The sequence below is a fragment of the Paenibacillus sp. Soil766 genome, assembly GCF_001428105.1.
Lineage (GTDB): Bacteria > Bacillota > Bacilli > Paenibacillales > NBRC-103111 > Paenibacillus_E.
Genome location: NZ_LMSJ01000054.1, coordinates 230,685 through 288,355 on the forward strand (window position 1 = coordinate 230,685; position 57,671 = coordinate 288,355).

The window sequence follows — 57,671 nt, forward strand, 5'->3', positions numbered from 1 at the left end:
AAAAAGTGAGGTAAGTAAATTATCGTTTGGATCGTCCGTTTAAAGACCATAACTCTGACTTCATTTAAAATTAGAGCAATAATGATTGGAATCGGGAACAGTAGCACGATCTTATACACACTAATCAGCAGCGTATTGATAAATACTTGTCCAAATTCATCCGAATGCATCAGCTTTTGAAACTGCTCAAGCCCGACCCACTTACTTCCTCGAATTCCGTCGAAAATGTTAAAATCCTGAAAGGCAATAATGACACCGTACATCGGCGTGTATTTGAACAAGAGCAAAAAGATAAGTCCTGGAATGAGTAATACATAATAATCCGTGTATCTGATTACTGATTTCCATCTGCTGCTTGTTCTATGGGCTAGTGACTTTGCTTCCGTCTTATGATTCGCATCCGCAGCATTTATTCTCATCCCGTATACCTCCGTATGTTGATGAGTTTATTATACCTGCATGCGGATTATCTCCTGTAGAAGGTAAAACTACTTTTTCTGGTCTCTGCCTACTCAAGTTGCCCTACTTTCGCTCTGCTTGCTATTCGCGTTGCGCCATCATTGCCTTGAGGCGGACAATGATCATCGTGCCTTGATCAAGTTGCGTCTCAATAGACAAGCCATACTGCTCGCCCGCAAAGAAGCGAATTCTCTCATTCACATTATAAAGTCCATATGAGCTGCCAGAGCCATCTGCCCGTTGATCTGGGCGTGGGGAACGCAGCAGATTCTTCGCTGTCTCCTCATCCATGCCGATACCATCATCAGCTACGGTAAGCAGCAATTCACTATTCTCCAAGCGGGCTGTAATGCGTATGGTTCCCTTCTTATCCTTGGCTTTGCGAATACCGTGGAGAAGAGCATTCTCAACCAGTGGCTGAAGCGTCAATTTCGGTATCATGTAGTGCTCAAGGCCAGGATCGGCATCTATCGCAAACGTGAACGTTGATGGAAACCGATTCTGTTGAATTTCCAAGTAAACCATAGCTAGATTCAACTCATCGGTAATACTCACGTTATCCTCGCCCTTGTTCAAACTAAACCGGAAATACTGGGCCAGCGCCTCGATCATCTGACTGGTGTCCAGTGCATTGTGGGCGATGGCACTCCAATTAATCATATCGAGTGTATTATACAGGAAGTGAGGGTTGATCTGCGCTTGCAGCGCCCGAAGCTGTGCCTCCCGTTCTAACACCTTAGCCTTATAGGTTTCTTCCATCAGATTATTGACTTTGTGAATCAATTGATCGACACTCCGCTCCAGCAGATAGAAGTCTCCTTCAGGAACAGGACGGTATTCCTCCAGCCAACCGATTCCTTCCTTCCGGATCATTTTGAGCACCAGCTTGATTCGCTTATTCATCCCCTGAATGGTAAAAGTAAGCAGTACAAAAACAAGCACCATGAACATAATCGTAATTCCAACGACTGTAGCAATGCTAGTGAACTGATTTTGGGCAAAGGCTCGATGAGAGATCTCTGATTTGTTTACTTCCGCAATCAGTTTCCACCCCGTCGTGCCAATCGTCGCATACACCACATAGGTATCCTCTTTACCATTGTAGCGCTTATAGATACCATCACTGGATTGGCTTACATGACTTAGGATATCCGCCGGCGCATCTTCTTGTTCATCATCCTGAGCAACATCACCTGGACTCTCAAACATAAGTATACGTTCGCCGTTCTTGTCAATAATATAGGGGGATTTGACGGTGGAGAAGTTGATCCTCGACATGACCTCGTCCATGACCTTTCTCGACATATCCAGCATAAATACCCCGTAGATCTCATCATATCGCTTGGGATTACGCAGCACGCGGGCTACCGAGAATATGTTTTGCTTACCTATGTCCACATAGTTCTCTTCGTACACCCCAGTCCAGACCATGCCTCCGCCTTCATCCATAATCTTCTGATGCCACGGCCTTTTTTCTAGCACAGACATCGGGTACAGATTAATACTGTCTCCCGCATAGATCTTAGATGGATTGACAAATATCCGAATTCGAAAAATATCCATATTCGCCTGCACGGTTTCTGCCAGATTGCGCAGCTTCACCATCTGCTCAAGCTGACCGGTTATACTCTCTTGGGGGACAAGATTGTCGTATAAAATCTGGTTCATAAATACAGAATTAGAAATATCTTGAATATGATCTAACTTATATGTCAGGTTTATACCTGCCTGCTTTAATGTCTGCTGCATAGTACGGGTTACTTCCTGTTCAAGAATATCGGATGAACGCTGATAATAAGACGTCAACATAATTGAAATCGGTATTAGAATAAGTACCACATAAGCAATGAGCCACTTTTTTGCAGCAAAGATCCCCTGCATCAGGCCCTTCAAAAAAGTCCAACTTACTCTCGTCGTTCTTCCCAAAGCTTCTCCCCCTCCCTATGTCAAGCTAATGCTGCTCTCTGTAAGCACTGGGCGTAAATCCAGTCATTTTTTTGAACACCTTGCTGAAATGGCTTGGATCTAAATATCCCACAGCTTCGCATACCTCATAGAATTTATAGCGTGGGTCTTTCAGAAGCTCCTTCGCTTTCTCAATCCGTACTTTTGTTAAATACTCAAACAAGGTTTCTCCTGTCTCCTGCTTGAACAGCAAGCTAACATACGTTGCGCTTAAGAAGACACCTTCCGCTATATCTGCCACTGTAAGATTCTCAGGATATCGTTCTTCAATCAAATGCTGAATGCGATCGATTACACCGCCAGCTCTCCTGCTACGTTTGTTATACACACAGGCGCATACCTCGTGCAGGTATACATATACGAGATTGTGCATATCTTGCATTGTCTCCTGCTGCAGTACTCTCTCACAGGAATCGACTTCCTTCAATTCCCACTCCTCTGTGAGGGCATTCAACTCCAGTAATACACGGCTGGATAGCAAGAGGAACTGCAGACTCACATTCCTTGCATAGCGGAAGCCACCCTTGCGGTTTGTGGCCAATTGACTATAAATCAGCTCAAGCTCGTCTTTCAGTCTAGCGTGATCTCCTGCCCTCATGGCCGACAAAACACGCTCGGCGGATTCAATCTCGAACCGATAACGCCCACTTTTATCGGACTCCAGACTGTCAATGGTCAGAATTTTATTTTTACCCAAATACCACTTCTGCGCAGCTGCATCTTTGGCCCGCATATAGGATTGCGGCAGCTCCATCAAGCTCTCCACACGTTCTCCTACACCAATCGTTACACTTAACTTCATCCATTTGCTCAGATTATCCCTTACCTTCTCCGCTAAAATAAGCAATTGCTGCTCAGGAGTCTCTGGGGACTCGACACCATCTGTCGAGTCATCGTCCTGATTAGATATATCATCCAGTCTAAGGATTCCTACGAACTGTCCAGGCTCATTCTCAAAGGCAACACCCTGCAGTGTTTCATTCATTAACTCCTGAATAATATTCAGAATCGCATAAGAGGTAAGCTGTTTATCCCGCTCCGACAACGGTCCCATCACCTGTATCGCATCATCCACCAGAATGACCAAAATAATGTAAGCGCTATCTAATTGAAGAGGCAGTTCAAGAAATTCGATTTTTTCTTTGGCCGCTTCTAGCTTAATGCTGTCACGGATCACGGACATTAGGAATTTTTCTCGTAACAGGGGCATACTTTGCGAAAGTTTGACTTGCATTTTGTTGGTCAATTGACGGGTCTCTGCCTCTGCCCCAAGAGCTGCGACCACCCGTTCCATAACTGTACCCAGTTCTTTGCGGACAATCGGCTTGAAGATGTAGTCCACCGCATGAACCTTGAGTGCCGATTTCAGATAGGCTGTATTGTCATGACCACTGATGAAAACTATTTTGGTATCCGGAAGCTTTTCGTAAATCTCCATCGACATCTGAATGCCATCCATCGTGGGCATCATGACATCCGTCAACACAATATCAGGTTTAAGTTCATTGATGAGGGCGAGCCCCACATTCCCATCGTCTGCAACCCCTACCAACTCTATGCCATAATCACCCCAGTTAAAGTATGTCTGAAGTCCGTTAAGTACCGAAGGCTCGTCATCTACAATCACCAACTTGTACAACATCTCTTCCCCAACCCTTCCATTAAAAATGTTGATTGAAATCGATTATACGACATATTCGTGTAAATATTTATAATGAAAATGTAGATTTCTTAAAATGGTCTCATTTTACCAATAGTTTCTTTTATTGAAAATAAAAAAAAGATAGATAAATCAACGAATTGATTCATCTATCTTCATTATTTAGTCTCAAACATGTACCCATATTTGTCTCATTTATCGATCAAATCAGTCTCAATTATAACCGTTACTCATATATCACATTTATGATTATGCACACTACCGATACGCACGCATAGCCTTGCGCAGCTCCTTCAACGTTGGCCGCTTGCCGTACATCAGCACGCCAGTGCGGTAGATCTTCGCCGCAAGCCAAGCCATCGCGCCGATCGACACCAATTGAATCGCAATCGACATCGCGATCTGCCAGAACGGTGGGCTGCTCATTCCGATACGTAAGAACATAATCATAGGCGAGAAAAATGGCACGAATGACATCGTCACCACGAACGGAGCATTCGGATAGTTAAGTCCGAAGATCGCAATCATGAAAGCCGCTACGATGATATAGGTGACTGGCATAATGGCTGGCCCCACATCCTCAGTGCGGCTGACAAGCGAGCCTATTGCTGCGAAAATCGTCGCATAAATGAAGAAACCGAGTAAGTAGAAAATTAAGAAATAAATGATCAGTGATATTTCTAAATCGCTCCAACTGATATTCAGTTCCTTGATGGCCGAGGCATCGCTAAATTGAATATTAAGGACAGAAACGGCGATTAGTACAGCTATTTGTGATAGCGCCAGTAAGCAAATGCCAATAATTTTTCCAAACATCTGCTTCAGCGGTGACACGCTTGTAATGAGTAATTCCATGACGCGCGTGCTTTTCTCCGCTGTGATTTCCGTTGCAACGAGATTCCCAAATCCAATTGCACCCATGTAAAGCATGAAGAGTAGAATATAAACCAGTATATAAGACAACCTCATTTGGGACTCTGTTTTGCCCGTAGCAGCTTGATCCGTTGTGGATATTTGCACGGTTTCCAACGACACAGGTGTTTGGATATCGGTTTTTAGCGTATCTGGTAGACCAGCTCCTTGCAGCACCATATCCGTCTTGATTAGCTGAAGTGCCGTTTGCAGCTTATTTTTTGGTGAGGAATCCAGCGTCCCTGTGGATTTATAGCGCAGCTTCGGGAATCCGCCCTGTTTCCCATCCGTGAACTCTAAGTATCCCTTAATCTTCTTATCGATGATTTGCTGCTTCCCATATGCCTCATTTGCTTCTACACTGCCTTGATCTGAAAGGGGTACAATTTGTATCTCTGCATTCGGCTGATTGTTATAAAAAGCTTCTAATTTGGATGCCACAATCGCTTGTTGCTTACCAAATACCCCTATTTTCATCGCTTCATCGGAAGAAAATTGCTTAATAATCGTTGGAAGATGGATCAAAAGCGACATCAGGATTAGTAAGATGAGACTCATCACTTGAAACGATTTCGTGCGAAAACGAGACAGGAATGTAAATTTAATGACTGTCCATATACTATTCATTTTGGCTTCCCACCTTCTGGATAAAAATTTCATTCAAGGTTGGCTCCATAATTTGAAAACGCTGCACAGTGGACCGTTCCATCGCGTATTGCAGAATACGCTGCGCGGCTTCTGGTTGCGCAATGCGAAGCTCGTACCCATTTAGCCCTTGGTTCACCGAAATTACGCCTTGAAGCTTCTCTAACCCCTCTACACTCGTCGATGTCTCCAGCACAACTCTCTCCTTAGGGAAGCTCGCTTTAATGTCCTTTAAGCCCCCTTGAAGAATTGTATTTGAGCGATGCAGCATACAGATATTCTCACAAAGCTCCTCCACATGCTCCATCCGATGACTGGAAAATAAAATCGTTTTCCCCTCATCACGGAGGCTTTTCACCGTTTTTTTGAGCAGTTCTACATTCACTGGATCTAGTCCGCTAAAGGCTTCATCCAGAATCAGAATCTCGGGATTGTGAATAACCGCCGCAATGAATTGAATCTTCTGCTGGTTCCCTTTGGACAGCTCCTCAACCTTACGGTTGTAATAATCAGGAACCTCAAATCTTTCCAACCATAACTTCAAGCTGCGCTCTGCTTCGCGTCGTTTCATGCCCCTAAGTTCAGCTAAGTATAAGATCTGCTCGCTAATTTTAACTTTAGGATATAAGCCACGCTCTTCAGGCAAATACCCCATTAAGCTGCGTAGCTCTTCCCGATATCCTTGTCCATTCCACAATATGTTACCTTCATCTGGGTATATGAGTCCGAGTACCATCCGCATCGTTGTCGTTTTACCAGCTCCGTTTGCGCCTAACAAGCCATAAATTTCCCCTTGCTTCACTTGCAGCCCAATCCGATTTACGGCCGTTTTATCCCCGTACTGCTTCGATACTTGTTCAACAACTAAAGGGTATGTCATCTATGAGCCTACCTTTCATCACGAAGTTGCGTACACTCACTATTTTACATGAAAATGGAAAAACAATGAATTTTTCTTCACAAAATCAAAAAAAGAGAAGCTATTAACGCTTCTCATAGCGATTTAACGCTAACTTTTGGATTTCAATGGCTCGATCAATTTTGGATGCTTTCATCTTACTAACGTAGCTATCGAACGAATCTAGCGGCTCGACGCCGAGAATAATCTTCAGAGACATCTCATCGACGAGTGTCATCACATCCATCATAATGGAAGAAAATTCAGCACTCTAAAGTTCCGTCTTCGGAATTTGCGGTAATGTGTACGATTCAACTTGCGTATCCGCCCAGATCCCAATTGCTTTCCTTTGCTCAGGCAAGGTGTAATACTGCTCAACATACCGAACATCCTGAACAAACGGCCCAAAATAGCTGGCTCTCGTATACATCGACAAGGCTTGTGAAGGGGCCAGCTTATCTGGATTCCGCAGGATCCAATCCGTATACGTTGGGTATCCGTCTTTCAACGTGTAGCTCGTTCCTTCAATCCCGAAATTAAAGAGCATATGACCCTCGTCACTATAGCCGTAATCAAGCAGCTTGGCAGCCTCTGCCGCATGTTTACTGTTACTTGAAATAGCGACCCCGCCGGTACCGACATAATCATAGCTTTTCTGCCCAAATTTCGGCTTATCCCCTTTATGGAGCACGGGATAGGGAGCTGCTGCAAACAGAGCCGATTTATTCTTCTCCTCAACTAGCGGCTGCCATTTCCCAATGCCCGCCCCCGCATTCCAGATCGTTGCTCCACTTCGCCCCGTTACCATATTGGAGTCCATTGTTTTGGTATCCACAGATGCAATGTTCTTATCGATTAATCCTTCCTCATACCACCCTCGGAACGTGGCTAAGAAATCTTGGTATCCCTTCTCCATCGGGCCGTATTTTACCTCACCATGATCCTGATAGAAGCCTTTTCGAATCCCATATGCGCCTACAAAAGCGCCCCCCTCAATCCCGAACAACGGATTCGGCACACCTAGGAATGTCAACGGAGCTGCAATTCCTTTCTTCTCCTTGAACACCTTAAGCACCGTATGCCATTCCTCTATCGTGGTTGGCACCTCTAGTCCAAGTTCATTAAGCCAATCCTGACGGATAATGGGTCCTTGATACGTACGAAGCTTATCATCGCCACGGATAAAAGGGAAAACATAATAGCTGCCGTCATCTGTCCGGATTTGCTTATCGATTTCGGGATGATCCTTTAAGTACTTCTTCAGATTAGGTGCATACTTATCAATGACCTCATTCAGCCTCAAAATATAGCCATCTTTGATCGCCTTTTCGGGCCCGCCAGGGAAGCTGTCCCACTCGTACTCCATCATATCAGGCAAGTCGCCAGAGGCTAATAAGACATTCATCGCTTCCTTGGCCTGATTCGCTGATGGCTGTATGAAGGAAAGCTGGACCCCAGTTCGCTTCTGCCATTCTTGGAAAAAGGGAATATCCTTGAATGTCGCTTTCACACTCGCGGCATTCCCATTCAGCTCTGACCAATAGGTCAGCTTCGTCACTGCTGGTACAGACTGCTCCATATCCTTGGCCGTAGCTGTAGGCTGCCCTGCCGGTGTCGTAAGATTCGTCGGACTCTCAGAAGAGCATGCCGTCAGTCCAAGGGTGATTATACTTAGAAGTAATAGCATCTTACTCCTAGCTCGTCTGCTCATTCCGTTCCCCTCCCCGCATCTAACCTCAATTCATTTCCTTATACTTCCCAGGTGTTATTCCCTCGTATTTCTTGAAAACACGAATAAACGTAGCCACTTCATTATAGCCAACTAGCCGCGCGATCTCTGAGATCGAATCTTGCTTATAGCTGATCATCTTCTTCGCTTGTTGAATTCGGTATTTCGTAATGTAGTCGAGCAAACCCTCACCTGTCTGATCCTTGAATAACTTGGACACGTAGCTGCCTCTTAAGGCAAAGTTCTCACCAATCGTATTCACATTCAAATTAGCGTCTTGATATTGATCCTCAATATATTGCATAACTTTCGCGATGAGCTCGCGCAAGGTTTCCGTACGTTCTTTCGTCTGGTTCGCTTCTATTCTAGAAGCGGCAAAGGCACATACCTCTCTGAGCAGCAGCTGCAGCTCTTGCTGCATTTCCAGAATGGTGTCGCAGGCAATGATTTTATCCATCCATAACGGGTTGTCCCCTAGCCATGGCTGCGTAGTTCCGTCCCCAAGCTCATTCATCGCTTTCACCATCGTACCTACAAGATTGAAGATAAGACACCTGGCCAAAGTAAGCGACACCAGCGGCTTATCGAAATTGCGCCCCATGATCTCGTTCATGCTAGCAGAAGCTTGCTCAATATCCCCCGCTTTGATGAGATTAATAATTTGCTGCTCCACTTGGAGCGGATAGTAATAGCCCTGCTGAAGCTTATCTGCCGTGTCGATTCGAATCTCATCGTAGGTAATGATCTCTCTTTTCCCTCGAACCATCTTATATTCCATCGCGTCCAACGCTTCACTATATGCCTCAGCAACGCCAATTAAAGAAGGGTGAACACCGCTGATGGATATCGTTAAATCCATATGAAACCGTGTCAGGAACCGCTGTGCCTCGGCAGCAATCCAATCCAGATCAGCCTTCCGCTCTGCTGCATCCGTTTCTGCAAAGTTCACCAAGCACACCATCATGTCATCGATTTCGGCTACATAACCAGCATGCTGACGATGACCAGTGAGTTCTTCAACAACATTCGTGATAATGAACTGCATTAATTTTCTACGTTCATTGATGTCCATACCTGGCAAATTCGTAGATATACTATCGGAATTCTCAACCGCAAACAGGATAACCGCGAAATGATTCGAAATCAAATCCATATGGAAGGTTTTGAAAGCTTCCTCATACGAAACGAGCGAATCAATTCGCCCCTTCAACAGCCGATTTAACATATTTGAACGGAGCACGTGATGGTGAGATTGCAACTGCATTGCGATTTGATCTTTTTCATTACGCGTGTGGGAGATCACTTTCTGAATGAAATGCAGTTCATTCCCATCTGCGCGTTCATCGAAGGCATTTTTGTCAGAAATCGATTGAACCAAACGTTGGATAGGTGAGTAGTTACGGCGCAGAAAGAACCATGTTAGCACCGCTGCACCAAATAAGCTGATCAGTATGCTGATATAAGTAAACTTGCGGACATACTCCGCTTTTTCCCAATACATACGGCTTGGAATGATCAGTACATATTTCAAATCAGAAACAGCCGACTGAATATAGAAAAGCTCTGATTCTCCGTCCTGCGATGGTTTGTACGTGACATTATCCTCATCCGGCAATTGGTCCAAAATGAGATTCTTGTTCACTGTCACAGGGACATTGGAGAGTAGAACTTGATTGTCATGATTAAGGATGACGATTTGCCCACCGCTAAACCCAGAAATGCTTTCAATCGCCTTCTCGAATCGCTCCCGATCAGCCATCACAACGACTGTCCCCGTTTGCTTGCCGTTCAGATCCTTGGGCAAGTGTGTGACATACGCGATGGAAGATGAAGAAGGACCAGCATCTACACGGGGAAGGATTAGAAATTGGTTATTCGTAGCTTGGTGAATCGTATCCAGCCATTGTTCATATCGGAGGGTACCTGTATTGTGAATCGTATCAAACGCTGTATGCAAATCACGCATATTGCCTGGACGGAGAATCGATGCCTCCTGATCCCAAGTCACATAGAATTCATCGATTGTCGCATACGAGGTTTGATACATCCGAAACTCTTTGACGAGCTGAAACGCGAGATATTGATCATCATTGGTTCGTACATTGGTGTACATCAGACTTTGAAGCTTAGCATTCCAAGTAATTTCCATATTCAACCGTTTCATCAAATCGAATTGCGTGTCGATCGTGTAACGGACTTGTTTGAGTAAGGAATCATTCGCACGATGAATTTCACTTTTTAGCACATGACTAGACTGTGAATAAATAAGAATGCTCATCAGCATCGGCACGAACAATACGGCACTGTATGATAACAGCCAAGTAAAGATAATGCTCTTCCTTTTTGGCCAAAAAAATCGAAACTTCACATGGATCTCCTCCCACTGCGCACCTTGAAAATTCCTCTGAAGGGATTGTCTCCTTCACTCTATTATACCTCTGTTCGCAAGGGGAGGAATGTCCAAAATGACAAATCCGATTGATAAAAGCGCTACTAGATCTCTATTTCCATGCTCTACCCCTTCAGGGAGCCCACCATAACCCCTTTGACAAAGAACCTTTGCACAAATGGGTAGACACACAGAATTGGCAATGTTGCCACGACGATCGTCGCATATTTAATAGTTTCCCCGATCTGGAAACGATCACCCGCATCCGCTCCCACGGACATGCCATCTGTTGAATTGGAAATTAAAATTTCTCTAAGAACGAGCTGTAGGGGGAAGAGATCACGATTTTTAATAAAGATCGATGCGTAAAACCAGCCATTCCATTTATCTACAGCATAGTACAGAATCATAACGGCAATGACGGGCATGGACAGGGGGATGATAATTCTGAACAAAATCGTAAAGTGATTGGCCCCATCGATTTTGGCCGACTCCTCTAAGCTGTCTGGTATCGCCATAAATGCTGTTCGCATAATAATCAAATTAAATGTGGAGATGGAGAATGGAATAATCGTCGCCCATAGCGTGTCGAGCAGGCCTACATTTTTGACAATCAAATACAGTGGGATTAACCCCCCATGGAAGAACATTGTAATCACGATAATGATCATGAATGCCTTATTCCAGATGACATTTTTCCTAGAAAGCACGTAGGCGCCTAGCGCAGTCATCAGAAGGTTGACGATCACACCAGCCACAACGATAAACATCGTATTGCGGTAACCAATGAGAATCCCAGGGTTCTTCATCACCCCTTTATAGGCTTCCCAACTAAAACCAAGTGATTTATATAAAATTCCTTTGTGCGCAACTAATTCATTCGCTTGACTGAACGAAGCAAATAAGACATAAAGCAAAGGGTATAACGTAACTACTACAAGTAGGGTCAAAATCAAATGAATCGCAATATCGAATAGTCTTTCTACGAAACTAGGTCCTTTTCTCATCAACATCACCTCACCATAAGCTGCTTTCATTTACTTTACGACTAATGTAATTCGCTGTAATAAGTAGGATGAGATTGATAATGGAATTAAATAAGCCAACAGCGGAGCTGTAACTCCATCCAAACTCAAGCAACCCTTTGCGATAGACGAAAGAGGAAATCACGTCCGCCGTTTCATAACTGACAGGATTATAGAGTAGAATGATCTTCTCAAAGCCCACGTTCAACAAATTACCCATACGCAAAATAAACATAATCGCAATAGTCGGCATAATGCCTGGCAATGTAATATACATCATCTGTTTCCAGCGACTTGCGCCATCCATACGTGCAGCTTCATACTGTTCGGTATCAATACTCATTAACGCAGCAATATAAATAATCGACTCCCAACCAATTCGTTGCCAAATCTCGGATAATATATAGATCGGTCGGAACAACTCCGCTTTTTGCAACATGGCTTGCCCGTCATATCCGAAGGACATCGCGATATTGTTAATGACACCATCCGCGTTCGTAAAGTCTGTAATAATCCCGCAAATAACGACAAGCGAAATAAAATAAGGCATATACGTAATCGTTTGTGCGACCCGCTTGAACGTCTTACTCCGCACCTCATTGATCAACAGGGCCAAAATAATCGGAGCAGGGAACTCAAATAGTAAGGAGTACAACGAAATAACCAACGTATTTTTCAATATGCGCCAAAAGTAAAAAGAACTAAAAAAGTCATGAAAATGCTTAAAACCTACCCAATCACTTCCTAGAATTCCTTTCATAGGAGAATACTCTTTGAAGGCAATTAAGGCGCCATACATAGGTGCATAATGGAAAATGAGGTAATAAGCGAGTACGGGTACCATCATCAGGTACAAGTACTTATTGGCAATAAAATCTCGGATATATCGATTTGTCCCGGTTTGTTGTTTCGTGAGCGTTACGCTTTCCAGTGGCTGTGTATTGGCCATCTCCATCCTCACCCTCTCGCCAGTTTACTTGTAGAGCAAGGGGATCACAGATCCCCCACCTCACTTGTGCTAAATGAAACTTATCGCTTATTATAGCGATCAAGTGCTGCTTGCTGAATCTCGATAGCGCGGCTTAAATTCAGTGACTTCATTTTATCTACATATTTCTCGAAACCATCTACGGGCTCGTTGCCCAAAATGATTTTCAGCGTCATTTCATCCACCAATGTATTCATGTCGCCCATGATTTTCGCATATTCGGAGCTTTCCTCCGGTGTCGGTGTAAGCGGCGGCAAGCTATATTTGGCTGTATCGGTTTTCTTCCACACATTGATGGCATCGCGTTGGGTTGGCAGCACAAAGAATTGCTCTGCATAACGCTTATCCTGGATGAATGGACCGTTGTAGCTGCCACGAATGTACATGGACATCGCTTGTGCAGGAGCTAACTTTTCTGGATTTTTCATCAGCAAATCCGTGTATTTCGGATAGCCATCCACCATCGCGTAGCTAACTCCCTCTGTTCCGAAGTTGAAGAACATGTGACCTGCTTCACTGTACCCATAATCTAGCATCTTCACAGCTAATTCTGGATTCTTGGACTTTCCTGTTACCGCGACAATGCCACCAGAGGAATACGGGTTATCCTTTTGACCAAATTTCGGCGTATCGCCTTTCTTCAGTACCGGATATGGCGCAGCTACCAGCTGTGCTTTAGGATCTTTCGCCTGAACTAGCGGCTGCCATTTGCCCATTCCACCGCCTGCATTACCGATACTTGCCCCTGTCGCTCCCGTTGCGAAGCTGCCATCCAAAGCTTTCGTATCCACCGTAGCAATGTTCTTATCTAGTAAGCCATCTTGATACCATTGGTGGAATGTCTTCAAGTACTCCTTAAAGCCACTTTCCGAAGGTCCGTATTTGATTTTCCCATTGTCCAAATAAAATCCACGGTTTACGCCAAATGCACCTAAAAATGCACCGTTGTACGATTCATTGAAAAATCTAGGTTTGCTGATAAACGATAGTGGCGCTGCTGCACCTTTCTTCTCTTTAAAGGCTTTCAATGTCGCTGTCCAGTCATCAATCGTTTCAGGAACAGGGAGTCCTAACTCATCTAACCAATCTTTACGAATCATCGGTCCTTGGAAAACCTGCAAGTATTCATCGCCTCGAATGAATGGGAACGCATAATAGCTGCCGTTATCTGTTTTTACCATTTTGTCGACATCTGGATGCTCTTTGAGGTATTTCTTCAGGTTAGGCGCGTATTTATCAATCAGATCATTCAATTTCAGGATGTAACCATCTTTAATGGCTTTCTCAGGTCCACCTGGGAAATCGCTCAGGAAGTTGTATTCGATCATATCCGGCAAATCTCCAGATGCCAGCATCACGTTAAGTGCTTCTTTGGCTTGTCCCGTTGGCGGCGCTAAGAATTTAAGAGGAACTCCCGTTTTCTTCTGCCACTCTTGGAAAAAGGGGACATCCGCATGTGTCGTTTTCACACCTGTTAAGTTCCCATTCAACTCACCCCAATACGTTAGGGTTTTATCTGTTGTCATCGGATACGTCGTCGCGGTAGTTGTCGCTGGTGACTGTGACTCACTCGTTGTTATCGTCGATTCCGTCTTCGAGGAACAGGCAATGGCTGTACCCATCATCATGATAATCATAGTTGACGCTAAAATTTTCTTCATTCGTTGACCCTCCACTACATGTTATGGTGAGATGCATCTCTTCCTTAAGCGTAGTGGAATCAACCGGATTAACCTATGAGCAATATGAAAAATGGCATGCTCATTTCGTCATGTCAAATTGTTGATTTCAACAACCCGATGGGCGAAATCACAAAATCAGCCCTTATAAAGGCAAAAAAATAGCACGGAACGATGAACTTTCACATCATTCCGTGCTATTGGTATGGTTTACAAACCAAAAATGGCATCTATAACTGGCTTTGTTGTTCCACCTGGATACAAGACATACAATAATACGTAAACCATCACACCTGTAGGCGCTGTTAGCAGCCACACAAATGCGGCAAACTTACCAATTTTCTTATGTTTAAGGAACTTCTTCTTATAAGCGAACCATAGCGTGACGAGGCCAAGAACGCCTCCTATTGTAGCCAAGGTGATATGGAAGAACAAGAACAAATGATAAGGCAGCTTTAAACTCTCTGGCCCGCCAAATGCCGTGTTTCCTTCAAACAAGGTACGGGACATGTAGATGATGAAAAAGGCTAAAGCAAAAATCGCGCCTAAAACCATCAGCTTCTCATGTGTATCCCGGTTTCCTTTGACGATATGATACCATCCGAACCCAACAAAAATGGCACTAATCACAATAAACATCGTAGAAATCGTAGGTAATATGTGCATCTTTCTATTCCTCTCCTAAGCGCGATTCCAGTTCCCGCCTTGATTATTCAAGCTATCTTGTGATGGGATAGGATCCAATTCATCATCATCCTTGCGCTCTCGGCGATACCAGCGGAAGAATATATAAGCTAATGTTGCGCCATAGATAATCTCTTGCAATATCTTCATGATGACACCACCGAGCTGTTGATCATCAATCGGTGATAAATGAGCAAAAGGAACAGTGACGTTGTCATACATATCGTAGATAATCGAATCCGCAAAAATGATAAGCGCACATGCGGGTGTCAGCAAGACACCATTTCCGAAAATATATGCCATCTTCTTCAAATCGTTCAAGCGATTCAGCTCAGGAAGCGGACAAAATACCGGGAACCACATAATAAAGGCCGTCATTAAGAGCATCGTATGATAAGCAAGAAGCGGTACATCATTCTTCATCAAGTAATCCATAATAAAAGGCATATGGTAGATGGAGAAGAGCATATTGAACATGAATAATGCGAGCAGAGGCCGAGTTAAAAAAGTAAACAGACCGCGAAATACTACATTTTTCATACAAGCACGAACCAACCAAGCCGGTGTTCCTAACCAAATGAATATCGGTACGATTAAGTAAAGAATCGTTTGCTGCAGCATGTGCATACTGAACAAGTAGTGATGCCCAATATAGCTAATTGGACTTCCCTGCCCAATATAGAATAAAGCTAGCCCCGCGTAGAAGAGAAGCTGCGCTGAGATCGAAATTGGCTCTGATTCATCTGCTTTCACCATGCCTTTCACGACAAATCGACCATAACTATATCCGATTACAACGACGATCAACAATAAAACAGGATTCCACAAATCAAAAAATCCACCAATCTGACTCATACCTGCATCTATCTCCTCTCAAGCTGACTACTTCCGAATATCTCTACTTAAAAAAAGAGGAGGCACTTTGTCTAAACAAAGTTGCCTCTTCTATCTTTTTTACCACCAAACCCAATATACGGCTGTGATTACACCGGTAAGAGCAACGAATGCTCCTGCGAAGATAAAGATTAGAGGGAACAAGTGTCCTCTCTCTTTGGCATGCATCCAGAAAAGTAACTGAACAAGCGCCTGCACGATCCCTAAGGATACGATGAAAATCAAGATAAACGAACGATCCAAGTCTCCGTATAGTACGACAGCGAATGCCAACATCGTGAGTAGAATCGAAATGATGTAAGTTAAATAGTGATTCACTGGTGAATCGTGCTTCACTCGTTTGCTAGGTGCGTGTGTATCATGAGAATTGCTGCTCATTTAGTGACCCACCTTCCCCATCAGATAAACAACTGTGAAGATAAATACCCAAACTAAGTCGATAAAATGCCAGTACAGGGAAGCGACATAGAACTTAGGTGCCGTTACAACTGTAAGACCTTTCTTCATCCCTTGGAAAATCAACAGCGTAATCCAGCAAACACCGAATGCTACGTGAGCACCGTGGAAACCGACTAACGTATAGAACGAGGTGGAGAAAGCACTCGTCGTAAACTTGTGACCTTCATGCACATACTCGTAAAACTCGTAGATCTCCATGCCTAAGAAGGAAAGACCGAACAAAACCGTAACTGCCAACCAAGCTAACAATTGACCTACTTTTTGACGGTGCATCGCAATGATTGCGAATACACTCGTCAAACTGCTCGTCAAGAGAATAAACGTTGACCAACCAACTGTTTTAAGCTTGAAAAGCTCATCAGCTGTTGGGCCATCCGGAACAGAGTTCCGAAGGGCAATGTAAGTTGCGAATAAGCAACCGAACAAAACAACCTCTGCACCAAGGAAAAGCCAGAAACCAAGAACTTTATTCTTCCCTTCGAGGGTAGCCGTTTCCGGATTAGCAGGCAGTGCGCCCGTGTGATGACTACTCATGCCTTTACCCCCTTATGATCGTCTTCAAGTTCTTCCGGTTCAATATGCCAACCGTGATCGTCATATACGGAACGCAAGAACATGGCAATGAAAGTAACTATGATCCCTGCTCCAGCTACATAGTAGTTTTTGTACATAAAGCCAAAACCAGCGATGAACAATCCAACAGACATGACAAGCGGCAAGATCGATGCAGAAGGCATGTGGATCGAACCGATTGGCTCAGCTGGTGTCATTTGCTTGTTTCCAGCCATTTTTTCTTTCCAGAAAGCATCTAACCCGCGAACAAGCGGAGTTTGTTTGAAGTTATATTCAGGTGCAGGTGATGGAATTGTCCACTCCAAGGAGCGTCCATCCCATGGATCTGCAGGAGCCGTCATAGGTTTTCTAGCTGTAGAGATGATGTTGATAAGGAACACCAACGTACCAATACCCATTAAGAAAGCACCAATCGTTGATACAAAGTTACCAGCTTCGAGACCATATCCTGGTTGATACGTAAATACGCGTCTCGGCATCCCCATTAGACCCAAGAAATGCTGCGGGAAGAATGTCAGATGGAAGCCAATGAAGAATAACCAGAAATGTAATTTACCCAAGCCTTCACTTAGCATACGACCAAACATTTTCGGCCACCAGTAGTATAGACCTGCGAACAAACCAAGAACGAGACCACCAACGATAACATAGTGGAAATGCGCTACTACGAAATACGTATCATGGTATTGGAAGTCAGCCGCTGGAATCGCAAGCATAACCCCTGTTGTTCCACCCATGACGAAGGTTGGAATGAAAGCTGTAGCGAAGATGTTCGCTGTTGTGAAGCGGATTTGACCACCCCAAAGTGTGAACAACCAGTTAAAGATCTTGACGCCTGTAGGAACCGCAATCGCCATTGTAGCAATCGCGAAGATCGAGTTCGCTACTGGACCTAAGCCTGATGTAAACATATGGTGGACCCAAACCATGAAGCCTAAGAATCCAATTAGCACTGTTGCAAATACCATGGAGCTGTATCCGAACAGACGTTTTTTCGAAAAAGTAGAAACAATCTCAGAAATAATACCGAAGGCTGGAAGAATCAAAATGTAAACTTCGGGATGCCCGAAAATCCAGAATAAATGCTCCCACAGTACGTTGTTACCGCCTCTGGCTGCATCGAAGATAGCTCCGCCAAAGACACGGTCAAACATAAGTAAAACTAGAGCAACAGTAATTGCTGGGAAAGCAAGAACGATCAAACCTGAAGTTACAAAAGCAGACCATGTAAACATAGGCAGACGCATGTATGTAAGACCAGGAGCACGCATGTTAATAATCGTTACGAGGAAGTTGATCCCCCCGATTAATGTCCCGATACCTGCAATTTGCAATCCAAGTACATAGAAGTCCGTACCTTGCAAGTTACCTTCTAGAGTTTCTCCCCAAACTGAGTCAGTAATCGAGGATAAAGGTGCGTATCCTGTCCAACCTGCGTCAGGAGCACCGCCCAAGAACCAACTTGTGTTCATAAGCACACCACCGGCGAAGAATAACCAGAAGCCGAGTGAGTTAACGAAAGGGAACGCAACGTCCCTTGCACCAATTTGTAGTGGAACGATGGCATTCATGAAAGCGAAAATGACCGGCATTGCCGCAAAGAAAATCATCGTCGTTCCGTGCATCGTTGTTAATTGGTTAAATGAATCTCCGATGAAAATTTGTTGATCTGGATAAGCAAGTTGAATCCGGATCAATATCGCTTCAAGTCCTCCTACAAGGAAGAAGAAGCCGCCCGCTAGTAAATACAGGATACCGATTTTCTTATGATCGACGGTTGTAAGCCAATCCATAAGCCCGGTATGTTTTTTTACTGGATGAGAGTGAGCCAACGTATGAACCTCCTTTACATCAAGAGTTTATTTCAATGTTAATGTTTGTAAGTATGAAACGATATCTTTAATTTGAGCGTCATCTAACTTGCCGTTAGCTTCTTTACCGAAAGCTGGCATTTTGTTACCTGGTTTCAGTTCTTGCGGATTATGTATCCACGATGCTATGTTCTCAGGTGTCTTCTCAAGGATACCTGCAAGTGTGTCGCGATCTGCGAAGCCTTTAAGGTTAGGAGCAACCCCAGGGCCGCTAGCATTAACAGCATGACAAGACATACAGTTTTCTTTGAAAAGCTCTTCACCTTTTTGTGTAGATGCCGACACAGTATTAGGTGCTTTCATTTTCGCAACCCAAGCATTAAAATCTGCTTCCGACTTAGAAGCTACCGTAAAGTTCATCAATGCATGTGAAGCTCCGCAAAGCTCTGTACATCTACCTTGGAATGTTGCGATTTCATCAGCTTGCAAGTAAAGCGTATTACGGATACCTGGGTTTGTATCCACTTTACCACCTAGGGATGGTACCCAGAATGCGTGCGCTACGTCAGCAGAAACGACATCAAAGGCAATGATTTTGTCCTCAGGAATCACCAGCTGCTGAGCTGTTGCGATACCAAGGTCTGGATATTCAAACTGCCACCAGAACTGATGCGCAGTGACTTTCACATGGATAGCGTCTTTGTTCTTGTTGTAATTCTCGGAGTGTTTGAACGTGTAAGACACTGTTGGCACCGCAAGTACTAACAGCAAGAGAATTGGAATTACCGTCCAGATAATCTCCAAAACATGACTTCCTTCGACTTGTTTCGGTATGCTTTCGTCGCCTTTACGTTTGCGAAAGCGAACTAAAACGTACACATAAATCGCAAATACGACAATTACGACAAAAATCATGATAAAGAGACTTAATTTCATTAAATAAAGCTGCTCCGTCGCCACAGGACCTTTTGGCACTAAAGCAGATAAGGTTGGGTCTCCGCACCCAGTTAGCATGAGCGTCATTACCGCTAGAAGGGGTAGCAGACGCCAGAACTTTTTCAATTGACTCATTGTATCAACCCCACTTTTAAAACAATATTTTTACCACGAAGGCCATGCCCATGTCAATTCACTTTAATAACTATAAATTCGTGAAAACTTTTTGTCAATCGCTGTAGGAGAGTTCACAAATTGTTCTTAAACAGCGACTGTAGCGATATATTTCCCTTCATGGTTATTTCCATACACCCACCTCTTTATGCATAAAAGCCTTTATTTGTGAACACGAATAATTAGACAGAAACATCTCATCCTATAGACATTAAATCGCATTGGGAGGTCTGTTAATTATGTTCAGGAAGTTAGGTTTTCCGATTTATGGAATCATATTCCTACTGCTTACATTATCCGCATGTGGTTCTAGCGATAAACAGTACAGAGGCGATCGTGATGACTCTACTAGCTCGAATTTTGGCACTCATGTCGAAAAAGCTGATCAGAATGATAGAGCCTATCAAGTTCAACAACTCTCCGGACCTGTTACGCACAACAACACAAAGCTAGAATACAGTCAGTATCTCTCTGACCAGCTCCATACTATGGACGGGGTCAATACAGCCTACGTCATGATTACAAATCAGAATGCTTATATCGCATTAATGATGGATAGCAGTGCGGTAGGTACAAAGGGACTGACCAAGGAGACGAATAATCAAGGAACAACCAAGGGCATCTACAACGATGATAATCCTTATGATGACTCCCTACCGTCTAATGATTTGAATAAAGGCTACAATAGTTATGAAACAGCTGTGCATCATGATTTACTTTCACATCCTTTTAAACAGGCTATTGCGGAGAAACTTCGTGTCTTACAACCGGATCTGATGGATGTCTATATTTCAGCAAATCGGGATTTCCTTAATAAAATGAATAACTATGCACAGGAAAGCTGGAAAGGCCATTCGCTTATGCCACTTCTAACAGATTTCAATCAGACGGTGACACGTGTGTTTGGAACAGCGCAATCCTTACCCCACGACTAGACAGATTTGGGCTCGCCTCCTATTGAGAAGCTTTCCCATGTAATAGGGGGTCTTGCTACGTCTTATGGAGCACAACCAGCATGTAAAACTTCTATTTATAAAGTGGTTTATTTCTGCTTGTGGGTCAGCTCCTGTTTTCATTTGTCTTTCATTCCTGTACAATGAGGGAATCGTCTTTACTAAGAAGGAAAAAGGGAGCTGGCCAATTACCCATGTCAAATGGATTTGCCTCATTAGGTATTAGAGAACAATTAGTTCAAGTTTTGCAAAATCAAGGTGTCGTAGAACCGACCCCCATTCAACGAGAAGCGATTCCAGTATTGTTAAAAGGTTCGGATGTTATCGCACAAGCTCAAACAGGTACAGGTAAAACCCTTGCCTTTGTACTTCCTATATTAGAAACCATTGATGTAGAAAGCTCGGATGTTCAAGCGCTTATTCTTACCCCGACTCGTGAGTTAGCGATTCAAATTAGCAATGAGTTGAAAACCCTTGTCCCGATCACAGGTGCTAAGGTCCTGGCTGCATACGGTGGGCAAGATGTAGAAAAACAGCTTAGAAAGCTTCAAGGCAACATACATATAGTAGTAGGAACACCGGGAAGATTGCTTGATCATCTTCGTCGCGGTTCTATCAATTTCTATAAATTGAAAATACTCGTATTAGATGAAGCAGATCAAATGTTGCATATGGGCTTCTTGCATGAAGTCAAGGACATCATTGCGCAAACATCCCCTTACCGCCAAACGCTGCTCTTCTCTGCGACAATGCCCGAACAGGTCATTAATCTGTCTAAGGCTTATATGAAGGAAGCCAAAGAAATTAAAATTCAAAGTAAACAAGTCACTTTGACTGAGATTCAGCAGGTGCTTGTCCCTACGACTGATCGTGATAAACAAGACGCTCTTATCGCTGCAATCAAACAATACAGGCCTTATCTTGCGATGATTTTCTGCCGGACCAAAGCCAAAGCAATTGCGCTCAATGAAACGTTGCAAGAAATTGGTTTAATGTCTGATGAGCTTCACGGCGACTTGTCTCAAGCGAAACGTGAGCAAGTGATGAAGCGTTTCAGAGAAGGACGTATCGAGCTCTTAGTCGCTACTGACATCGCTGCTCGTGGTTTAGATGTGGAAGGCGTTACGCATATCTTCAACTATGATGTACCTCAAGATGCCGAAAGCTACATTCATCGGATTGGTAGAACGGGTCGTGCTGGCGAGTCAGGCGTAGCTGTGACTTTCGCAACGCAAAGAGATATGCCAACGATCGAGCTCATCGAAAAAGGCATCAAAATGTCATTGCGCGGTCCAGATGGAGGGCAAAGACGTGTTGTTCGTTCCAAGACAGAAGATTACATCGAGCAAGATGGCAGAGGGTCTGCAAGAAAAGGTGGAGCTGGAGCTTCACGCGGTGGCAGACGTAATGACCGTACGGGTGCCCCAGAGCAACGCAGCGGTGGACGTGCGGGAAGACCTGGAGCACGTGAGCTTCGCGGCGATCGTTCGAGTGTGCAATACGGCAGCGAACGAAAAACTGGTTTTGGCGCCAAAGGTGACAAATTCGGTGGACGCGGCGGTGCTGCTGGCGCAGGCCGTTCCGGTGAAAGACCTGCGAAAGTGAATTCAGAACGCAATCCGAATACATGGGGTCGCGCAACCGTTGTTCACGAATCGCCAACTACGAATTCCGCTCCAGCTCGTGGAACGAACATGAACGCTGCGAAAGCACGTGTCACTGGTTCCTACAGCGGTGGTGGTGAAGGTGCGGAGCGTAAGCGTTCAGCTCCACATGGCGATAAGTCCTACTCGCCATATAACAAATATGCCGGCGCAGGTCGTGATGACGCGGCTGCTGCGTCTCGTACACTTCGCGGCGGCAAAGGCCGCGGCGATGGCGGAGCACGCGGTGGCGCTGCTCCTCGCGGTGAGGGCTTCGGCTCCCGCACGAGCGGTGCTCCTCGCGGCGAAGGCTTCGGCTCCCGCACGAGCGGTGCTCCTCGCGGCGAAGGCTTCGGCTCCCGCACGAGCGGCGCTCCTCGCGGACGCAATGATGAGCGTGGTGCGCGCAGCGCGGCACCTCGCGGCGAGGGCTTCGGCTCACGCGGCGGTGCTCCTCGTGGCGACAGACCAAGCGGCCCACGCGGTGGGCAAGGCGGCGCTCGTGGAAGTGCACCAAGAGGCACTCGCGGCGGTGGCGGCAAGCGCTAGATTGATGAAGCGATTTCATGCAAGTCTTTACCGATGAAGCCTTACGATGTAAACTATAGGTATGGTTAATTAAGTTCCTAAGGTCAAAAATCGTTTCACACCGTTCACGCACTTAGGATTTACCCCCCATCCAATCGAAGGAGGTATGTTCCATGTACGCATTAAAGGATAAGGAAATGATTTTTGTATTCACTGGCCCGCACGGGGCAGGTCGTAAAACCGTTGCCGAAATGTCCGGCTCCACCTTGGGAATGAAACAAGTGATTTCGTATACCACCCGACCTCCGAAACCAACAGAGGAAGATGGACAGGATTATCACTTCATCTCACCCGCCCAATTTGTTCAGGCACAAACTGGCGGTGAATTTATCGAAGTCAGTACCGTAAACGACCATCTATACGGGATCAAAAGCGCTGATATTGAGCGAATGTTCCAGCAAAGCGGAAGCATTTACTTGATCTTGAATCGCTTTGGCGCCGAAACGCTCAAAAAGCTATATGACGATCGCGTTGTCCAAATCTTCATTTATGCCCAGCGAGACACACTTGAAGAACGGATGAAAGAAAGCGGAGATTCAGAAGAAATCGCCGCCAAATATTTGTCTGATTATGAGAATGAATTAGCTTACCGTGACCAATGTGATCATGTTTTTGAAAATGTGGACCTGGCTCATACGGTATTTGATCTTACCAAAACATTGGATCTATATTTAAATCGTAATCTGGTCGACTTAGACTAGAAGCGAAGGGCACTAGCTGCCGATAAAGGCCTGGACGGTCCCCGTCCGGGCCTTTTCATCTAACCTAAGAACGGCGAAGCCGTGATTGACCCGTTCCTACTAAGGAGTTGAAACGCTATGAAAATCATTTCCATCGAACCTACACCAAGCCCCAATTCTATGAAGCTCAATATGGATGAGTCTTTACCTGCCGGTGTGCGTGAAACGTATACGAAAAAAAATGCAAATGGCGCTCCCGAGGACGTGCAGAAGCTGCTTGCTGTACCCGGCGTTATCAGTGTGTTCCACGCTGCCGACTTCATCGCGGTAGACCGGAGCTCCAAAGGCGACTGGCAGTTCATCCTGGCTCAAGCGCGCGAAATCTATGGCGAAGCTCAGTCATCTTCCGGAAGCAACCTGCCTACCGAGCAGCCTGCGGCTGAGGCATCCTTCGGTGAAGCGCAAGTGCTCGTGCAGATGTTTCGCGGTATTCCGCTCCAGGTGAGGGTGCGCGCAGGCACAGAAGAAGCGCGCGTCGCTATGCCGGAGCGCTTCACACAAGCCGCAGTCCGCGCAGGTACGGCATCGCCGAACCTGATCAAAGAGCGGAAGCTCGAGGAGCTCGGCGTCCGCTACGGCGAGCTGTCGGACATCGCAGGCGAAGTCGTCCAGGAACTGGACGCTTCTTACGACGATGCCCGCGTCGAAGACCTGGTCTCCCGCGCGATGCAGGAGACCACGGATGCCCCTGTGGAGGAGGCCGCCACAGGGGATCTTGTCGCAGCAGCTAGGCAGCTGCGGCACAGCGATTGGAAGCTGCGCTACGCCGCGCTTCAAAAGATCCAGCCGTCGCTAGAGACGCTGCCCCTCCTCGTCCATGCCTTGCAGGACGAGAACACGTCGCTTCGGCGACTGGCCACGGTGTACCTCGGGGATATCAAGGAACCCGAGGTACTGCCCTATCTGTATCGTGCCCTCGAGGACGATACAGCTTCTGTGCGTCGGACCGCAGGCGATACGCTGTCCGACCTTGGTGACCCCGCCGCGATGCCGGCGATGGCCAAGGCGCTGAAGGACCGCAACAAGCTGGTCCGTTGGCGCGCGGCACGCTTCCTTTACGAGGTAGGCGATCACACCGTGCTTCCGGACCTTCACGAAGCAGCAGATGACCCTGAGTTCGAGGTACGTATGCAGGTCAAGATCGCACTCGAGCGGATCGAGGGTGGTCATGCCGCGGAAGGCTCTGTGTGGCAGCAAATGACACGCAGAAATGACTAACTGAGTCCGTAACAAAAGCACGATTGCCTACTGCCCTAGCGGAAGTGGCATTCGTGCTTTTGTTGGATTTTGCCTACAAGCTCCCTTACTTCTTATACCGCTCAAAATACATAATTCTCTCCACAATCGTTGGATGAGAGCCACGGAACCACTGCACCAGCTTAGGTTGTGTAACGGGACTGAGATTCTCTTTCGCAATATGCTGAAAAGCCCGAATTGCTGCATCCCCATCCCCCGTCATCCTCATCGCATAGACATCTGCTCGATGCTCAATGACCCTTGAGAACGCATTTTGAGCTGGTGATGATAGGAAGCTCATCAACGAGATGAGCAGCAGAAGAATCGGTAATGCCGCTAAATCTCTTTCCCCTTGCATGCCCCAAAGTGAGCCCCAGCGTTTTAAGATTAGCCGATACACACGGAAAACCAACCAAAAGCCAACCAAACTGAGTGCAACACCATAGGCTATCCCCCAATAGATATGCCGTTCTACGTAATGACCCATCTCATGTGCCATGACTGTCAGGATTTCATCAGGCTGCAATTTCTTCAAAATAGTATCCCACAGCACAATACGCGCGTTCCCGCCGATCCCATTGACATAGGCGTTAATGGCATTCGTCCTTTCCGACATGTTGACCTCATAAACTTGATCCGTCGGTATGTGCGATTTGGCTGCAAGATCAAGAATTTGCGTTTTCAATTCCTGATTCTGAAGGGGTTGAAACTGATTGAACAACGGGTCCAGTACCACAGGCTGAATAAACGTGACGAATAAGATTAACGGGATTGAAATTAGCCACAACCATACCCACCATTTCTTAGGACTCCACTTACAGAGCCATCTAAAAATCCCTACCACGAGTATCGTGCCTACGATACCTATGAGAAATGTTTTGACATAATCCTTCAGAAAAATGATAGGCGTTTCATTGGAGATGCCGTAGGCTTGGTCGATTTTGAACAGAAACACATCAATTGGAAGAAACAGCACATCCATGACGAGGGTAAAAAGCACCACAAAAAGGAGCATTTGCAAGAAAGAAGCTCGGAATACTTTCTCCGCGAGTTGACGGAAGCTAACGGCTATGCCGAATAAGGCCACGGTCACACCCATTTGCAGGGGAGCGCTTAAAAAGAAGGTTAACGAATGAATCCTAGAAAGCGACTCCGCCTTGGCAATTTCTGCATGGGTCATGAACGTATTCGGATCCGCCACAGATCCAACTAATGTCATCGGGATTTGAAATAAATCCCCTTTTAAGAAATATAAAATCACGATAACGGCATAACTAACAAAAGCTGCTGTACACCACAAATAGAAACGTTTCATCCCATGCCTCCACGGTTATCTTGATAAGCTCATCTTATAGAGAGTAATAGCTTGTTTACCTAGTCTATGCGAGTAAGGCAACACCGTATGTGTCTCAAGGCACATTTTGGATATCATGTATTGCATTCTCCATCCTCCCATGATGTAATGAGAACATTGACAGGAACGGACGTGCTACATGAAGAAATTCAGTTTGCTCACACCTCTAGTGCTGGCTTTGGCCTGCTTTACACTTATTCTACTCCTAAAATCACATTCCCCCGATGCGAAAAAACTCCACACGACGTTATCCAGTCAAGTTGGAGAAGTTCCAGATCAGCATCATGAAGAGGAAACCGCAACCGAAATTCCTTTACCCATTATAGCTGTCGTAACAGAGGCCGTATCCACTACTAGCCAGACACCCAATGATGAAGCCTCTACTCTCACTAAGCAGCATGTTCACATACAAGCGATTCCCGCGCTCTCGCAGCTCCCCGAGCTGCCAAATGGTTGTGAAGCTGTCGCTGCGACCATGCTGCTGAATTGGGCCGGACTGCCGATAACGAAGGAAGAAGTGGCTCATGCTCTCCCTACAGGAGATATGCCCTATGAGAATGAGTTTGGTGCTTTTGTTGGCGCAAATCCCAAAGATGTTTTCGTTGGTGATCCTTTTGATATCGGCTATGGGATTTATCATACCCCAGTCGCGAAGCTGATGAATCAGTGGTTACCTGGTCACGTTCGCGATCTAACAGGAACCTCCTTTGAAGATTTGCTTGGCGTCATCGCGAAAGGCAACCCTGCCATGATTTGGGCAACCGAGCATATGGATAGTCCTTTTTTCGACTTGGAGTGGGAGGATGAGACGGGTGAGCTTGTCCCGTGGTATCAGCCGGAACACGCCTTATTGCTAACTGGCTGGGATGATGATTATGCTTATATGAACGATCCGATGACTGGTGAACAAGAAGCCTATCCGCTCGCTTCCTTCAAAGAAGCATGGGAGTTCATGGGTTCGCAGGCGATCACGATCATCGGATAGCGACTAATGAATTTGCAGAATGTAGCAAAGCACTATTTAGAATCCGAAAACTTATACTTCTATTGTGGTCAAAATTGCAAAAGAGCACTTTTGGAATAGGTTTCCCATCTGAAATTGAAAATTGATGCAAATACTTTTTGCACTTTTGAGAGAAGAGGGAGTGTATGTTAAGTAGCTCGAATGCTGGAGTAGTTTGAGTTATTTGAGTTGTTTGAGTTGCTGGAGTTGCTGGAGTTGCTGGAGTTGCTGGAGCAGTTTCCGTAGCCAAGTTCCTTTCAGCAGAGTAGATAGCAATCTACTCGCTTACTTTTCCCTCCCATAGCCTACATCCACCCCCACCCACCAAAAAAGCATGGACCTCCCCCGAAAGGGGTTGTCCATGCTTTTTTATAAGGGATCCAACTGAACGGCCGCTTGCTTGCCGCTTAGCTGGATGCCTGTGCGCTTCTTACCGTGGGAGGTGAGCTTCTCCACTAACCCCTCCAGTAATTCCTTGGCTTTCGCGCCTTCCTTGCCCGAGATCTTAACAACCAGCAGGACGGCGTCTCCGCTCTTCAACATGCGTTCAGCTTGTTGACGCTTCGTCTCGAGATCGTGATCTTCGATGTTGGCGGTCAAGCGAAGCTCCTTGACCTTCGGGCCTTGTTCTTGCTTCCGAACCTGCTGCTTTTCTTGCAGGGCCTCTTGTTTGGCTGCGCCTGCTCCAATCAGCTTGCAAGGAGGCGGGCTGCTCATGAGCGAGGTGCAGACGAGGTCTACTTTTAACCTTTTGGCAAGGAGAAGCGCGTCCTTCGTGGACATTACACCTAAATCCTCACCTTGCAGCCCCGTAACTTGAACTTCGGAAGCTTTGATTTTCTCGTTCTTAATAATCATTGTGAATACACCTAATCTTTCGCTATAATGAACCCATCCACCCGTAGGTGGATAGAGGTTGGCCTAGTTATTACGCGTGTTGCAATCGTTATATAAGGAGCTGTCTGTTACCCGATGAATAATAAACAATTAGAAGAGCAAATGATCGAAAATTACAAACGTGAAGAGCATATGATGATTTTGGTTTTTGCACAGTGGTGTATAAACCATGGTCTGGACCCTGCAGCACTTTATCTTAGCGCCTATCCAGACCAGCCCAATAATGAAGCACTTGAGAAAGCACTTGAATTAACGGTACCGAAAGAGGAAGCCGGCGAGGTACCGGATGACACTTTGCTTGGCGTGCTTTCCCTCTTTGGCAATGAAGAGCTGGCGTTCATTGTGACGCAAGAGATCGACAAGAGATCGAAGCGCACGCGCTAAGCGGGCACTCATCCACTAGCCTTGAATCCCGCTAGATTACGTAACTGTGCTGATGACTTAGCTGAAAAGCTTCCGCCAACAACTCCACAGTCCGTAGTCTCGTTTCCACTTGGTGTCCACCTGCAACGACCATGACTTCGTCGACACCATAGCTTTCGGCAAGATGCAGGATTTGTTCCCTGACCTGGCCAGGATTACCCACGATCATCCGTGAGCGATTGTCTCTCACACGGGTTTGATCCCAATCGGAATACGTATATTCCGCAGCTTCCTTCGGCGATTTCACTCCAGTGAACTCGCCTTTTTCCATTTGCAGAATACGCAAATCGACTGAGGTCGCAAGCTCCTCCGCCTCGGCTGTCGTTTCGGCGCACAGCGCATAGATGCACACCGTCGCCTGCGGCACGACATTAAGAGCGGACGGCTGGAATGAGCTGCGGTAGCTGCGCACCGCATGCTGACCTCCCGCGCCGTTGATGAAGTGCGCGAAGCAGAAGGCTGCGCCTGCCTGCGACGCATACACCCCGCTCTGCCCAGTGGAGCCGAGCAGCCACACCTGGGGCATCGAGGCCACCAAAGGGGTGGCACGGATGCCCTCGAATACGTGCCCAGGTTCCACCGAGTCGGTGAGGAACCGCAGCAAATCCGTGACTTGCGCAGGGAACCGCTCAAGTCCCTCGAACAGATCGGCGCTGACGCCACGCAGCGCCTTGGCCGTATGCGGCGTGCCGCCAGGTGCACGCCCGATGCCAAGGTCGATGCGCCCCGGATAGAGCGCCTCGAGCATACGGAAGTTCTCAGCGACCTTGTAGGCGCTGTAGTGAGGAAGCAGCACGCCGCCAGAGCCAAGTCGTATACGGCTTGTGCGAGCAGCCAGCGTAGATAATAGTACCTCTGGAGAAGAACCTGCAAGCCCCTCTGAATTATGGTGCTCTGACACCCAGAATCGGGTGTAGCCGAGTCGATCAGCGAGCTGTGCCAGCGCAATCGTTTGTTGCAATGCCTCACTATGGGTAAAGCCGGATGATACCGGTGACTGATCGAGAATACTTAGCTTTAGCATAGTCATCCCTTCTTTCTGAGTCTTCTGCTAATGATGACATGATAATTATACAACGCTTGGCTCACAAAAGAAAAAAGGACAAACCGAAGTGGCGTTGTCCTGTGGGGTGTGCAATGACCGTTGTCGTATGTTTAAACACTTATTTTTTCAAGTACAAATCGAATACACCATAAGTCCCTGCCATAATAGTCAGACGTAATCGCATTAACTGGCTTCGTAAAGTCATGATCCCCGACCAGTTGCAAACCCGAAGCCGCAATCAAACTTAGAAAGCTTTCAACATCTACATCCGGATAATCAACGGTAATAATCAATTTGCCACTATTTTTCAAGACTCGTTTAAACTCTTGTAGAGAACGAAGCTGTACATCAGTGTCGTCAATATGTTCCATGACAGAAATACAGAAAGCTACATCGAACATAGCGTCGTCATATGGCAAATTTGAAATGTCAGAAACAGCGAATTTGGGAATACTTAGAATAGGCAGGTTAATTTGATCTATATGCTCTTTCCCAATGTTATATTCCAATTCTTTGATAATTTCGTTGGTATCTAAGATACGTTTATCCATGTCGCAAGCGTAAACTTCTTTACATTTGTCCGCTAAATAATACTTAAAGGGATGACCTAATCCACATGCAGCATCTAGAACAATATCACCTTTTTCAACAAAATGGGAAGCCCAAATGTACTCATAATGTCTACTCCACCAATGATCAGGCAACCGATAAAAGATGTCCTGATTCTTGGTATCTTCATAAGTAAAAAAGCGAGATGTATCTAAAGCCATGCACATTCCCCCGTGAGATCGTTTATATGTATTGTTATTAATTACATATTCTCCAAGATTGTGTATTTCCCTTTATAGGTAGATTTCATGACTCTCCTGCGCCTAATTGTGCGAATCGCGTGCATACAGCCGATAAGCCCAAGACCTCCAGCCGTGTAGCCCGCCAGCACATCACTTGGATAATGCACACCAAGGTAAATACGACTAAGTCCAATACACAGAATGACTAAGACAGCAACGGGTGGTATCAGCCACGCCGTTCTCCATGTTTGACGTACATTCACCCATAACAAGTAGGCAAGTAAACCATAGAAGACTATGGAAACCATCGCGTGACCACTGGGAAAGCTGAAGCTATCCACCTCTACTAACCAGCCCTCTGCCGATGGACGATCACGTTGAATAAGCTCTTTCAACCCGGAATTTAGCAGCCATGCACCAAGTACACCCAAGAATAAGACAATAGTCTCCCATCTATGCTTGAATTTAAAATACAACAGTCCAGCTACTAGAAAAAAGAGGATAAATTCTGTGGAACCGCTTCCCATAAATGTGAAAACTTTGGCAACAGGTGTCCATGAATCCCCTCGCTGCCCATGGATGTAACCGCCTACATGTTGATCAAAAGCTTGTAACCATTTCGCCGAAATGCTCTGCGTCAACACAATAAAACTAAGGAGCAGAGCACCTGCTCCCCCTAAGCTCCAGATCAAATCCCTTGCTACCACTTTCCCCTTCATCTGTTCAATGCCCTCCCACGGCGACATATTTCTTATTACTTCCTCTTACGCTTCCTGGCGCACTTTGCGCACTTTGCGCCCTTGCCTTTTCTTAATTATCAGTGGAACGATAGCAAAAACCGCATACATCGCTACGGCCCCGAGAAACTTCCATGACCAGATATCATTTAAGGAAGCGCCAAAAACGTTATAAACAATCGCTCCCGGAATAATTCCGATAAACGTAGCCCACGTATAGTCCCAGAAACGGATTTTCGATAATCCGGCCCCATAGCTGATCCCATCGAATGGAAAGAAAGGCATGAGCCGCATATACAGCACCACCATGAAGCCTTTTTCCTCTGCCTTTTGATCAAAGGATAGCAGCTTAGGGCTTCGTAAAATGCGTTGCATGCTGCCGCGGCCCCATTTGCGTGTTATGTAGAAAGATAGTAATGCTCCTGCACCCGCACCTATAATATCGTAGATCGTTCCCCAGAAGGCACCAAATACATAGCCCCCATACAGGGTTAATGGCGTTGCCGGAAACAATACCAAAGGCCTGAGTGTATACGCGAGTATATATAAGAGCCCGCCTACCGGGCCTAAATCACGCAGCCATCTGGTCACCCAGTTAAGATCTAGATGTTTAAATACACCCGTCCATTTCAAAATTAACAAACCAAGTACAGCTAGAATGAACCAACTAATTAGCAACCAAAGCGGCTTTGAACGCGCCATGGCTCGCCTCCTTCATGCTCCTGATTCCAATCCCAGCCATAGCGGATGGATCTTCCCTCCATCTTACACAAATATGTTGGTCGATATCAACTTACTCATTGATGCTGACAGTTAGATATGATAAACTGCACCCATCTTCTCTCCAAGCATATTCCATCATTTCTCATATTGCTTGCCACCTATAATCCCGCACCCACTGGAGGGGCTTATCTATGCTGCTGCGACGCAAAAGTATTTTTCTTACGCTATGGCTCTCTTACATTCTCATTCTGCTTATTCCCGTAACAGGTACGTTCATTCTGTATACCAATATGGAAAAAAACATGGTCGATAATGCCAATCGGTCTAATTTGGCCATGCTTGAACAGGCTCGTCAGGTTGTTGACAACAACTTGCAAGAGATCGAACAGCTTGGCATTCAGATCGCGACACAGCCTAAGCTTCAAACCTTATGGACGATCAAAGACAGCGAAAAATACATTCAATATGAAGAAGCGGTCCGCGCATTAAGAACGATTCGCAATGGCTCCCCATTTATTGATGACTTTTACGTTTACCTACGGGATGAAGACGCCGTAATTTCACCCATTTTGAAAACGGATGCCCCAACCTTTTTCACAAAGTTGTACCCACTCCCTGGTAAAAACTTGGAGCACGTACGCACGGAGCTTTTAACCGGATATCATTATTTAACTTACTTGCCTACTTCCGCTTCATCGACTGCCGACCCTGCCACTAAAAGCGTCATTGCCAGTGCAATCTCATTACCTCTTGGCGAGACTAGCAACATCAAAGGCACGATTGTCATGCTTATTAATGAGCAGCAAATCCTTGATCTTCTGAAAGGTATTCAATGGGTCGATAACGGTACTATGTTCATTCTGGATGAGAAGGGACAAGTGATTATTTCCACCTCAAATACCTACAAACTTTCTCCAAGCCTGCTCGCTGAAACCCAAAACTCCAATGGTTACGAAACATATAACGCTGATGGCACCACACAAATGCTATCCTTTACAACAGGCACAAGCGGCTGGAAGTATATATCCCTTGTTCCCAAAAGTGTTGTCTTAGAGCGCGTGAACGAAATGAAAACATGGGCCATCTATTTGATCATACTAGTAGTCGCTGCTGGAAGTGCTGCTGCTTATTGGATGGCGTACCGCAGCTATAGTCCAATTCGCGATCTTGTTTATGCCATTAACAAAGGTAAAAATGTGCCACGAAATGGCCCTTCGAACGAATACGACTTTATTCGAAACTCCATTGCCGCCTCTGTGGCCGAAGGCAAAGCGCTTGAGCAGCAGCTTGCTGGACATCTCCCGGTCGTGCGTGCCAATTTTTTGACCCGCTTGTTAAAAGGTGAAGTTGAGCAAACCGAATTAACGGAAGACTCTCTTGCTTTTATGGGCATTAGGCTCCCGCATCACTATGTTAGCGTCATCATTCTTGAAGTCGATGAAAGCCGAGATTTTCGGATTGCCGAGAGCGACCGAGATCGTGCGCTCGTGCGGTTTATTTTATTCAATTTGAGCAGTGAATTCGTTGGTGATTCCGGATATGTCACGGAAACTGATAACAATCGCTTAGCGCTTCTGTTGAATGTCCCCGATGCTTCAGAAGAGACCATTCAGAGTCGAGACCGATTAATCGCTGAGCTCAAGGGAGTTATCGAGGATCGCTTCCGTATGAAGATCACCGTTGCGACCAGCTCCCTGCATTTGGGCAGACTAGAAGCCTCCCGATGCTATATCGAAGCGCTAAATGCGCTAGATTACCGAATTATTCACGGCATTAACGCTGTTATACATTACGATGACATTCGTTACATGGAACGCACTTATTATCACTATCCCATGGAGATGGAAGCACAAATCATGAATTGTCTCAAAAGCGGGGATTATGAAGGTGTCGAACGACTTCTAAACGAGCTGTACCAGCACAATATGGGTTCTCGTGACACGACGCCTGAACTAGGAAAGTTACTCTTCCTGAATCTGTTAGGAACCGTGCTCAAAGTCACCAGTGCTTTGAAAATCGATGAGAAACAATGGCAGGAGGACGGCTCAGACCCAGTAAAGCTAATCATTAACAGCACATCGGCAGAAGATATGTTAAAGAAGGTCAAAGAACTTTGCTTATTTATTTGCAACAGTGTACAAGAAGCTCGCTCCGAACAGCATGAACGTTGGCAAGAACGAATGAAGCACTATATCGATGAACATTATGGAGATCATTCCCTCAGTTTAACTTCGATTGCGGATCATTTTGGGATGACGCCTCAATATGTATCCGGATTGTTTAAAAGGCAGTATGGGATCAATTTGACCGATTATATGATTGAAGTTCGAATGAAAGAGGCAAAGCGCTTACTTGAGGTACCGGGCATGACCGTTCTGCAAGTCGCACAAGGCGTTGGCTATTCGACAGACATAGGCTTTATCCGTGTTTTCAAAAAAATAGAAGGCATTACCCCTGGAAAGTACCGTGAAATGCAACAACGTGAGGATCATCTGAAGGATGGTTAGCCCTCCTGAAATACGGTTTGCCCCTGATCTGAAGGGGGGTTTATCATTCATTAGAACGTATTGTAGGCAGCAAAAGTCTGTTCTTTTATATTGAAATTGCGGACAACAACACCGCAAAAACAATATGTACAGGAGGGTCACCCACGAATGAACAGAAAGAAAAGAACGATCCAATTAACAGTGATCTCAGCAGCAGCACTCTCAGTCTTCATGGCGGGCTGTAGCAGCGACACAGCCAAATCAACGCCTGCAGCAGCAGGAACAGCTCCCGCCGTATCGGCAGCGGCTGAAGTCAAATATCCCGCTTCCATTACGTACTGGGTACAGCTGAACGGCAATGCAGGCGCGATTATGAAGACGTACAATGAGATGGCTGCCTATAAGGAAATTGAAAAGAAAACCGGAACCAAGGTTGAATTCCAGCATCCTCCGACAGGGCAAGAGAAAGACCAATTCAATATTATGCTGGCTTCAGGAAGCTTGACTGATGTGGTGGAATACAACTTCGCCTCAGGCACAGGGGCAGCCGCTGCCCAAAGTCCTGATGCTCTGATTAAAGGTAAACAGATTCTGCGTTTGAACGAGTTAATTGAGAAATATGCGCCCAACTTGACCAAAGTATTGAAGGAACGCCCTGAGTTCCGCAAAATGATGACAACTGATGAAGGCAATATTTATGTCATGCCAAACCTTCTGGGCGACGAGCAGCTAAGCGTCGTGAACGGCCCGATTTTCCGCAAAGATTGGCTTGATAAGTTGAACTTGAAAGTGCCAACTACCATTCCCGAATGGGAAACGGTCTTGAAGGCATTCCGCGATAAGGATCCCAACGGCAACGGCAAACAGGATGAGATCCCCTTCTTTATGAATTTGGCCGGCGATTTTGACTTGAACCATCTGTTTGTTGGCGCCTATGGTATTGCAACGGACTTCTATAACGATAACGGCAAGGTGAAATACGGCCCTATACAGCCCGAGTACAAGGAGTTTCTGGCTACTTTAGCCCGTTGGTACAAGGAAGGACTTATCGATAAGGACTACGCAAGCATCAAGGATTCCAAGCTTAAGGACAACAAAATTATCAGTAACCAGGTCGGCGCTTACTCCGGTTTTGCCGGTTCCGGTCTAGGCCGTTACTTAGACTTGGCTAAAGGGACAAACCCAGGCTTCTCCCTCGTAGGAGCCCCCTATCCGAAGCTCAAAGAGGGCGGACCAAACCCGCTTGGCCAGTATACGATGCCTTTCGTCGGATACGGCGCAGCCATATCGGCCAAAGCCAAAAACCCGGAGCAAATTATTAGATGGCTCGATTACAAGTACGGTCCGGAAGGCCACATGCTCATCAACTTCGGCATCGAAGGCGAAAGCTACAAAATGGAGAACGGCTATCCCAAGTACACCGACATGATTATGAACAACCCGGATAAGCTGCCGATGACGCAAGCGATGGCTAAATATTTCCAATCCAGCTGGAACGGACCATTCGTTCAGGATAAGCGGGTTATCGAACAATATTACACCATTCCTGCGCAGCGTGAAGCACAAAAAACGTGGGCCCAAGCGGATCATTCCAAGCAAATGCCGAGCATTAGTCTGAATGCCGATGAAAGCTCGAAAACAGCTTCGGTCATGAATGACGTCAAGACCTACAAGGAAGAAATGTTCAATAAATTCGTCATGAACGCAGAACCGATTGAAAGCTTTGATAAGTATGTGCAAACGATGAAAAGCATGGGGATCGAGGAAGCGATCAAAGTCCGCCAAGCCGCATTGGATCGTTACCTCAGCAGAAAGTAAGCTAAGCTTCAGACGTAAACATACGGCGCGGGAGAGAATCTTCCCGCCGTATGGCGTCTTTCTGCGTCCATTTTGACAGACTCACCAGCTCAAGGAGGAACTCGCGATGTCCACAGCGCTCCATCAACAACCTGACTCCGTGAAGCCCGCGGTCGACAAGAACGGGTTCAAGTACCGGTTTATACGCGACGCTAGGCTCAATAAATATATCTATCTCATGCTGCTTCCCGTCGTAGTCTATTATGTTCTCTTCTATTATGTTCCGATGTACGGACTGCAGATCGCCTTCAAGGATTATTCTCCTGGTATCGGCATTCTGCACAGCGACTGGGTTGGCCTGAAACACTTTCAGGATTTCTTCGGCAGCTTTTATTTTTCTCGTATTTTGCGCAATACGCTGCTAATAAGCTTGTATGAATTGCTGTTCGCCTTCCCCGCATCCATCGTGCTTGCCCTTTTGCTTAATGAACTGCGCAGCGCAGTGTTGAAGCGTACCGTTCAAACGATTACGTATATGCCGCATTTTATATCAATTGTGGTCATCTCAGGTATGATGGTTGACTTCCTGGCCCGTGACGGCTTAATAAATAACCTGCTCAGCTCCTTGTTCGGTGTGGAACCCATCTCCTACCTGCAGGAGAGCAGTTGGTTTCGTTCCGTCTACATTTCCTCGAATGTATGGCAAAATATCGGTTGGGGCTCCATCATTTATTTGTCAGCCATGTCAGGCATCGATCCCTCACTCTATGAGGCGGCCAGAGTAGATGGCGCCAATCGTTGGAAGCAGACAATTCATATTACATTGCCGGGTATTATGTCAACGGTGGTCATCCTGCTTATTTTGCAAATCGGACACTTCATGTCCATCGGAGCCGACAAAATTTTGCTGCTCTATAATCCGACTACTTACGAAACCGCTGATGTCATCGGAACCTTCGTATATCGGAAAGGGATTCTCGAATCTGACTTCAGTTACAGCGCTGCTGTCGGTCTCTTCAACTCTCTCATTAATTTTACGCTACTCGTTTTGGCAAATGCTTTGAGCCGGCGCACTAGCGATAACAAGCTTTGGTGAAAGGAGGCTCATCCACATGCGCAGAAGCTGGGGAGAACAACTATTCGACCTGTCGAATTCCTTGTTCTTGATCCTATTATCTTTATTTACCTTGTACCCATTCGTCTATGTGTTATTCGCCTCCTTTAGCGACCCGACATGGGCCATGCAAGTGCGCGGCCTGATTTGGTATCCTAAAGGGCTCAATTGGGAAGCTTATCGAATGGTTTTCCAGAACCCTTCGATTATTACCGGATATACGAACACACTGATGTACGTTGTTTTGGGCACCTCGCTGAACATTCTTATGACCTCATTCGGCGCTTATGCTCTATCTAGACAGCAATTAATGTGGAAAAACCCGGTCATGTTTTTGATTGTTTTCACGATGTTTTTCAACGGCGGCTTAATTCCAACATACTTGTTAATCAACGACTTAGGCATGGTGGACAGCCGCCTGGCTCTGATCATTCCCGCTGCAATGAGTGCTTATAACCTTATTATTATGCGTACGGCCTTCATGGGTGTCCCAGTTAGCCTAGAGGAATCGGCCAAGCTTGACGGGGCCAACGACTTCACCGTCCTATTCCGTGTCATTCTTCCGCTATCGATGCCTGTAGTAGCCGTCATGATTCTCTTCTATGGCGTTGCCCATTGGAATTCTTGGTTCAGTGCACTCATCTACTTACGCACGCGCGATCTCTACCCGCTCCAGCTTATTCTAAGAGAGATCCTGATCACGAACAGTACCGATTCGATGATGACCAACATTGGCGGTTCCGATAAGGTGCCAACCGGAGAAACGATCAAATACGCGACAATTATCGTAGCAACAGCGCCTATTCTTTTCCTCTACCCTTTCCTGCAAAAGTATTTCGTGAAAGGCGTTATGATCGGCGCGATCAAAGGTTGAATGCGTTTATACAATATGAAAAAGAGCGGATACCCGCTCTTTTTTGTGCATTTCAGGACTCAAACTTAGCATACAGCAACTTGCCTACTCTTATTTAAATTGACATTTCAAAAGGTGGGAATTTACACTATAGTCATATATTGGGATGTAGTTCTCGAAAGAGTCAACCTTGGCGAACAAATGCCCTATCCAACAAGTTGGGAGATACTTATGAAGAAGATTATCGTTCTACTTCTATTAACTGCGCTATGCCTCTGGCAGTATGCAAGGACCTCTGCTGCTGGTGAGTACCCCTTCTTGCGGTCGGATTACAGTAAGCTTCGACCTGTAAAGATTGAGCGAGTCACTCCTACCAAAGAAATCAAGCAGCTTCAAGGGATTATAAGCGAGGCAAGGGAGAAAGGACTCAAGATCTCAATTGCCGGACAGCGGCACAGCCAAGGTGGACATACATACTACAGGGACGGCATTGTACTGGATATGACCCCATTTAACAAGATTCTCGTCTTCGACGAGAAGGCCAAGACAATTACCGTGCAGTCAGGCGCTACTTGGGCAGATGTACAGAAGTACATCAATCCTTATGGGCTTGCGGTGAAGACGATGCAGTCGCAAAATATTTTCACCATCGGAGGATCGATCTCTGTAAATGCACATGGCCGTGACATTCGAAATGGCTCTCTCATTCGTTCGGTCGAATCCTTTCGACTACTGGGGGCAGACGGCCAAATAAGAAATGTTTCACGATTTGAAAATGCAGAGCTATTCCCGTTGGCCTTGGGAGGATACGGCCTATTCGGTGTCATCATGGACGTGACTCTGTCGCTTACAGATGACGAAGTGTACGAGATGACCAGCGAAACAATGCCTACAACAGCCTATTCCGACTACTTCCTTAACCAGGTTAAACAAAATCACGACATCCACATGCATCTCGCACGTATTTCTGTCGCACCGGATACCTTCTTAACCGAAATGTATGCTACAAATTACAGAGCACGATGGGATCTCCCGCTTACAGATCATAATAAATTGAAACTGAAAGACCGAAATGTATGGCCCTTAAAGCTTCTATTTGGACTTAATCGATCCTTCGATTGGGGGAAGAATGCGTTTTGGGACTTACAGCAGTATTTCCTTATTGGAAAGAGTACCGTACTATCACGCAACAATGCGATGCGTTCGGAGTCGGATTTTATGGACTATAGTTCGGATACCAAAAATGATCTTCTCCAAGAATTTTTCATTCCCGTGGAACATTTCAGTGAATTTATTAACGGCATAAAGCCTATCCTCCAAGTAGAACAATTAAACCTATTAAATATTACGGTTCGTTACGTTAATCAGGATGAGGAAGCGATGCTTTCGTATGCAAAAAGTGACATGTTCGCCCTTGTTTGTCTATTTAACACCCCGCTTAGTAAAGCTGCGCAGGCCCATATGACCCATGGAATCCGTCGAATCATCGATCAATTGATGCTCCTAAACGGCTCCTATTATTTGCCCTATGCTCCCTTTCCTTCGGTAGAGCAGTTCCAAACGATTTACCCTAAGGCGGAGGCCTTCTTCCAAGCAAAAGATAAGTGGGATCCACAACATCTATTTATGAATCAATTCTATGACGATTATAGGGGGCACTAGGATGAATGTGCGTATGCTCATCAAATCCCAAAGCTTAGCGACATTGGCGGCGGGAATGATTTATCCCTATTATTTATTGTTTCTGAAAAATCTCGGCAGTACGTATTCGGCATACGGCCTCGCTTTTGCCATATTCACAATAAGCTCAGCTGCATCCGCTATTTGGCTGGGTAAGCTCGTAGACCGCTCATCGAAAAAGCTCATGGCAGGAAGCTCACTAGGCATGATGGCCGCAATGCTCATTTTCCCATGGATTCCTTCCTACGGCTTCGTCTTGCTCCTCCAGGCTTTCATGGGTGTATGCAATGCCATGCAGAAAATGAGCGAGCGTGGATTGCTCGCTGACGGGACTAGCCCCGGAAATCGTGGCGACGCGCTAGGCAATTACCACTTTTGGACATCCGTAGCATCTGGGTTCGCTGTTCTTATTGGCGGTTATATCATTGATTGGCTAACGATTGATGTGTTGTTTTACGTGAGTGCGTTCATTTACGGAGGGAGTGCGTGGATGACGCTTCGAATGCAGGAAGGTACGCTGGAGAGTAACAACAACAACAACAACAACAACAAGCAACATTAACTGGAAAACCTCCCTTTATTTTTCCGATTTCAGCTGATTTTCCACGATTAACTGGATAATAGCGCGAAATTACCTGCATGTTTTTCCGTTATTAAATAAAATTTTCATCTCAAGCCGAGAGCCTGCACTTAATTTAAAGCTGGTAACTTATACGTACAAGTGTGTACACCAAAGACACCCTACTGGGCAGCGAAGGTTCTTCCCTTTACTTCGTCACATGAACCGTCATGACATCGCTTCTGGTGCTCCCAGCAGCATTCACAAGCTCTGCCTGATACACATAATCGCCAACGGCTTTATTGGTAACAGGCTTTTCAGCGGACTGAGCAGCAGGTGTTGTATCCGCCAAATTCTGCGTGTGGATCAAGATATTGTTTTCGTACAAGTTAAACGTCGTGCCATTCGTTCCCCACCACATATCCATACGGACTGTGTAGTTGCCATCTCCGTCCCAGTTATCACTCGCAATCACCGGCTTAGCCGGCAAAGCTTGTGAAACGGTAACTTCATGTAGGTCACTCCTCGTTGTGCCGAAATCATTACTAAGCTCAGCATAATACTTATAAGTGCCATTTTGCCTATTTGTAATGATGGTTGTGATAGTTTGAGCTCCTGGTGTATGGGCCGTCAAAAGTTGTGTGTCAATCAGGACATCATTCTCATATAACTTGTAGACACGCGCATTTTCTCCCCACCAGAGATTCGTAACCACATGAAATGTCCCGTCTAAAACGCCATTATCCCATCCGTTGTCATTCGAAATGGCAGGCTTAGCCGGCTTTGAAACCGCAGTGTCTGTTGGCGGTTCTATTTCCGGCTCAGATTCTTCGACAGGCGGTTGCGGCATAGACCATGACTTCATTAATACTCGTTGCCGTTGTGATGTTGTTTCCAGTTACAGCAATTCGTAGATACCGAGCCGTCGTATCCGGGATATCATAAATTTCATAATGCCGTTCACTTTCCCCGAGCTCGGCCCTTCGAAAATCTTTGTCCATGTCTGCCCATCCATTGAGGTCAGAATATCAAAGAAGAATTGGCGCTCATTTCCACGTAGCCATGAGATGCCGACATAGGTGGCCAGCGTCTCAGAGCCGAGATCGAAATCAATGGTGTTCGGCCCAAGAACGGCCCAGTACGATAACGGATCGTGATCCGCGGCGCGAGGTCCGGGCCATGTATTGTCAACCGGTCCGCTGTCGGCCAAATACGTGACAGGCAATACCGGGACATCCGTCAGCACACCCGTGAATATCCCCTTGAACACATCGATCAAATAGTTGCCCGGTCGACGGACGCCTTGGTCATCCGTCACTTCCACTACAACGGCACCTGGAATGCCGGATGCCGGCGTAATGGTAATCGTGTCGGACGAGTCTTCCGCGACAGCCGTGATCGCAGGTACGGTTTGGGTCCTGAAGGGGACTTCCACCGAATATTTCATTTTCGTCGGCCTAAAGCTTGTAAGCGGCACACCATTGATCTTGAGTTCCGATAATTGAGCGGTAGACGTCGAATTCAGGCTCCACTCCTGCAGCGGCGTGATTGCCGGCACGTCGGCAGGCGGCGCCTCAATCGTTGATAACGGTGTGAATCGAACGGCAATCGTCAGTTGATCCTTGGCGTCAGGGGATGTGAACCGTAAGCTTTCTCAGGTTGCCATTGGGCGCCACACCTTTATTATGCGATGGGCTGAGCGGAGTCGCCGTTCGGACCTCAAAGCTCGCTGCGCTGGGAGATAGGAGCTCAGCGTAAAGCCGTTTCCCATTCTGCTTGAGGATCGCCGATTTGCCGTCCGGTGCAACTGTGATTTCGGGCGCCTCCGTATGCATAAACCAATACAAGTCCGACGGGGCCTTTAGCTGAAGCTCATCCTGAAGGAGGATGCTGCTGCGGTATTGCCCCATCATCATGCCCCGCTTCGCGTACACCACGTCATCCTTGTAGGCCGACGTCATATCGACGATTGCATAGCCGCCCTCAGGCTTGGAATCGTAAGCGATGATCGGCGCGTTCGCGTCAAGCGCTTGATCCGGCTTAGCGTCCGGATTGATCACAAGCGTGTTGGAGCCTTCGGCCCTCGTGCGGTAGAAATCCCAACGATTCGGGTTTGCCTCGGGGTCGGTTGTGAAGTATCCTGGAGCGTTATAGTCTTTGTCTTCCTTACCGAGATCGACAGCCCACCGGACGCCAAGCGCATCGAGAACGAACGTCCCTATGTCGAGATTGTTATGCAGAGAGTTCGTGATCGCATAATCGCTGACCCCGCCCTTAATCGCGGCGTAGTTAGCCCCGGGATCACTCCAGGAATCGCGGAAGACCGCGACATTGTTCTTGAGCGGATGATCGTACAGCACGTCAAGCTCCAGAGGATCGCTGCTGCCGTACAGTCCCTGACGGAACCAGATCAGATCCATCGGTTCCGCTTTATGATTCTGGTTATATCCAATGGAAGCGCATACAAACACTATAGATGATTTGTTTATTCGTGCCTATGAGTCAATCTAAACAACGACAAACCCATTTTCATTTGGCGTACAAACCGCTTTTCACAACGGCTATCCCGATTTAAGATTGCTTGAAGTCCTTTTGCAAGACGCGACCGATTATGAGGTGAAAGCAATTGAGGCTATAAGAAACTACAATGCTAAACATTTCTTCCTTGGCGATTAAACCGATGTTCAGCTACACTATCCATGATACAGATATCTGCCTTTCACCGGTTGCAACTGGTAGTTAATTGAAATAGATGGATTGTGCTCGTACATTTTAGTATAATAACCGTTAGGCTTTCGAGTTTGTAGAATTATGGATGATTTTGTCGAATCGAAATCGGAAAATAATCTCTTTGACTATATCCGAGTTTTTTAGTAGGATATGATTATGTCATTGGTTAATTCATACATAAATAGATTAGGGGAGAGATACATCATGAAAAAAGTTATATTTTCAGTTCTTGCCGCAACAGTCTTACTAACAGGCTGTGGGGCTGCCAAAACAGACACAGCATCACCTGCAGCATCCGGAGCGCCAGCAGCTAAATCCGATAAGAAAATTATCCTAATTACACCTGAGAAAATCGGTGTTAACCCCTTCTTCACACAAATGGATGAGGGTGTTAAGAAAGCTAGTAAAGAATTTGGTGTTACGGTTAAAACAGTAGAATCCGCAGATGCGAGTGCAATCGAGCAAAACTTGCGCGCAGCTGTTGCTGATAATTATGATCTAATTATTACAAGCTCCTTCACGGCTGAAGATGCACTTAAAAAAGTAGCAACTGAGAATCCGAAGAAATCCTTCGCCATTATTGATACCGTTGTTGATCTTCCGAATGTTCGCAGCGTTGTTTTCCGTGAACATGAAGCAGCTTACTTGCTTGGAGCAGCAGCAGGTCTATCTACGAAGAAAAACGTGGTAGGTATGGTTGCAGCTGTTGATATCCCACTTATTAAGAAATATACAGTTGGTTTTCAAGAAGGTTTGAAAGCAACGAATCCAAATGCTAAGTTTATCGTTAACTATGTAGGCAGCTTCACGGATCCAGCGAAAGCGAAAGAATTGGCATTAACCCAATTCTCGCAAGGCGCAGACTTCATCGCAGGCGCATCGGCTGTTGGCGATCTTGGTGTATTTGAAGCTGCGAAGGAAAAAGGCTTTTATACATCCGGACAAGACATTGACCGTACGTTAACAGATCCACAGCATATCGTGCTTTCCCAATTGAAAGGTACAGATGCTGTTGCTTACCAAACCGTGAAAGATTTCGTAAATGGCACGTTCAAATTCGGTGCTGTTGACTACGGCTTGAAAGAAGATGGCGTTGGTCTAACATTCGTTACGAGAGATACGACATCAGCACTAAGTCCTTTCGTTGGACAAGATGTTGTAACGAAGGTAAAAGCTATCCGTGATGATATCGTGTCTGGTAAAGTAAAAGTAGAAAATCCAGTCAAATAATTATTGTACGAGAATCGCATATATGTTTAACTCGGAGACTGTTTACGGAGACGTAAGCAGTTTCCGCATGTCTAGGTAGAGGAGCGAAAAACCGTTATGCTGCTTCAAATGCGTCAAATTACGAAAACATACGGCGATTTAACAGCGAATTCTGGCGTTGATTTCTCGCTGCGTCAAGGTGAAATTCATGCATTAGTCGGGGAAAACGGCGCTGGCAAGACCACCCTAATGCGCATCTTGTACGGCATGGAGCAGCCTTCGGCTGGCCGTATTCTCTTGAACGGCAATGAAGTTACCTTCACCAATCCCACAGATGCGATTCGACATGGTATCGGGATGGTGCACCAACACTTTATGCTTTTCCCTTCGTTTACTGTGGCCGAAAATATTGTGATTGGCAATGAGCCGAAGGCTGGATTGTCATTTGACCGTAAAAAAGCTATCACGCAAATCGAAGAGCTTTGTGCCAAGTATCGTCTCCCTATTGATCCGCGCATGAAAGTCGCTGATTGCCCACTAGGCTTGCAGCAACGCGTCGAGATCTTGAAGGTGCTCTATCAAGGTGCAGACATCATTATCTTGGATGAGCCCACCGGTGTGCTCACGCCGCTGGAAGCGAAGGAACTTCTCGTCATTATGAAAAACCTAGCCAAACTAGGCAAAAGCTTCATCATCATCACGCACAAGCTTCATGAAGTCATGGAGGTTGCTGACCGTGTTACCGTGCTTCGCGATGGCAAAATGACGGGTACAGTGGATGCAGATGCCACGAACGTTGAAGAGCTTTCCAAGCTCATGGTCGGAAGAGATTTGAAGCAGCTAAAGAAACGTGATTTAACAGTCGGTCAAACCGTCCTTCACGTTAAAGACGTTTCCATTCTTGGAGATAAAGGAAAACCTATCCTTGATCGTATCAATTTACAAGTAAAATCCGGGGAAATCGTCGGGATTGCCGGTATTTCAGGGAATGGCCAGTCCGAATTGATTCAAGCCATTTCTGGCATCCAAGCGATTGATCAGGGAGAAATTCAATTATTAGGCAAGCCTGTTCATGGACGATCCGTTCGTGAAATCAGAGAAATCGGACTTTCCCATGTACCGGAGGATCGCTATCAATGGGGAGCAGCCAAAGAAGGTACGGTGTTAGAGAATGGCACGATGGGTCATCATAAAACCAAAAGCCGATCTGGCCTGCTACAAGGCAAAGAACTCCGCAACATGGTTAGCGGCTTCATCCAGCAATTTCAGATTAAAGCAGGATCTCAAGATACCAAAGTGAAGTTTCTATCTGGCGGTAATTTGCAGAAGCTTATCGTAGCGAGGGAAATTGCACAGCAGCAGCCATTCTTAATTGCCGCTGAGCCAACTCGTGGTGTGGATATTGGCGCGATGGAATTGATTCACGAAGAACTGCTCCGCAAGCGGGACGAGCAAGGTGCGATTCTTTTAGTCTCCTCGGAATTAACAGAGATTTTACAGCTGTCTGATCGAATCCTGGTTATGTATGAAGGACGAATTGTGGGCGAATTGTCCGCCGCAGATGCAACAGAAGAGCAAATCAGCTTATGGATGGCAGGGGGAACTTCAAATGCTTAAAAGACTATTCAACCTAAGCGCTTGGACTCAGCCGCTGCTTGCCATCGTCATCGGGTTGCTCGGTGGTGCAATAGCCATTATGCTCATTGGCGGGTCCGTCGTTGAAACTTACACCGAGATGTGGAAAGGTGCCTTCGGCAACTTCTTCTATTTCACGAATACGTTAACTCGCGCCACTCCACTCATTCTAGTTGGGTTAGGTGTATCGATCGCGTTTCGTGCTGGATTCTTCAACATGGGGTCAGAGGGCCAAATGATTCTAGGTGCTTTATCTAGCGCTATGGTCGCTCTATACCTGCCGGGACCTCCCCTATTTAAATTGCTCGCCGCGATGCTTAGCGGTATCTTAGCAGGCGGAATTTGGTCGGCCTTCGCAGGCTGGCTAGATGCTAAATTCCGAATGAATTTGATCATAACAACACTGTTGCTTAACTATATAGCTGCTTTATTCGCAGGATATTTGGTGGCGTATCCGCTCAAAGACAACTCCGGATCAGCAGCACTGGCCCAAACAATGATGATCGATAAAAGCGTATGGCTGCCCAAATTGTTTCAAGGCATGAGCATCCATGGCGGCTTTATCATTGCCATTGCACTCGCCATTCTCCTGTTTCTATTCATTAAATATACCGTAGCTGGGTATGAGGTTCGCATGCTAGGCTATAATCCGCTCTTCGCAGCCTATGGCGGGGTTAACAGACGAAAAGTCATGCTGACAAGTATGTTTGCCAGCGGAGGTTTCGCAGGGCTTGCTGGCGCCGTCGAGGTGCTCGGCATGCAGTATCGGTATACGGATGGTATGATTTCGAATCCTGGCTACGCTTGGTCAGGCATCATGGCGACCTTGCTCTCAGGTGCGCATCCATTAGGCACAGCACTTGCGTCCATTCTGCTTGCTGCCTTGCAAACCGGAGGCATGGGTGTTGAACGTAATACAGACATTCCACTGCAAATATCCAGTGTCATTCAATCGTTGCTCATCCTTTTTGTAACAGCCAAAATCAGCTTTACCCTATGGAAACGCCGGAAAGGAGGCAAGGGCGATGCAGCATCTTCTTGATGTATCTTTATTTAACTCCATGATTCGTATGGTCGCTCCGATTCTTCTTGCAGCACTGGGCGGTGCCCTCTGCTCGCGCGTCGGCTTGTTTAATGTCGGTTTGGAAGGATTCGTCTTGGTCGGTGCCTTCTCCGCAATTGTTGGGAATTACTATACAGGCAACGTGTTCCTAGCCGTGCTCATCGCCATTGCCGTGACCATGCTGTTTTCACTGATTTTTGCTTATATGAGTATCCATCTGCAAGCGAATGTCATCGTGGTCGGTATCTCATTCAACTTTCTAGCCTTAGGCTTAACAGCATTTTGTTTGAAGGCTATTTTCAACGTAAAAGGTGCTTATTATGATAAAAATATGATCGGACTGCCGAAGTGGGACATCCCCCTCATTCAAGATATCCCCGTCATTGGCGGGATTATTTCCGGGCACTCCCCTCTTGTCTATCTAGCCTTTGTGCTGGTGTTCGCGCTTCAGTACTTACTTTTCAAATCAGTCCTTGGCTTCCGCATGATCGCTGTCGGTGAAAACCCAGTAGCCGCCAAGAGTATCGGCATTAAGGTCAATCGGATGCAATATATCGCTGTGCTCATCTGCGGTGTCCTCTGCGGACTCGCTGGTGCGCAGCTATCTCTCGGACAAGTAACCATGTTCACCGAAGGCATGACGGCTGGCCGCGGTTTCATCGCGCTTGTGGCCACCATGCTGGGACAAGCCAATCCGATTGGCGTCATGGCGTCCAGCTTACTGTTTGGCTTAATGGATGCGTTCAGCATCCGATTACAGGGATTCTCTTTACCTACACATTTCACACAAATGCTGCCTTATATCGTGACATTGCTTGCCATGCTGTTCTTCCGCAAAAGTAATTACTTAGCGGATGCGCAGAAAGCGAATGGCAGCTCGCGATAAAAGAGTCACGCATAAGCTTAGGAGGATGGCAGATGCCTAAAGACACCAAAGCGGAGCGCATTAAGCGCATGCAAATCCCCGCTGTAGACGTTCCACAAGAGCTTGCTGGTCGAGTTCCGCCTGGTCAAGCCGTGACGGACCGCTTTCCTATTCTGCATGAAGGCGAAGTTCCGAAGTACGACATTGCGGCATGGACGCTGCGCGTTTTCGGAGAAGTAGCCGAAGAGAAAACATTTAGCTATGACGACATATTGGCTTTACCTCATACACAAATTCAGTGCGATATTCACTGCGTGACCCGTTGGTCCAAGCTGGATACGATATGGGAAGGTGTGCGCTTCAGAGATTTCCTTCAATTAATCGATGTGAAACCAGAAGGAAAGTATGTCATGATCCATGCGGACAATGACTATGAAACGAACGTTCCACTCGCAGATCTCATGGGTGATAACATCTTGCTGGCAACGACTTTCGATGGCAAGCCACTTACGCTTAAGCATGGTTGGCCGCTTCGTCTCGTTGTTCCGCATTTGTATTTCTGGAAAAGTGCCAAGTGGATTCGCGGCATTGAGTTCATGGCGGAAGATCGCGAAGGCTTCTGGGAACGCAATGGCTTCCATAATGTCGCAGATCCGTTCGAAGAACAGCGCTTCTCCGGTGAAGCCATTCCAATACCTGAAGATGAGTGGGTCAGAAAGGAGTTCGATTAAGTTGCTTTTATCAATCTTACAAGTCAATTCGGAGGACTTAACTCCTTATGCCATCGTGTGCGGTGACCCGTTCAGAGCGGAAGCCATTTCACGTAAGTTGGACAACGCGCGTGAGCTTTCTTTTTCCCGAGAGTATCGGACCTTCGTTGGTGCTAAAGATGGCGTTCCCATCACCGTCGTAAGTCACGGTGTCGGGTCACCAGGAGCGGCCGTGTGCTTCGAGGAGCTCATCAAAGGCGGCGTCAAGACGCTGATTCGCGTCGGAACCGCTGGATCTTACTCAGCCGACGTACCTCCAGGAAGCCTCATTGTAAGCACAGCCGCGGTACGTGAAGAAGGCTTAACACGCCAGTTAGTCCCTCACGGCTTCCCCGCCGTAGCCGATCACACGGTTACCCGCGCGTTGTATGAAGCCGCTTCTGAAACGGACGGCCTCGTGAAGCAAGGGATAACCGTTACCTTGGACGCTTTCTTCCAAGGGGTCGAGGAATTCCCTCACCGCAAATATAAGCAAGCTGGCGCTTTGGCCGTTGAGATGGAAATCGCCGCCCTCTATGTCATCGCTTCGCTGCGCGGAGTACGTGCTGGTGCCATCGTCGCTTTGGATGGTTATGCTGACGCTGATCTGCGGGAAGTGTACAACCCGCATACGGATGTCGTTTCTGGCGCTATCGAGCGAGAGATTGATGCGGCCATTCGTGCGATGGTGAAGTTGCATACGGAAGACAACTAACGCAAGCAATAAAATACCGTCAGGGACTCCCTGACGGTATTTACATCTGCGTGTATGGCAGCAAAACTATAGCTACTGACATTTGCTCAATCACCCGCTAAACATCCCACATATTCACCTGCTACTTCGTTGTGCCCCTCACGCATACTCACTAGCACACCAACAGATTAAAGCAACTTAATCAGCTCTTCTAGCTCATCAACCAATACTTTTGCAAGTTCAAAATCAGTATTTTTCAAAGCCAATTCTATTTTCATTTCAACAGATTTTTTCTTTTGTTCTGTTTCTAAATAGTCCCTATCAAAATGACTAGCATAAATCATCTGTCTAAATTTTCGCATACTCATTTTTCTAATCGTCTTATCGTCAATAATTAACACATAATCCATACCATTGACAACAGAATAGAAATCATGTGAAATCATGAGAATCGCACCTTTATAGTCTTCAATGGCTTTCTCGAGTGCTATTTGTGTATAGGTGTCTAAATGGCTTGTCGGTTCATCAAGAAGCAATACATTCGCTTTACTGGCAGAAACTTTAGCCAATTGAAGCATATTTTTTTCCCCACCAGATAACGATGCTATCTTTTGATTAACGATTTCTCCTTCAAAGCCATAGTTTGACACATACGATCTAATCTCATCATAAGTTTTAAACCCAGCATCGATGAATTCTTCTAGTATGGTATTAGAATCCTTTAGCACTTCGCCTTGAATCTGAGATAAATAAGCCACTTTAACATCGGCATTTATTTCAATTGAATCATGATTGTTTTTAAAGATATCTCGGAGTAGCGTCGTTTTCCCGGAACCGTTTGGACCGATAATGGCTACTTTATCCCTAGATTTTATCTCAAAGTTAACATTGTCTAAAAGCAACTCATCAAAGGCAACACGATAATTATTGACATTTACAACAATGGTGTCATCAATTTCAATTTTATTTTCAATGCCAAAACGGATATTCGGTTGCTTAATATCAACAAATGGCGCTTTAATTCTACGCGCTTCCAATCTTTCTTGAAACCTAACTCTAGCTTTTAATGCTCTGCCTCTAGATGCTTCTGAATTATACGTTGCGATAGCTCTAAGATTATCAATAATGTTATCGTATCTCTCAATTTCTTCTTGTTCAGCGACTGCGATTTCTTGCAACTCAATTTTTGTCTGAAGTAATGAGAAATTATACTCCATATACCGCCCATCAAACTCTTGGATCTCCCTATTTTCAAGGTGTAGAATTTTGTTAAAACAATGATTCAATAGATATCGGTTGTGCGTAACAACTAGCAGCATTCCTTTGTGAGAATTAATCAGATTTTTAAGCGCATTTAGATTTTCAAAGTCTAAAAATACATCTGGTTCGTCCATAATCATTAAATCTGGGCTACTAAGCATTTCCTTCATCACTTGAATAAGTTTGAATTCCCCACCACTCAGGTCGGATACCCTAAGCTCTTTTAGCTTCATGAGGTTGGCTAGATTTAGTTTCTTATTAATGTTGCTTTCAAAATCAGCCCCACCCATTGAATCAAATGTGTCTAAAGCCAATTGATACTTCTCTAATAACGCATCCATATCCGATGTTGTTTCCATTTCCGTACAAATAGCTGTTATTTCATTTTGTATCTTAATAAATTCTTCCCCAATATATTCAAAAACCGTTGTTTCTTTCGTTTTGTCGAATTGTGGGAATTGACTTACATGTCTAATTTCGCAAGCTGGGTCCATCTCTAATACGCCATCAAACAAATATCTTTCTGGATCCATCAATATATCGATCAGTGTACTTTTCCCACTGCCACTTGTTCCTATAAAAGCACAATGTTGTGCCTCTTCAAGCGTAAATGAAATGTTATTATATAGTTCTTTTTGCGGAAATGAGAAGGACAAGTTTTCAACTTTTATCATAGTGTTACCTTTCTTTATAACTAATATAGTGACGACTATTATTAAGATGTATGGAAGAGCATAGATCTCGAGTTTACCGTTGTTAGAATAACACTTGTTACAACCAACTTCAATCCATTCACACGAAAGTTGTTCGTTAAATCGAATTCCGTTCATTATGCTGGAAAAAAAAACCTTCAATCCCACTTTCGGTGGGGTTGAAGGTTCTCGTTTCGCTTATTGCATCTAATTTACGCTAACCATTGCTTCACTTTCGCTGAGAAGTTATTCAGCATCTCTTGTGAACCGAATTGGCAGCTGAAATCTTCAATACCAAGGTAACCGTCATAGCCAACTGCTTTCAAATCGTCAAGCACTTGCTTCCAGTTCACGATACCCGCATCAATCGGTGCCCATTCACTTTTCCAAAGCTTAATGCCATCTTGCTCTTCACCTGATAGCGTCCATGCGGCATTCTTAACATGCACGTGTGCAAGGTAAGGCCCTAGCAATTCAAGGCCCATACGGTGGTTCTCGAAGCCTTCATGTACCATGTTGCCCGCATCGTGAAGCACACCAATGTTCTCTGGTTTGAAACCAGATACGAGTCTATGCGCTAAACCAGCACTCGCAGTAATCGTATTGTGATGCGTCTCCACTAAACCTTTAACGCCGTACTGCTGGGAAAGCTCTTGGACATGGTGAAGGTAGTCCACTGCTTTAGCAAACAAATCATTGTAGTTTTTGCTTTTATCGTAACCAGGTACACCAACACGGATGAATGGCACGCCCATTTTTTGAGCGGCTTTGAACACATGCTCCGTTTCAGCAACATCACAGTTATTCAAATACGGTGTAATGCTTAGGTTCACTAGGTTTTCGTTTAGAGCTGCTTGTTTAAAACGTTCTAGTTCTGCATCCGAAGAAGCAGGATCGATCGAGCACAGATTATTTCCCCAGAAGGATGGCTTCTGCCCCACCGCGGACGCAGGGGTATCTTTGAAGCGCCACTCAATGCCAGTAATACCAGCAGCCGCAGCCGCTTTAGCAAGCTCTTCAGGTGTAAAGTCAGGTGTCGCAACAGTAAATACGGATAATTTCATATATAAGCCTCCTAAAAGTTTTTCGCTAGAAAAACTAGCATCGTAAGCATATGCTTAAGTATAAGCAAGAAAAGTTTGAATGTTTATCTCTCCTATATTTTGCAGTATAATAAAAACGTATTCATTGCATTAATTGGGCAAAAGTTTGCTAATATTGACTAGGGCCCACATAGAGGAGATCTTCACATGCAGGAAATGTACAAGAATCTCAATGAACAATTGACTTTTCGACATGCCGTAACCCATAATCCAATCCCATTGGACTTCCACCAGCATCAGGACCGATATGAAATCTATTTTTTCCTTACTGGTGATGTTCATTATTTCATTGAAAAGCAAGTATATCCCTTACAGTACGGCGACCTACTGATCATGCATAGCAATGAGCTGCATCGACCTAATTTCCAATCGAAGAAACAGCGCTATGAGAACGTCGTCATTCATTTCAATCCTGCTCTGTTGCAGCAATTCAATTCTCCTCAGTTCAACCTTTTGGACTGCTTTGATAACCGTGTTTTTGGTGAGCAAAATCGTATGAGACTGACGCCACCGCAAATTGACGACATCATGAAGCTCTACGATCGCATGGAGATGCATCGCCGTCCACAGGCACTGCCAGGATCAGAGATCCTATACGTATCGACATTTATTGAACTGCTCGTTTTTATTAATCGGATCTTCCAGAATCTAGGGAAACAAGAAGAACAGGTCATGATGCCTGACAAGCTCTCCTCTCTCTTCACCTACATCGATGAAAATTTAGATCAGGATCTGTCGCTCGAAGTGCTCGAACAAGTCGTCTTTATGAATCGCTCCTACCTGTGTCGACTATTTAAAAAGCATACAGGCAGCACCATTCACGAACATATCCTGTTCAAGCGCATCGCCCGTGCCAAACATTTGCTGCGCGAAGGCTCCACCGTCACCGATACGTGCCAGCTAGCTGGATTCAACGATTATTCGAACTTCATTCGGACTTTTAAAAAGGCCGTCGGCCTACCCCCTCGTCAGTACCAATCGCAGCAACGACGGGTGTAATAAGCAGTTGCTCGTCTTGGAAAATCCAATCCATACTTAGGAGTTGACCCTTGTGTCCCACAGTCAAATTGCATCTCCGCAAGGACTGGCGCTGGTTGCCAGAATCCGCGATTTTTGCACAAAACTGCCGGAAGTAGCAGAAAAAGTAGACGGCTTCGGCCACACTACCTTTCGTGTCAAAGACAAACCTTTTATTTTTATAGGTGAGACCGATGACCAAGTCTCTACATCGCTCAAAACGAATCTGACTACACAAGAGTTCCTTTTAAGTCAAGACGGCACGGCTTACAAGAAGACGCCTTATATCGGCCAGCATGGCTGGGTTAGTATTATGAACATTGAACTTGTGCCATGGGCAGAGATCGAAGACTTGATCGTAGAAGGGTACGCGCGAACGGCACCTAAGAAGCTTGTCCAGCAGTTAAAAACCACCATGTCATAACCCGTTAATTACAAAAAAAGGTTGCCCGAGTCTCCAAGACTTAGGCAACCTTTTGATTATACAGAACCTATTTCAGGTTCTCTGGGTTTAATACTAGAAGCTCAGGCAATACGAAGATACCATCCTTACGGATCAACACATCGTCAAACCATATTTCGCCGCCACCATACTCAGGACGTTGGATGTTCACCATATCCCAGTGCAATGAGGATTTGTTGCCGTTGTAGGCATCATCATAACAATTACCAGGTGTGAAGTGGAAGCTGCCGTCGATTTTCTCATCGAACAGAATATCTTGCATCGGATGCTGAATATAAGGATTTACACCGATTGCGAATTCACCCACATAGCGTGCACCTTCATCCATGTCGAAAATTTCATTGATCCGATCCGTGTCATTCGCCGTCGCCTTGACGATCTTACCATTTTCGAAATGAAGCACTACATTCTCGAAAATAAAGCCATCATGCGGTGAAGGCGTATTGTATGAAATGATACCGTTAACGGAATCACGCACAGGAGCGGAATACACTTCGCCGTCTGGAATGTTCAGCTCACCGTCGCATTTCACGCCGCCAATCCCCTTGATCGAGAACGTCAAATCCGTTCCAGGGCCAACTAGGCGCACTTTGTCAGTGCGATCCATAAGCTCTTTCAACGGATCCATCGCTTTGGACATTTTGCCATAATCCATCGTACATACATTAAAATAGAAATCCTCGAACGCATCCGTGCTCATACTAGCAAGTTGAGCCATCGAAGACGTTGGGTAACGCAGAACGACCCATCTCGTATCCTTCACACGGACATCGAAATGAACCTGTTGATAATACACGGAGTTATAAAGCTTCATTCGATCCGCTGGAATATCCGACAGCTCATAGATGTTCGCTCCGCCGCGCACCCCTATGTAGCCTTGCATTTGTTTCATTTGGAAAGCATCCGCATCCGCCCATGTTTGCATTTGTGCTTCCGTACCATTCATAACAAGCTCACGAATCACAGCATGATCACGCAAGTTAACAAAAGGATGCGCACCCGCGGCGTGAACCTTTTTGACAATTTCTTTTACAAGAGCAGAATCAATTCCATAAGCTTCAATTAAAATATTTTCACCTGGCTGTGCCTTAACTGAATAATTGACCAATACATCAGCAAGCTTGGTTAATCTAGGATCCAGCATGTGTTATCTCTCCTCTTCATTGGCGGGTTCGATGGGGTCAAATCCCCTTTCATGTGTCTGAAAGCCGACCGTCGTCAAATAGAACCATTCCCCATTCTCCTCTTGCTCGGCATCTAGCTCATAAATAAGCGCACGGAATTTACTTAACCATTCGGCATATTTCGCTTTACTCATTTTGACTTCAACCTGCGTCATGATAATCGGCCACTGGGAACGGTCGGGCGATGGAATTTGAAACGCCTCTTCGGGGGCATTAATCGCTCTGTTTCTAGCATGTCCAAGTACACTTAATGTACGTTCTCGGTAATAATTTTCTACCTCCGAAACATACGGGAGCAAATTCTCACTAGGCACAAAACCACGTGCAACAGCACGGTAAAACTTTTGCAAAATGCCATTCTTAAGCTCCGTACGAACAACGAAAATTAAATTATGACGCTCAAGCTCATTCAAATGATAATGCACCTTGGCACGCGCCATCCCTAACAGTTTAGCCAATTGCTGGCCAGTATAAGCTTTCTCTATGAGATATAGCAGTACTCTAGCGCGAAGTGGATCACTAATTGTTTTGAGTTGTTCGAGTTCTTCAATGATATAAACAGGCTGCAATTTCATCGTGGATCCGACCTCCCTCTCCAGTTCCAAGATTAACGAATGTACCCTAAGCTAGAACGAGTTTCACTTCGAAAAAGCCTTGCTACAGCGCCTCTTGGTCAACTTATAATCTCGTAAAGAGATTAATTAAACGACGGTCAAATCTTTTTAACCGTATCATAATGCTAAACAGAATCTATGTCAATTGCGGTTTCGGAGTACCAAATGATTCAGCACCAGGCCTTTGTCTATGCGACATTTCACCGCTTTAAAGGGTTACCGAAATTAAGCTTTCTACTATGGTAGCAAAAAGGGACGTTTCTGTCACCATTAAAGGTAGAAACGTCACCAATAAAATAACGAACTAGGCTGTATTGTTACACGCAAAAGGAAGTCGCTCATCTATCAATTGCCAAGACTAGTAATTTCAGTAGTGCTTCAGATGACAAATTTTGTTATTTGTCATTTGTTTGCTTTGTGGTGTGTGTTGTTAAAAGAGAGGCCGGAGGCTGCTCTAAGGAAATAGCAGCGCGCGCAACGCCGCTGCAGCTTCACGCGGTGAGCGCGCACCCGCGATGGCGCTCACCACTGCCACGCCGTCCGCGCCCGCACGGATGACGGCGCCTGCATTCGTGGCATCGATGCCCCCGATGCCCACGAGCGGCAGCTGGATGCCGCCTGCGCGCATCCGCGCTAATACGGCAGGCCCCTGGACCTCACGCGCATCAAGCTTTGTGCGCGTGGCGTACTGGGGGCCTACGCCAAGATAGTCGGCGCCTTCGGCCAGCGCCGATTGGGCTTCCCCCAGATCGTGGGCCGATACGCCCACGATCATGTTCGGCAGCCGCTCGCGCACCGCGGCGGCTGGGGCGTCCTCTTGGCCGATGTGAATACCATCGGCCGCCAGCTCTAGAGCCAACCGTTCATCGTCGTTCACGATGAAAGGGATCCCGCGCTGCGCGCAAATGCGGCGCAGCCGCGCGCCCAGCGCGAGCAGCTCTGGCCCCTGCAGGGCGCCGGGGCCCTTCTCGCGCAGCTGGAACATCGTGATGCCGCCGTCGATGGCGGCTTCCAGCACTTCATATGGATCAGCCCCGCCACAATTCGGGCTGCCCATCACTAAATACAAACGCAGCGCCTTGCGCAGCTGCTCCTTACTCATGACGATGCCCATCGCACACCTCGCGTAGCCGCAGCTTTCCCATCAGCAGCTCGAACACCCTGCTGATACGCCCAATGATTCGTCGGTCCATGCCCGCTTCCAATATGTAAAGGCTCCGAAATCGCAGCGTGGATGAAGCTTTTCGCCAGTTGTAAGGATGCCTTCGTCGTGAGTCCCTTCGCCAATCCCGACGTCAAAGCGGCAGCAAATGTGCAACCTGTTCCATGGGTATGCTGCGTAACCAGTCGCTTCGAAGTGAACTCCGTAAAGGAAACTCCATCATACACCAAGTCCGTCGCCTGCTCCGTATTCGCTTCATGGCCGCCTTTGATCATTACATGCTTGCAGCCGTACGTATGAATGCGCATGGCCGCCTTCTGCCGGGAGTCCCTATCGGTGATCGATATCCCGCTAAGCACCTCGGCTTCTGGGATATTCGGCGTCACCACATCAGCTAGCGGTAGCAACGAATGAATCATCGCCTCAATCGCCTCTTGCTGTAAGAGCGAAGCACCGCCCTTGGCAATCATCACCGGATCTACAACAATTTGCTGCCATTCATACTTCTTAATCGCAGCAGCCACAATGCGAATAATATCGCCGCTGAAAAGCATACCCGTTTTCAAAGCATCCGGTCGTAAATCCTCCCCAATGGACGCAAGTTGGCGTTCGATCGCTTCCGCGCTCATCGGGTAAACACCTTGCACACCTAACGTATTCTGCGCGGTAACAGCCGTAATCACGGACATTCCGTAAACGCCAAGTTCTTGAAATGTCTTCAAATCTGCC

52 protein-coding genes (2 of these 52 cut by a window edge) are annotated in these 57,671 nt (G+C 46.1%); 20 read left to right on the plus strand and 32 right to left on the minus strand.

The window, feature by feature from the left end; genetic code table 11:
- From ASG89_RS30500 to coxB, 17 genes are all read right to left on the minus strand, one after another.
- Nucleotides 1-419, minus strand: the 5' portion of a protein-coding gene (locus ASG89_RS30500) for an ABC transporter permease (RefSeq protein WP_057315103.1). The gene continues 547 nt to the left of window position 1, outside the view; 419 of the gene's 966 nt are visible here — the first part of the coding sequence; the start codon lies at nucleotides 417-419; the stop codon falls past the left edge of the window.
- A gap of 121 nt (nucleotides 420-540) precedes the next feature.
- A complete protein-coding gene (locus ASG89_RS30505; protein ID WP_057315104.1) occupies nucleotides 541-2,385 on the minus strand; it encodes a sensor histidine kinase in 1,845 nt (614 codons plus the stop codon).
- A 25-nt stretch (nucleotides 2,386-2,410) separates the two neighbouring features.
- Nucleotides 2,411-4,066, minus strand: coding sequence for a response regulator (locus tag ASG89_RS30510; RefSeq protein WP_057315105.1), 1,656 nt, complete (start codon nucleotides 4,064-4,066; stop codon nucleotides 2,411-2,413).
- Nucleotides 4,067-4,342: 276 nt separating this feature from the next.
- Nucleotides 4,343-5,623: an ABC transporter permease gene (locus tag ASG89_RS30515; RefSeq protein ID WP_057315106.1), complete on the minus strand. Its 1,281-nt coding sequence runs from the start codon at nucleotides 5,621-5,623 to the stop codon at nucleotides 4,343-4,345.
- Complete coding sequence (locus ASG89_RS30520) at nucleotides 5,616-6,521, minus strand: ABC transporter ATP-binding protein (protein ID WP_057315107.1); 906 nt, start codon at nucleotides 6,519-6,521, stop codon at nucleotides 5,616-5,618. Before ASG89_RS30520 ends, ASG89_RS30515 begins: the two co-directional genes overlap by 8 nt.
- 103 nt (nucleotides 6,522-6,624) lie before the next feature.
- Nucleotides 6,625-6,789 carry a hypothetical protein gene (locus tag ASG89_RS38485; protein WP_321166542.1) on the minus strand — a complete coding sequence of 55 codons (165 nt, stop codon included), beginning with the start codon at nucleotides 6,787-6,789 and terminating at the stop codon, nucleotides 6,625-6,627.
- 21 nt (nucleotides 6,790-6,810) lie between these two features.
- A complete protein-coding gene (locus ASG89_RS30525; RefSeq protein ID WP_321166543.1) occupies nucleotides 6,811-8,250 on the minus strand; it encodes an extracellular solute-binding protein in 1,440 nt (479 codons plus the stop codon).
- A 25-nt stretch (nucleotides 8,251-8,275) separates the two neighbouring features.
- Nucleotides 8,276-10,636, minus strand: a complete 2,361-nt coding sequence (locus tag ASG89_RS30530; protein ID WP_057315108.1) for a helix-turn-helix domain-containing protein — start codon at nucleotides 10,634-10,636, stop codon at nucleotides 8,276-8,278.
- 146 nt (nucleotides 10,637-10,782) lie between these two features.
- Nucleotides 10,783-11,664 (minus strand): carbohydrate ABC transporter permease, encoded by an 882-nt coding sequence (locus tag ASG89_RS30535; protein ID WP_057315109.1) that lies wholly within the window; start codon nucleotides 11,662-11,664, stop codon nucleotides 10,783-10,785.
- A gap of 10 nt (nucleotides 11,665-11,674) precedes the next feature.
- Nucleotides 11,675-12,631, minus strand: a complete 957-nt coding sequence (locus tag ASG89_RS30540; protein ID WP_057315232.1) for an ABC transporter permease — start codon at nucleotides 12,629-12,631, stop codon at nucleotides 11,675-11,677.
- A gap of 80 nt (nucleotides 12,632-12,711) precedes the next feature.
- On the minus strand, nucleotides 12,712-14,331 hold the full coding sequence (locus tag ASG89_RS30545; RefSeq protein WP_057315110.1) for an extracellular solute-binding protein: 1,620 nt from the start codon (nucleotides 14,329-14,331) through the stop codon (nucleotides 12,712-12,714).
- Between the two features lie 228 nt (nucleotides 14,332-14,559).
- Nucleotides 14,560-15,015, minus strand: a complete 456-nt coding sequence (locus ASG89_RS30550) for a DUF420 domain-containing protein (protein ID WP_057315111.1) — start codon at nucleotides 15,013-15,015, stop codon at nucleotides 14,560-14,562.
- Between the two features lie 15 nt (nucleotides 15,016-15,030).
- The gene (locus tag ASG89_RS30555) at nucleotides 15,031-15,888 is read right to left on the minus strand and encodes a cytochrome c oxidase assembly protein (RefSeq protein ID WP_057315112.1); all 858 of its coding nucleotides are present in this window, start codon (nucleotides 15,886-15,888) and stop codon (nucleotides 15,031-15,033) included.
- A gap of 99 nt (nucleotides 15,889-15,987) precedes the next feature.
- Entirely contained in the window at nucleotides 15,988-16,305 is a 318-nt protein-coding gene (locus ASG89_RS30560) for a cytochrome C oxidase subunit IV family protein (protein ID WP_057315113.1), read from the minus strand.
- A complete protein-coding gene (locus ASG89_RS30565; protein WP_057315114.1) occupies nucleotides 16,306-16,920 on the minus strand; it encodes a cytochrome (ubi)quinol oxidase subunit III in 615 nt (204 codons plus the stop codon).
- Nucleotides 16,917-18,791 carry a cytochrome c oxidase subunit I gene (ctaD, locus tag ASG89_RS30570; RefSeq protein ID WP_057315115.1) on the minus strand — a complete coding sequence of 625 codons (1,875 nt, stop codon included), beginning with the start codon at nucleotides 18,789-18,791 and terminating at the stop codon, nucleotides 16,917-16,919. Before ctaD ends, ASG89_RS30565 begins: the two co-directional genes overlap by 4 nt.
- Nucleotides 18,792-18,818: 27 nt before the next feature.
- Nucleotides 18,819-19,841, minus strand: a complete 1,023-nt coding sequence (gene coxB / locus ASG89_RS30575) for a cytochrome c oxidase subunit II (protein WP_057315116.1) — start codon at nucleotides 19,839-19,841, stop codon at nucleotides 18,819-18,821.
- A gap of 278 nt (nucleotides 19,842-20,119) precedes the next feature.
- Here coxB and ASG89_RS30580 point away from each other — a divergent pair, with 278 nt between their 5' ends.
- The 4 genes from ASG89_RS30580 to ASG89_RS30595 all read left to right on the plus strand — a co-directional run bounded on the left by ASG89_RS30580 (nucleotide 20,120) and on the right by ASG89_RS30595 (nucleotide 25,022).
- Nucleotides 20,120-20,815, plus strand: coding sequence for a hypothetical protein (locus ASG89_RS30580; RefSeq protein WP_057315117.1), 696 nt, complete (start codon nucleotides 20,120-20,122; stop codon nucleotides 20,813-20,815).
- 212 nt (nucleotides 20,816-21,027) lie between these two features.
- Nucleotides 21,028-23,025 carry a DEAD/DEAH box helicase gene (locus tag ASG89_RS30585; protein ID WP_057315118.1) on the plus strand — a complete coding sequence of 666 codons (1,998 nt, stop codon included), beginning with the start codon at nucleotides 21,028-21,030 and terminating at the stop codon, nucleotides 23,023-23,025.
- 152 nt (nucleotides 23,026-23,177) lie between these two features.
- Nucleotides 23,178-23,765, plus strand: coding sequence for a guanylate kinase (locus tag ASG89_RS30590; RefSeq protein ID WP_057315119.1), 588 nt, complete (start codon nucleotides 23,178-23,180; stop codon nucleotides 23,763-23,765).
- 117 nt (nucleotides 23,766-23,882) lie between these two features.
- Nucleotides 23,883-25,022, plus strand: coding sequence for a conserved virulence factor C family protein (locus tag ASG89_RS30595; RefSeq protein WP_057315120.1), 1,140 nt, complete (start codon nucleotides 23,883-23,885; stop codon nucleotides 25,020-25,022).
- Between the two features lie 85 nt (nucleotides 25,023-25,107).
- On the opposite strand, the gene ASG89_RS30600 is transcribed toward ASG89_RS30595, so the two are convergent.
- Nucleotides 25,108-26,355, minus strand: a complete 1,248-nt coding sequence (locus ASG89_RS30600) for a M48 family metallopeptidase (RefSeq protein ID WP_057315121.1) — start codon at nucleotides 26,353-26,355, stop codon at nucleotides 25,108-25,110.
- Between the two features lie 178 nt (nucleotides 26,356-26,533).
- Between ASG89_RS30600 and ASG89_RS30605 the strand changes: the two genes are divergently transcribed.
- Complete coding sequence (locus ASG89_RS30605) at nucleotides 26,534-27,379, plus strand: C39 family peptidase (protein WP_057315122.1); 846 nt, start codon at nucleotides 26,534-26,536, stop codon at nucleotides 27,377-27,379.
- A 387-nt stretch (nucleotides 27,380-27,766) separates the two neighbouring features.
- Here ASG89_RS30605 and infC read toward each other — a convergent pair whose 3' ends face one another.
- Nucleotides 27,767-28,252: a translation initiation factor IF-3 gene (gene infC, locus ASG89_RS30610; RefSeq protein ID WP_057315233.1), complete on the minus strand. Its 486-nt coding sequence runs from the start codon at nucleotides 28,250-28,252 to the stop codon at nucleotides 27,767-27,769.
- Nucleotides 28,253-28,369: 117 nt separating this feature from the next.
- Here infC and ASG89_RS30615 point away from each other — a divergent pair, with 117 nt between their 5' ends.
- The gene (locus ASG89_RS30615) at nucleotides 28,370-28,678 is read left to right on the plus strand and encodes a hypothetical protein (RefSeq protein WP_057315123.1); all 309 of its coding nucleotides are present in this window, start codon (nucleotides 28,370-28,372) and stop codon (nucleotides 28,676-28,678) included.
- Between the two features lie 31 nt (nucleotides 28,679-28,709).
- Here the strand turns inward: ASG89_RS30615 and ASG89_RS30620 are convergent, their stop codons facing one another.
- The 4 genes from ASG89_RS30620 to ASG89_RS30635 form a co-directional block, all read right to left on the minus strand.
- Nucleotides 28,710-29,741 carry an LLM class flavin-dependent oxidoreductase gene (locus tag ASG89_RS30620; protein WP_057315124.1) on the minus strand — a complete coding sequence of 344 codons (1,032 nt, stop codon included), beginning with the start codon at nucleotides 29,739-29,741 and terminating at the stop codon, nucleotides 28,710-28,712.
- Between the two features lie 131 nt (nucleotides 29,742-29,872).
- A complete protein-coding gene (locus ASG89_RS30625) occupies nucleotides 29,873-30,532 on the minus strand; it encodes a class I SAM-dependent methyltransferase (protein WP_057315125.1) in 660 nt (219 codons plus the stop codon).
- A 41-nt stretch (nucleotides 30,533-30,573) separates the two neighbouring features.
- The gene (locus tag ASG89_RS30630) at nucleotides 30,574-31,272 is read right to left on the minus strand and encodes a phosphatase PAP2 family protein (RefSeq protein ID WP_162259745.1); all 699 of its coding nucleotides are present in this window, start codon (nucleotides 31,270-31,272) and stop codon (nucleotides 30,574-30,576) included.
- Between the two features lie 45 nt (nucleotides 31,273-31,317).
- A complete protein-coding gene (locus ASG89_RS30635) occupies nucleotides 31,318-31,992 on the minus strand; it encodes a TVP38/TMEM64 family protein (protein WP_057315127.1) in 675 nt (224 codons plus the stop codon).
- A 212-nt stretch (nucleotides 31,993-32,204) separates the two neighbouring features.
- On the opposite strand from ASG89_RS30635, the gene ASG89_RS30640 reads away from it, so the two are divergent.
- The 6 genes from ASG89_RS30640 (at nucleotide 32,205) to ASG89_RS30665 (ending at nucleotide 40,505) form a co-directional block, all read left to right on the plus strand.
- Nucleotides 32,205-34,520 carry a helix-turn-helix domain-containing protein gene (locus ASG89_RS30640; protein ID WP_057315128.1) on the plus strand — a complete coding sequence of 772 codons (2,316 nt, stop codon included), beginning with the start codon at nucleotides 32,205-32,207 and terminating at the stop codon, nucleotides 34,518-34,520.
- A gap of 147 nt (nucleotides 34,521-34,667) precedes the next feature.
- The gene (locus ASG89_RS30645) at nucleotides 34,668-36,317 is read left to right on the plus strand and encodes an extracellular solute-binding protein (protein WP_057315129.1); all 1,650 of its coding nucleotides are present in this window, start codon (nucleotides 34,668-34,670) and stop codon (nucleotides 36,315-36,317) included.
- 106 nt (nucleotides 36,318-36,423) lie between these two features.
- Nucleotides 36,424-37,392: an ABC transporter permease gene (locus ASG89_RS30650; RefSeq protein ID WP_057315130.1), complete on the plus strand. Its 969-nt coding sequence runs from the start codon at nucleotides 36,424-36,426 to the stop codon at nucleotides 37,390-37,392.
- Nucleotides 37,393-37,408: 16 nt separating this feature from the next.
- On the plus strand, nucleotides 37,409-38,284 hold the full coding sequence (locus ASG89_RS30655) for a carbohydrate ABC transporter permease (RefSeq protein WP_057315131.1): 876 nt from the start codon (nucleotides 37,409-37,411) through the stop codon (nucleotides 38,282-38,284).
- A 210-nt stretch (nucleotides 38,285-38,494) separates the two neighbouring features.
- Nucleotides 38,495-39,925 (plus strand): FAD-binding oxidoreductase, encoded by a 1,431-nt coding sequence (locus ASG89_RS30660; RefSeq protein ID WP_057315132.1) that lies wholly within the window; start codon nucleotides 38,495-38,497, stop codon nucleotides 39,923-39,925.
- 1 nt (nucleotide 39,926) lies between these two features.
- Nucleotides 39,927-40,505, plus strand: coding sequence for an MFS transporter (locus ASG89_RS30665; RefSeq protein WP_057315133.1), 579 nt, complete (start codon nucleotides 39,927-39,929; stop codon nucleotides 40,503-40,505).
- Between the two features lie 205 nt (nucleotides 40,506-40,710).
- On the opposite strand, the gene ASG89_RS30670 is transcribed toward ASG89_RS30665, so the two are convergent.
- The 3 genes from ASG89_RS30670 to ASG89_RS30680 all read right to left on the minus strand — a co-directional run bounded on the left by ASG89_RS30670 (nucleotide 40,711) and on the right by ASG89_RS30680 (nucleotide 42,922).
- Nucleotides 40,711-41,367, minus strand: a complete 657-nt coding sequence (locus ASG89_RS30670; RefSeq protein ID WP_157276868.1) for a hypothetical protein — start codon at nucleotides 41,365-41,367, stop codon at nucleotides 40,711-40,713.
- A gap of 33 nt (nucleotides 41,368-41,400) precedes the next feature.
- Nucleotides 41,401-41,979 carry a discoidin domain-containing protein gene (locus ASG89_RS30675; protein WP_157276869.1) on the minus strand — a complete coding sequence of 193 codons (579 nt, stop codon included), beginning with the start codon at nucleotides 41,977-41,979 and terminating at the stop codon, nucleotides 41,401-41,403.
- Between the two features lie 151 nt (nucleotides 41,980-42,130).
- On the minus strand, nucleotides 42,131-42,922 hold the full coding sequence (locus ASG89_RS30680) for a hypothetical protein (RefSeq protein WP_057315136.1): 792 nt from the start codon (nucleotides 42,920-42,922) through the stop codon (nucleotides 42,131-42,133).
- A 514-nt stretch (nucleotides 42,923-43,436) separates the two neighbouring features.
- On the opposite strand from ASG89_RS30680, the gene ASG89_RS30685 reads away from it, so the two are divergent.
- From ASG89_RS30685 to ASG89_RS30710, 6 genes are all read left to right on the plus strand, one after another.
- The gene (locus ASG89_RS30685; RefSeq protein ID WP_057315137.1) at nucleotides 43,437-44,462 is read left to right on the plus strand and encodes a BMP family lipoprotein; all 1,026 of its coding nucleotides are present in this window, start codon (nucleotides 43,437-43,439) and stop codon (nucleotides 44,460-44,462) included.
- A gap of 96 nt (nucleotides 44,463-44,558) precedes the next feature.
- Nucleotides 44,559-46,058 (plus strand): ABC transporter ATP-binding protein, encoded by a 1,500-nt coding sequence (locus tag ASG89_RS30690; protein ID WP_057315138.1) that lies wholly within the window; start codon nucleotides 44,559-44,561, stop codon nucleotides 46,056-46,058.
- Nucleotides 46,051-47,118, plus strand: coding sequence for an ABC transporter permease (locus tag ASG89_RS30695; protein ID WP_057315139.1), 1,068 nt, complete (start codon nucleotides 46,051-46,053; stop codon nucleotides 47,116-47,118). The genes ASG89_RS30690 and ASG89_RS30695 overlap by 8 nt, the downstream gene beginning before the upstream one ends.
- On the plus strand, nucleotides 47,102-48,025 hold the full coding sequence (locus tag ASG89_RS30700; protein ID WP_057315140.1) for an ABC transporter permease: 924 nt from the start codon (nucleotides 47,102-47,104) through the stop codon (nucleotides 48,023-48,025). The genes ASG89_RS30695 and ASG89_RS30700 overlap by 17 nt, the downstream gene beginning before the upstream one ends.
- Before the next feature lie 32 nt (nucleotides 48,026-48,057).
- The gene (locus ASG89_RS30705) at nucleotides 48,058-48,735 is read left to right on the plus strand and encodes a sulfite oxidase-like oxidoreductase (protein WP_057315141.1); all 678 of its coding nucleotides are present in this window, start codon (nucleotides 48,058-48,060) and stop codon (nucleotides 48,733-48,735) included.
- A gap of 1 nt (nucleotide 48,736) precedes the next feature.
- Nucleotides 48,737-49,468, plus strand: coding sequence for a nucleoside phosphorylase (locus ASG89_RS30710; protein ID WP_057315142.1), 732 nt, complete (start codon nucleotides 48,737-48,739; stop codon nucleotides 49,466-49,468).
- Between the two features lie 167 nt (nucleotides 49,469-49,635).
- On the opposite strand, the gene ASG89_RS30715 is transcribed toward ASG89_RS30710, so the two are convergent.
- Entirely contained in the window at nucleotides 49,636-51,381 is a 1,746-nt protein-coding gene (locus ASG89_RS30715) for an ABC-F family ATP-binding cassette domain-containing protein (protein ID WP_057315143.1), read from the minus strand.
- 230 nt (nucleotides 51,382-51,611) lie between these two features.
- Nucleotides 51,612-52,463, minus strand: a complete 852-nt coding sequence (locus ASG89_RS30720; protein ID WP_057315144.1) for a sugar phosphate isomerase/epimerase family protein — start codon at nucleotides 52,461-52,463, stop codon at nucleotides 51,612-51,614.
- 186 nt (nucleotides 52,464-52,649) lie between these two features.
- Here ASG89_RS30720 and ASG89_RS30725 point away from each other — a divergent pair, with 186 nt between their 5' ends.
- Nucleotides 52,650-53,501, plus strand: a complete 852-nt coding sequence (locus ASG89_RS30725) for an AraC family transcriptional regulator (protein WP_057315145.1) — start codon at nucleotides 52,650-52,652, stop codon at nucleotides 53,499-53,501.
- Between the two features lie 52 nt (nucleotides 53,502-53,553).
- Nucleotides 53,554-53,943 carry an MmcQ/YjbR family DNA-binding protein gene (locus ASG89_RS30730; protein WP_057315146.1) on the plus strand — a complete coding sequence of 130 codons (390 nt, stop codon included), beginning with the start codon at nucleotides 53,554-53,556 and terminating at the stop codon, nucleotides 53,941-53,943.
- A gap of 67 nt (nucleotides 53,944-54,010) precedes the next feature.
- On the opposite strand, the gene ASG89_RS30735 is transcribed toward ASG89_RS30730, so the two are convergent.
- The 4 genes from ASG89_RS30735 to thiD form a co-directional block, all read right to left on the minus strand.
- Entirely contained in the window at nucleotides 54,011-55,126 is a 1,116-nt protein-coding gene (locus ASG89_RS30735) for an aminopeptidase (protein ID WP_057315147.1), read from the minus strand.
- 3 nt (nucleotides 55,127-55,129) lie between these two features.
- Nucleotides 55,130-55,741: an ArsR/SmtB family transcription factor gene (locus ASG89_RS30740; protein WP_057315148.1), complete on the minus strand. Its 612-nt coding sequence runs from the start codon at nucleotides 55,739-55,741 to the stop codon at nucleotides 55,130-55,132.
- Nucleotides 55,742-56,234: 493 nt separating this feature from the next.
- Nucleotides 56,235-56,894: a thiamine phosphate synthase gene (gene thiE / locus ASG89_RS30745; protein ID WP_200963585.1), complete on the minus strand. Its 660-nt coding sequence runs from the start codon at nucleotides 56,892-56,894 to the stop codon at nucleotides 56,235-56,237.
- Nucleotides 56,879-57,671, minus strand: partial view of a bifunctional hydroxymethylpyrimidine kinase/phosphomethylpyrimidine kinase gene (gene thiD, locus ASG89_RS30750; RefSeq protein WP_057315149.1) — the 3' portion only. Its footprint extends 62 nt past the window's final position; 793 of the gene's 855 nt are visible here — the last part of the coding sequence; its start codon lies off the right edge, out of view; the stop codon is at nucleotides 56,879-56,881. Before thiD ends, thiE begins: the two co-directional genes overlap by 16 nt.

Excerpts from the sequence above, each read along its gene's own strand:
- ASG89_RS30510 (WP_057315105.1), bottom strand. The coding sequence starts at position 4,066 with ATGTTGTACAAGTTGGTGATTGTAGATGACGAGCCTTCGGTACTTAAC.
- ASG89_RS30515 (WP_057315106.1), bottom strand. The coding sequence starts at position 5,623 with ATGAATAGTATATGGACAGTCATTAAATTTACATTCCTGTCTCGTTTT.
- ASG89_RS30520 (WP_057315107.1), bottom strand. The coding sequence starts at position 6,521 with ATGACATACCCTTTAGTTGTTGAACAAGTATCGAAGCAGTACGGGGAT.
- ASG89_RS38485 (WP_321166542.1), bottom strand. The coding sequence starts at position 6,789 with ATGATGGATGTGATGACACTCGTCGATGAGATGTCTCTGAAGATTATT.
- ASG89_RS30525 (WP_321166543.1), bottom strand. The coding sequence starts at position 8,250 with ATGAGCAGACGAGCTAGGAGTAAGATGCTATTACTTCTAAGTATAATC.
- ASG89_RS30535 (WP_057315109.1), bottom strand. The coding sequence starts at position 11,664 with ATGAGAAAAGGACCTAGTTTCGTAGAAAGACTATTCGATATTGCGATT.
- ASG89_RS30540 (WP_057315232.1), bottom strand. The coding sequence starts at position 12,631 with ATGGCCAATACACAGCCACTGGAAAGCGTAACGCTCACGAAACAACAA.
- ASG89_RS30545 (WP_057315110.1), bottom strand. The coding sequence starts at position 14,331 with ATGAAGAAAATTTTAGCGTCAACTATGATTATCATGATGATGGGTACA.
- ASG89_RS30550 (WP_057315111.1), bottom strand. The coding sequence starts at position 15,015 with ATGCACATATTACCTACGATTTCTACGATGTTTATTGTGATTAGTGCC.
- ASG89_RS30555 (WP_057315112.1), bottom strand. The coding sequence starts at position 15,888 with ATGAGTCAGATTGGTGGATTTTTTGATTTGTGGAATCCTGTTTTATTG.
- ASG89_RS30560 (WP_057315113.1), bottom strand. The coding sequence starts at position 16,305 with ATGAGCAGCAATTCTCATGATACACACGCACCTAGCAAACGAGTGAAG.
- ASG89_RS30565 (WP_057315114.1), bottom strand. The coding sequence starts at position 16,920 with ATGAGTAGTCATCACACGGGCGCACTGCCTGCTAATCCGGAAACGGCT.
- coxB (WP_057315116.1), bottom strand. The coding sequence starts at position 19,841 with ATGAGTCAATTGAAAAAGTTCTGGCGTCTGCTACCCCTTCTAGCGGTA.
- ASG89_RS30580 (WP_057315117.1), top strand. The coding sequence starts at position 20,120 with ATGTTCAGGAAGTTAGGTTTTCCGATTTATGGAATCATATTCCTACTG.
- ASG89_RS30585 (WP_057315118.1), top strand. The coding sequence starts at position 21,028 with ATGTCAAATGGATTTGCCTCATTAGGTATTAGAGAACAATTAGTTCAA.
- ASG89_RS30590 (WP_057315119.1), top strand. The coding sequence starts at position 23,178 with ATGTACGCATTAAAGGATAAGGAAATGATTTTTGTATTCACTGGCCCG.
- ASG89_RS30595 (WP_057315120.1), top strand. The coding sequence starts at position 23,883 with ATGAAAATCATTTCCATCGAACCTACACCAAGCCCCAATTCTATGAAG.
- ASG89_RS30600 (WP_057315121.1), bottom strand. The coding sequence starts at position 26,355 with ATGAAACGTTTCTATTTGTGGTGTACAGCAGCTTTTGTTAGTTATGCC.
- ASG89_RS30605 (WP_057315122.1), top strand. The coding sequence starts at position 26,534 with ATGAAGAAATTCAGTTTGCTCACACCTCTAGTGCTGGCTTTGGCCTGC.
- ASG89_RS30615 (WP_057315123.1), top strand. The coding sequence starts at position 28,370 with ATGAATAATAAACAATTAGAAGAGCAAATGATCGAAAATTACAAACGT.
- ASG89_RS30620 (WP_057315124.1), bottom strand. The coding sequence starts at position 29,741 with ATGCTAAAGCTAAGTATTCTCGATCAGTCACCGGTATCATCCGGCTTT.
- ASG89_RS30625 (WP_057315125.1), bottom strand. The coding sequence starts at position 30,532 with ATGGCTTTAGATACATCTCGCTTTTTTACTTATGAAGATACCAAGAAT.
- ASG89_RS30630 (WP_162259745.1), bottom strand. The coding sequence starts at position 31,272 with ATGAAGGGGAAAGTGGTAGCAAGGGATTTGATCTGGAGCTTAGGGGGA.
- ASG89_RS30635 (WP_057315127.1), bottom strand. The coding sequence starts at position 31,992 with ATGGCGCGTTCAAAGCCGCTTTGGTTGCTAATTAGTTGGTTCATTCTA.
- ASG89_RS30640 (WP_057315128.1), top strand. The coding sequence starts at position 32,205 with ATGCTGCTGCGACGCAAAAGTATTTTTCTTACGCTATGGCTCTCTTAC.
- ASG89_RS30645 (WP_057315129.1), top strand. The coding sequence starts at position 34,668 with ATGAACAGAAAGAAAAGAACGATCCAATTAACAGTGATCTCAGCAGCA.
- ASG89_RS30650 (WP_057315130.1), top strand. The coding sequence starts at position 36,424 with ATGTCCACAGCGCTCCATCAACAACCTGACTCCGTGAAGCCCGCGGTC.
- ASG89_RS30655 (WP_057315131.1), top strand. The coding sequence starts at position 37,409 with ATGCGCAGAAGCTGGGGAGAACAACTATTCGACCTGTCGAATTCCTTG.
- ASG89_RS30660 (WP_057315132.1), top strand. The coding sequence starts at position 38,495 with ATGAAGAAGATTATCGTTCTACTTCTATTAACTGCGCTATGCCTCTGG.
- ASG89_RS30665 (WP_057315133.1), top strand. The coding sequence starts at position 39,927 with ATGAATGTGCGTATGCTCATCAAATCCCAAAGCTTAGCGACATTGGCG.
- ASG89_RS30670 (WP_157276868.1), bottom strand. The coding sequence starts at position 41,367 with ATGAAGTCATGGTCTATGCCGCAACCGCCTGTCGAAGAATCTGAGCCG.
- ASG89_RS30680 (WP_057315136.1), bottom strand. The coding sequence starts at position 42,922 with ATGGATCTGATCTGGTTCCGTCAGGGACTGTACGGCAGCAGCGATCCT.
- ASG89_RS30685 (WP_057315137.1), top strand. The coding sequence starts at position 43,437 with ATGAAAAAAGTTATATTTTCAGTTCTTGCCGCAACAGTCTTACTAACA.
- ASG89_RS30690 (WP_057315138.1), top strand. The coding sequence starts at position 44,559 with ATGCTGCTTCAAATGCGTCAAATTACGAAAACATACGGCGATTTAACA.
- ASG89_RS30695 (WP_057315139.1), top strand. The coding sequence starts at position 46,051 with ATGCTTAAAAGACTATTCAACCTAAGCGCTTGGACTCAGCCGCTGCTT.
- ASG89_RS30700 (WP_057315140.1), top strand. The coding sequence starts at position 47,102 with ATGCAGCATCTTCTTGATGTATCTTTATTTAACTCCATGATTCGTATG.
- ASG89_RS30705 (WP_057315141.1), top strand. The coding sequence starts at position 48,058 with ATGCCTAAAGACACCAAAGCGGAGCGCATTAAGCGCATGCAAATCCCC.
- ASG89_RS30715 (WP_057315143.1), bottom strand. The coding sequence starts at position 51,381 with ATGATAAAAGTTGAAAACTTGTCCTTCTCATTTCCGCAAAAAGAACTA.
- ASG89_RS30720 (WP_057315144.1), bottom strand. The coding sequence starts at position 52,463 with ATGAAATTATCCGTATTTACTGTTGCGACACCTGACTTTACACCTGAA.
- ASG89_RS30725 (WP_057315145.1), top strand. The coding sequence starts at position 52,650 with ATGCAGGAAATGTACAAGAATCTCAATGAACAATTGACTTTTCGACAT.
- ASG89_RS30735 (WP_057315147.1), bottom strand. The coding sequence starts at position 55,126 with ATGCTGGATCCTAGATTAACCAAGCTTGCTGATGTATTGGTCAATTAT.
- ASG89_RS30740 (WP_057315148.1), bottom strand. The coding sequence starts at position 55,741 with ATGAAATTGCAGCCTGTTTATATCATTGAAGAACTCGAACAACTCAAA.
- thiE (WP_200963585.1), bottom strand. The coding sequence starts at position 56,894 with ATGGGCATCGTCATGAGTAAGGAGCAGCTGCGCAAGGCGCTGCGTTTG.